Below are 57,671 nucleotides of genomic sequence, written 5' to 3'. Positions count from 1 at the left end.
TGCATGGCTTCCGGCTGGCCCGCCACCGCGCGCTGACGCTCGGTCATGAAGATGATCGGGATCATGCGGAAGGTCGAGGCATTGCCGATGCCGGTGCCGGCAAACAGCACCATGAACATCCAGAAGAAGCCATTGAAGCTGCCGGCAGCCTCGCCGTGCGGCAGGAAGGCGATCACGCCATACACGGCGGCGATCATGCCCACGAAGGTCCACAGCGTGACGCGCGCACCACCCAGTTTGTCGGCGATGACGCCGCCCGCAACCCGGAACAAGGCGCCCACCAGCGGGCCGAGGAAGGCGAATTTCAGCGCGTTCACGTCGGGGAACTGGGTTTTGATCAGCAGCGGGAACGCCGCCGAGTAGCCGATGAAGGAGCCGAAGGTGCCGGTGTAGAGCCAGCACATCAGCCAGTTGTGCTTGCGCTTGAAGATCACCGCCTGGTCGGCGAACGAGGCCTTGGCCGAGGCCAGGTCGTTCATGCCGAACCACGCCAGCAGGCTGCTGACGATGATGAACGGCACCCAGATAAAGCCGGCATTTTGCAACCACAAGGTGGTGGTGGTCCCAGACTTGACGGCGCTTTGCGGCTCGCCGCCAATGGCGCCGAACACGCCGGCGGTAATCACCAGCGGCACCACGAACTGCACGGCCGACACGCCCAGGTTGCCCAGGCCGGCGTTCATGCCCAGCGCATAGCCCTTCTGCGCTTTCGGGAAGAAGAAGCTGATGTTGGCCATCGACGAGGCGAAGTTGCCGCCGCCGAAGCCGCACAGCAGCGCCAGAATCAGCATGGTCGGATAACCGGTGTTGATGTCCTGCACCGCGAAGCCGATGCCCACTGCGGGTATCAGCAGCGAGGCGGTCGAAATCGTGGTCCATTTGCGGCCGCCGAAGATCGGCACCATGAACGAATAAAAGATGCGCAGTGTCGCGCCCGAAAGGCCGGGCAGCGCGGTCAGCCAGAACAACTGGTTGGTGCTGTATTTGAAGCCGATGGCCGGCAGATTGACTACCACCACGCTCCATACCATCCAGATCGCGAAGGCCAGCGCCAGCGCGGGGATCGAGATCCACAGGTTGCGGTTGGCGGTGGACTTGCCCCCGCTGCCCCAGAACGCGGAACTCTCTGGCTCCCACGTATTGATCATATACTTGCTCATAAGGTTCTCCTTATCTTATTTGGTCGATTGTGGGCGGAACGAGAAGTGCATCCACACCAGCGATACGCACACGGTGCCGTACAACAGCATGAAGGCGCTGGAACGGATGCCGGTCAGGTCCAGCAAGGCGCCGAACATAATCGGCAGCACAAAGCCGCCCAGGCCGCCGGCCAGGCCCACCACGCCGGAGACGGCGCCGATGTTGTCACTGAAGTCATCGGCGATGAATTTGAAGACCGAGGCTTTACCCACCGCCATGGCGGTGCCGACGATGAACAGCAGCGCGGTGAACAGCCATGGCGACAGCGCCAGGTCGAGGTGCAGCGGGCCGTTGGTGGTCTGGATGATCATCGCTGTTTGTGGATACGACAACAGGAAGAAGCACACCCAGCACACCCACATCACCCACCAGGTGACCTTGTAGGCGCCATGACGGTCCGAGATCCAGCCGCCAACCGCGCGCAGCACGCCGCCCGGCAGCGAGAAGCAGGCGGCCAGCAAGGCGGCCAGGCGCAGGTCAAAGCCATATTCGCCCACGTAGTACTTGGTCATCCACAGCGCCAGACCGACATAGCCGCCAAACACCACCGAGTAGTACTGGCAGTAGCGCCATACGCGGCGATCCTTCAGCACTTTCAGCTGCTCGCTGAAGGACACGGCGGAACTGGTCTGGTGCGATGGGTCAGTCGCCGAAAACACCCAGAACAGGATCGCCGTCACCAGCATCGCAACCGCGTAGACGGTCGGCAGCGCTTGCCAGCCCCAGGCCGCGATGATGGCCGGTGCGACAAACTTGGTCAGTGCCGAACCGGAGTTGCCAGCGCCGAAGATGCCCATGGCCAGCCCGCGGCGCTCTTTGGCGAACCAGCGCGCCACATATGGCGTGCCGACCGAGAACGAGCCGCCGGCCAGGCCGACGAACAGGCCAAGCACCAGGAACTGCCAGTATTCGGTGGCGTGGCCGATCAGCGCGATCGCCGGCACGGTGGCCAGCATCAGCAGGAAGAACACGATGCGGCCACCGTATTTGTCGCACCAGATGCCCAGCGGGACGCGCACCAGCGAGCCGCTCAGCACCGGCATGGCGGCCAGCAGGCCGAATTCGGTTTCATTCAGTCCCAGCATCTTCTTGATCGGGATGCCCAGCACCGCAAACATCATCCAGATCGCGAAGCAGATCGTAAACGCGAAAGTACTACTCACGAGTACCGTAGTTGCCTTGTTAGCCTTGTTATTGTTTGACACTTTGCCTCTCCTGATTACACATGGGGGATGACATCAGGGTACGCTGCGGCGCAACATCCGAACATCGGCATGACGTATATCCCGACTAGGTCGAAAGAACTAGGCACGGGCAAGATCGGCCAGCGTGACCTTGTCCAGCGTGGCCAAAAATGCATCAGTGGCCTTCCCCAGCACGTCCTCCACACGGCAGTGGCCCGCGTAGCGGCAGGTGGCGTGTTCAGCGTCGAAGCAATCCGCGATATAGAAATCCGGCTCGCTGTCGCGCACCACATGGCCGACGCGAATCTCGCGCGCCGGCCGGGCCAGCATGATGCCGCCGTTACGCCCTCGCACCGTGCGGATCACGCCGGTCTGTCCAAGCCGGTACACCACCTTGGTCAGATGGTGCTGGGAGATGCCATGCGCTTCGGCGATTTCTGCCACGGTGGACAGGCGCGCCTGCTGGCGCGCCAGATAAATCAGCGTGCGCAATGTGTAGTCGGTAAAGGTGGTCAATCGCATGGAAGCCATTATTCATGAGGGCCTTTTGCGCGGGCATAACCTGGATCAAGAAATAACAACTATTTTGTATGCTTGTTTAAAACTCGCGCCTAGAATTCGGGCTGTCGATCCTGACAAGCCTACAAAAAAAAGGAACCATGCCATGCACGCTACACGCAAGCTCTGGACCTGGCTCGCCGTCATCTGCGTACTCTCCTTCGCCGTTCTGGGTTGGGTGGGCGCGCAAATCTACCAGACCGCGCCACCCATCCCCAAACAAGTCATCAGCGCCGATAACGAGGTGCTCTTCAGCGAAGGCCAGGTTGACCGTGGCCAGCAAGCCTGGCTCTCCGCCGGCGGCCAGCAGCTCGGTTCTGTCTGGGGCCACGGCAGCTACCTGGCGCCCGACTGGTCGGCCGACTGGCTGCACCGCGAAGCGCTGGAACTGCGCCAGATCTGGGCCCAGCGCGATCACGGCGCCAACTTCGATGACCTGAACAAGTCGCAGCAGGCCGCGCTGAACGCGCGTCTGAAGGAGGAAATGCGCCGCAATACCTATAACGCCAGCACCGGCGCCATCACCCTGTCGGCCGACCGCGCCGCCGCCGTGCGCGCCGTCGCCAGGCACTACACCGACCTGTTCGGCGATGCAAAAAGCCTGGACCAGCTGCGCGAACAATATGCGATGACCGCCAACTCCGTGCCAGATGCGGACGACCTGCGTGCACTGCCTGCATTTATCTTCTGGTCGTCGTGGGCCGCAGCTGCCGACCGTCCGGGCGAAACGGATTTGAGCTACACCAGCAACTGGCCGCATGAACCGCTGATCGACAACCGCCCGACTGCGGAAGCCGGCATCTGGTCGATCGCCAGCGTGATCCTGATGATCGGCGCGATCGCCGCCATGGTCATGGCCCACTCGGCCGCCAAGGAAGAAGAAGATCCCGAACCACCGAAGGCAGATCCACTGTTCAGCCTCAAAGCCACGCCATCGATGCAGGCAACCAAGAAGTACTTCTTCGTGGTGATCGGCCTGATCCTGGCGCAGGTTGGCATGGGCGTCATCACCGCGCACTATGCGGTGGAAGGCAACAGCTTCTTCGGCTACCCGCTGGCGGAAATCCTGCCGTTCGTGGTCAGCCGCACCATCCACACCCAGTTCGCCGTGCTGTGGATTGCCACCGCCTGGCTGGCCACCGGCCTGTATATCGCGCCGGCCATCTCCGGCCACGAGCCGCGCTTCCAGAAACTCGGCGTGAATGTGCTGTTCTACGCGCTGCTGTTCATCGTGGTTGGTTCCACCGCCATGGGCTGGATCGGCTCCCTGCAACACAAGGGCACCGCCTTCGCCTTCTGGCTGGGTAATCAGGGCCTGGAGTTCACCAGCATGGGCCGTATCTGGCAAATCCTGCTATTCGTCGGCCTGCTGTTCTGGGTCACCCTGCTGGGCCGCGCACTGTGGCCTGCGCTGAAAAATCCATCGTCCAGCCGTGGCCTGATCGTCATGGTGTTCCTGTCGGCGCTGTGCATCGGCGGCTTCTACGCCACCTCGCTGACCTGGGGCCGCCATAGCCACTACTCGATGATCGAATACTGGCGCTGGTGGCTGGTCCACCTGTGGGTCGAGGGCTTCTTCGAAGTGTTTGCCACCGCTGTCATCGCGCTGCTGTTCACCCGACTGGGCCTGATCCGCGCCGCTACCGCCAACAACGCCATTGTGCTGGAAACGATTGTGTTCCTGTTCGGCGGCATCCTGGGCACGCTGCACCATCTGTACTTCACCGGCACGCCAACCTTCGTCATCGCGATTGGCGCCATGTTCTCGGCGCTGGAAGTGGTGCCGCTGTCGCTGATCGGTATCGAGGCATGGCGCAACTATCAGCGCTCGAAAGCGGCGCCATGGGTCAGCAGCTATCGCTGGTCGATCCTGTGCTTCATCGCCGTAGGCTTCTGGAACACCGTGGGTGCCGGCCTGCTGGGCTTCTCGATCAACACTCCGATCGCGCTGTACTACATGCAAGGCCTGAACATGACAGCAGCCCACGGCCATGCCGCGCTGTTTGGTGTGTACGGCATGCTGGGCATCGGCCTGCTGCTGTTCTGCCTGCGTGGCCTGAGCAGCCGCCTGGCCTGGTCCGACGCCCTGCTGCATCCTATGTTCTGGTGCCTGAACATTGGCCTGGCGATGATGGTGTTCATCTCGCTGGTCCCTGCCGGCATCTATCAAGCCTGGGGCAGCATCACTCACGGCATGTGGTTTGCCCGTTCGCCTGAGCTGATCCACTCCAAGTTCATGGAAACGCTGGTCTGGATGCGCGTTCCGGGTGACGTGGTATTCGCTGTCGGCACACTGTTCCTGGCGCTGTTTGCCTGGCGCCTGATGGCGGCCCGTAAAGAAAGCAGTCCTGCCACTGTTGCAGATCACGCTTGATTTCAAGGCGGCCTCGGGGCCGCCTTTTTTCTGATTAGGAGTTTTGACATGCCTCACGATTGCTCGACGCCCACGGCCCAGGCAGGCGTCTATCCCTTTGACGCGCGCGGTGTCGCCAAGCGCTTCCGTCATGCCGCCATCTTCGGCGCGCTGGAAGCCCTGCATCCAGGCGAAACCATGCGCTTCTGTAACGACCATGATCCGCTGCCTTTACTGGCGCAGATCCAGCATCGCTATGGCCCGTACTTCCGCGCTACCTATATTTCACGCACGGTAGGACAGGTCATTATCGATTTCCTCGCAGTTGAGGATGAAACACCGCAGTAAAACACTAACAACAAACCAGAAGGTGATTGAGATGAAAACGCAATTCAAGCTTGCCGCCGCCAGCGTTACTGCTGCGCTGCTCGTCGTATCCCAAAGTTTCGCCGCGCCAGAACTTCCTGTCATCACACAGGAATTGCTTGCACCGCCGTTGATGCCGCCTCAGATAACCCGCAAGACCCCCGCCAAGGTGGTGGTCAATCTGACTGTCGAGGAGGTCGAGCGCGAAATTGCGCCCGGTACGAAATACACCTTCTGGACCTTTGGCGGTACGGTGCCGGGCAAGATGATCCGCGTCCGCGAAGGCGACACGGTGGAGCTGAACCTGCAAAACCTGCCGGACAACAAACTGCCGCACAATATCGATCTGCACGCCGTGACCGGCCCCGGTGGCGGCGCGGCGCAAACGCTGATCGCACCGGGCAATGAAGCCCGCTTCACCTTCAAGGCGCTGAATCCGGGCCTGTATGTGTACCACTGCGCCACCGCGCCGGTCGGTATGCACGTCGCCAACGGCATGTACGGCATGATACTGGTCGAGCCGAAGGAGGGCATGTCCAAGGTCGACAAGGAATACTACGTGATGCAGGGTGACTTCTACACCACCGGCGCCTACCGTGCGCCTGGCCTGCAAGCGTTCGACCAGCAAAAGGCCATCGATGAGAAGCCAACCTATGTGCTGTTCAACGGCGCGGACGGCGCACTGACCGGCGCCAACGCGCTGACCGCCAAGACCAATGAGAAGGTGCGCATGTTCTTCGGCGTCGGCGGTCCTAACATCACCTCCAGCTTCCACATCATCGGCGCGATCTTCGATAAGGTGTACTTCGAGGGCGGCACCAAGTTCCAGGAGCAGGTGCAAACCACCATGGTGCCGGCCGGCGGTTCGGCCATCGTCGAATTCACGCCCAAAGTACCGGGCAACCTGACGCTGGTGGACCACTCGCTGACCCGTGCTTTCAACAAGGGCGCGATCGGCCTGCTGTCGGTCAGCGGTCCTGACAACTACAGCATCTACGGCAAGGGCATCAAGAAACCGCTGCCTGGCGCCAAGGCTGCGGTAGCACCGGCAAAGGCGCCGGTGGTGCCGGTGGTCGCCGGTGAACAGGCGCGTGGCAAAGCCGTGTATGACAACACCTGCGCCGTCTGCCATCAGGACAAGGGCCAGGGCGTTGCCGGCGTGTTCCCGCCCTTGGCCAAGTCGGACTACTTCAAAGAGCGTCCATACGAGATGGCCAATATCGTGCTGCACGGCCGCACCGGTGAAATCGTCGTCAATGGTGAGCACTACAACGGCGTCATGCCGGCGCAGGAGCTCAATGATGAAGACGTGGCAGCGGTGATCAACTATGTCAGCGTGGCGATGAACGACGGCAAACCGGTGGTCACGCCGACCCAGGTGGCCGAAATGCGCAAAGCGAGGTAGCCATGAAAGCGCCGATATTTGCGCTGTCCGTCGTAGTCGCGTGCAGCGTGACTGCCAGTGGGGCCGCCAGCAATAGCGGCGGCGCCGTCCAGCAGCGCAATGTCGGCGCCCGCCTCGACGCCGCCCTGGCCGATGTCTGCACCGCTCCCCGGCCAGCCGCCGGGGCCGCTGCGGAGTATCGCGCCATCGCCGGTGGTCCGTTGCGCAGCGTGCTGCCGGCGGACGGCGTGGCGGCTGATGCGCAGGTGGCTCCCTACCAGCTGCGCAGCCGTCTCGTTACCAACCGCGAATTCAAGGCCTTCCTGCAAGCGTCGCCTTCCTGGCAACGTGGGCAGGCGCCGGCCTTGTTCACGGCCCCAGGCTACTTGTCCGCCATCGACAACGCTGACGACGAAGCCCCGGTCATCCAGGTCAGCTGGTATGCCGCGCAAGCCTACTGCGCGTCAGAAAACGCCAGACTCCCCCGCTGGTATGAATGGGAATTCGCCGCCAAGGCAGACGCCACGCAAGCCGATGCGCGCGATGACGACGCCTGGCTTTCCAACATCCTGCGCTGGTACGCCGACGCAGGAAAAACGCCTTCCGGCCGCGTAGCTTCCACTCCCGCCAACTACTACGGCGTGCATGACATGCACGGCCTGGTGTGGGAATGGGTGGAAGACTACAGCGGCCTTTTCGTCAACGCCGACAGCCGCTCCAGCGGCGAGAAGAAACAGCTCGACTATTGCGGCGGCGCCGCCGTCTCGCTACAGGACCGGCGCAACTATGCAGTCCTGATGCGCCTCGCCCTGCTCTCCGCCATGGAAGCACGCCAGGGTGGCGCCAACCTCGGATTCCGCTGCGCGCGCGACTCCACCGATCAAGGAGCTTCAAAATGAAACGCACCGCCATCACGCTTGCCATGCTTGCCGCACTGCTGACGTTCGGGCAGGCCGGCGCGCAAAGCCACGATCACGCCGGCCCCACCACGCATGCACAAGCCGCGCCAACAGCAATCGCAACCGGCGCCTGGGCGCCCGCCGCATCCAGCATCGCCATCCCCGCCAACTCGGTCTACCAGGCGCCAACGCCACTGACCGACGCGGCCGGCCAGCGCTTCGTACTGAAAGACCTGGCGGGCGCACCGCTGCTGGTCACCATGTTCTACGGAGACTGCCACTCGGCCTGTCCGGTGGTGATCGAAACGCTGAAGCGCACCGTCAGCGCGCTGGGCCCGGACGGCAAACGCCTGCGCATCCTGCTGATCAGCCTTGATCCCAAGCGCGACACGCCCAAGTCGCTCGGCATGATGGCCGAGATGCAGAAGCTCGACCCGGCGCAATACCGGCTGGCGGTCGCCGGCAATGACACCGGCACGCGCATGCTGGCTGCCGCGCTGGACATCCGCTACCGCCCGCTGGACAACGGTGAAATCAGCCACACCACCCGCATCGCCTTGCTGAATGCGGACGGCAGCGTGCGCGCCGACAGCAGCAAGCTGACGGTCGAGCCGGACCAGGAATTCGTCCGGCAAATCGCCAGCGCGCTAAAAAGATAAGCCAGATCAAGAAAACTACAGATAGGGCTAACCCTCGATAAAAACACCATATATAGTGGACTTACGATCAAATCAACTAGATATGGGGCCAGCATGGAAGGACTATTTCACAGCACGATCATCAAGCGCGACGGGGGCGAGCAGCCATTCAACCTGGTGAAGATTGAAAGCGCCCTGTTGCGCGCCGGCCGCGCCAGCGAAGAATTCGACGCCCTCAAGGCCAACCAGCTGACCGAAGCCGTGCTGCTCCAGCTATCCACGCTGCCGCAAAGCGACAAGCTGACGGTGGAGCTGGTGCAGGACACCGTCGAAAAGGTGTTGTACGAGGCCGGCTTCCGCCACACGCTGCGCGCCTATGTGGTCTATCGCGAGCAGCATGCCACGCTGCGCCAGGACAAGCACTCGCTGGTCGACGTGGCCTCCTCCATCAATGAATACCTGGAACGCCAGGACTGGCGCGTCAACGCCAACGCCAACCAGGGCTATTCGCTGGGCGGCCTGATACTCAACGTCTCCGGCAAAGTCATCGCCAACTACTGGCTGAACCACGTCTATCCGCCGGAAGTGGGCCAGGCCCACCGCGACGCCGACATGCATATCCACGATCTCGACATGCTGGCCGGCTATTGCGCCGGCTGGTCGCTGCGCACGCTGCTGAACGAAGGCCTGAACGGCGTACCGGGCAAGGTCGAATCCAGCCCGCCACGGCATATGTCCAGCGCCATCGGCCAGATCGTCAACTTCCTCGGCACCTTGCAAAACGAATGGGCCGGCGCGCAAGCCTTCAGTTCCTTCGATACTTATATGGCGCCCTTCATCCGCAAGGACAAGCTGCGCTACGACGAAGTGAAGCAGTACATGCAGGAGCTGATCTACAACCTCAACGTGCCGTCGCGCTGGGGCACCCAGACGCCGTTCACCAATCTGACCTTCGACTGGGTGTGCCCGGAAGACCTGCGCGAGCAGATTCCCTATATCGCCGGTGAAGAACAGCCGTTCTCCTACGGCGAGCTGCAGGACGAGATGGACATGATCAACCGCGCCTACATCGAGATCATGATGACGGGCGACGCCAAGGGCCGCGCCTTTACCTTCCCCATCCCGACCTACAACATCACTGAAGATTTTGCGTGGGAGAGTCCGAACGCCGAACTGCTGTTTGAGATGACCGCCCGCTACGGCCTGCCCTACTTCCAGAACTTCATCAACTCGGAACTGAAGCCGAACATGATACGCTCCATGTGCTGCCGCTTGCAGCTGGACCTGCGCGAGCTGCTCAAGCGCGGCAATGGCTTGTTTGGCTCAGCCGAGCAAACCGGTTCGCTGGGCGTGGTGACCATCAACTGCGCACGCCTAGGCTACCTGCACCGCAATGACGAAGCGGGCCTGCTCGCGGCGCTGGACCGTCTGCTGGAACTGGGCCGCGACAGCCTGGAAATCAAGCGCAAAGTCATTCAGCGCCACATGGACAACGGCCTGTTCCCGTATACCAAACGCTACCTGGGCACGCTGCGCAACCACTTCTCCACGCTGGGCGTCAACGGCATCAATGAAATGGTCCGTAACTTCGACCCTGACGGCAAGCACGATATCACCACGCCATGGGGCCGCGCTTTCGCGCTGCGGCTGCTGGACCATGTGCGCGCGCGCATGGTGGAATTCCAGGAGGCTACCGGCCATATGTACAACCTGGAAGCCACGCCAGCGGAAGGCACGACCTATCGCTTCGCCAAGGAAGACAAGAAGCGCTACCCGAACATCCTGCAGGCCGGCACGCAGCAGCAGCCCTACTACACCAACTCGTCGCAGCTGCCGGTCGGCTTTACCGAAGACCCGTTCGAGGCGCTGGAACAGCAGGACGCGCTGCAACGCAAATACACCGGCGGCACCGTGCTGCACTTGTACCTGACCGAAGCGCTGTCCAGCGCCGCCGCCTGCCGCACGCTGGTGCGGCGTTCGCTGAGCCGCTTCGGCCTGCCGTACATCACCATCACGCCGACCTTCTCGATCTGCCCGAAACATGGCTACCTGAACGGCAGCCACGAGTTCTGTCCCAAATGCGACGCCGAAATCATCTCCCGCAAACAAGCCGTTCTTCAACAACCAGCAAAGGAAACGCCATGCAAAGTGTGAACCAACCAATCATTCAGCTCGACGACTCGGAACGCCAGCCTTGCGAAATCTGGACCCGCGTGATGGGCTACCACCGTCCGGTGTCGTCCTTCAATATCGGCAAGCAGGGTGAATTCCATGAACGTAAATTCTTCCGTGAGCCGCATGCGCAGTTGGGATCTTAAACAGGAAGGCCGCCAGCTACGGGTTGGCGGCTACACCCCGTTCAGCGCCACCGAATATCCCGGCCTGCTGTCGGCCGTGATATTCGTGCAGGGCTGCCCCTGGCGCTGCGGCTACTGCCAGAACACCCACCTTCAGGAACGCACGCGCGAAAGCCCGATCGCCTGGAAAGATATTCTGACCACATTGGAACGGCGCGCCGGCATGCTGGATGCGGTGGTGTTCTGCGGCGGCGAGGCCACCATGGACCCGGCCCTGCACAGCGCCATCGCCGAGGTGCGCGCCATGGGCTTCAAAATCGGCCTGGAGACGGCCTGCATTTATCCGGAACGCTTGAAAAGCGTGCTGCCGCTGGTGGATTGGATAGGCTTTGATGTCAAGACTACCTTCGCGCGCTATGCCGAAGTGACCGGTATCGCCAACAGCGGAGAGCCGGTGCGGGAAAGCGTGGCCGCCATCCTGTCCAGTGGTGTCGATTATGAATGCCGCACCACCGTGCATCCGGCGCAGTTGTCGCCGGCCCTGCTGCTGGAACTGGCACAGACGCTGGCCGGCATGGGCGTCGAGCACTATGTATTACAGGAGTTTCGCGCTACCGGTTGCGCCGATGAAGGCCTGGTGTCGAGCGCCATGCCGGGCTATCCGGGCGAGCCTCTGCTGGCCGGGATAGCACCGCTGTTCAGTAGCTTTACGGTGCGCCGCGCCGGCCAGGCAGCGCGTTAAACAAGCGCGTCACGGCCTGGCGGCCCAGCTCCGTCAGCGGCAGCTCAATCGCATCCAGCGTATTTTTCACCAGCAGGCCCAGTTCCGTATCCCCTTCCATCGACAGCCGGCGCGAGAAGAACAGCGTGTCCGGGTCTTGCTCCCGCTTGGCCAGCGCGATGAAGTCGCGCGTGCAGGCGCCGATTTCCAGATCCGGCACGCCGGCGGCGCGCAAGGCCGCAAAGCTGTCGCCGCGCCAGGTAAAGTCGAACGCCACGCCCGCATCATTGATGCGCACGCGCAGATGACTGCCGGCCAGGCCGCCACGCACATCGTCCGGCAGGTGCGGCTTCAGCACCAGGTTCAGCACCGCCACGCACAGCAGCGAGCCAGGAAAGGCAGGCAAGCGCTGGCCCAGCATGGCCAGCAAGGCCGGCAGCGGTTGCGCCGGGCCGTAGTTGTTTTGTGCTACTGGGTTCATGCTGCGGTCTCCATGCGATATTCCAGGCCAGGCTTGCCATACCAATAGCCGTTGCAGGCCTCAGACGGTAGCAACGGCGAGATGGTGTCAGCCGCCGCACGCGGCAGCAGCGCGCCGGTGCGCGCGGCGTCGAAGGCGGCGATAATTTCCTTCATATTGGTCGACTGCGGGCTGAGTCGCGCTATATCCACGCCCAGCTCGATCATCTGCTCCAGCTCCGCCACCAGGTTGTACACCAGCGCCGACTGGCTCTGGATGCCGTTCAACACCAGAAACTCCTGCTTCTCCTTGGTCTGCATCAGCATGCCGTCCGGATGGTCGATGCAGCTGAAGCGGCAATCGTCCTTCGGCAGGTTGCGGTTGCGCGCGGTGAAACAGCGCGCGGAGAACGCCAGCGGCATGCGGCCAAAGGCAAAGACCTCGGTCTGCATGCCTTGCGGACGGTTGCGCTGCATGTGCTGCAAGCCATCCCGGCTCATCTCCAGCGGCATGACCCAGCGCTTCGCACCCAGCTCATGCATCAGCGACAGCGTTGGCGGATTGTAAATATTCAGATGCGGCCCGGCGACAAAATCGCCCTGGCCGCTCAGCATATGCACCGCGCCGATATCGTTCGCTTCCACCTGGAAGCGGCCATTCGCCACGATTTTGCGCTGCGCGCCGAGATCCGCACTGGATTCAATCAACGTCAACGTCGATACCACCACCTCTTTGCCGCGTCCTTGCAGCAGTTCGGCGACGGCCAGCCAATCTGCAGCGCGCAGCTCGTGGCGGCGCGAGCACACGGTCTCGCCGAGGTAGACGATATCCACCGGGCTCTCCGCGATTTCTTCATAAAAATCCATGACCTTGGCGCGCGGCCAGTAATATAGCAGCGGCCCGAGGGCGAGTTTCAACATAACTTCTCCAGATAATTCATTTCCACGAGCGGTGATACGCGCCCAGTGTGTGCTGCTGGCCTTCCGCCAGCGTGTTCAGTTCCGACATCCAGGCCGGCTTGACCGAGTAGCGCGCCGCGTTGCGCAGGCAGTCATCCAGCGCCGCGCGCCATACGCGCGTTACCTGCGACACATAGGCCGGACTGCGCTGCCGGCCTTCGATCTTGACCGCTTTCACGCCCATCTCCAGCAGCTGCGGCAGCAGTTCCAGCGTATTCAGGCTGGTCGGCTCTTCGATGGCGTAATAGGTTTCGTCTTCGACCTCGAAGCGTCCCTTGCACAGCGTTGGATAGCTGGCGTTTTCCTGCGGCGTGTAACGGTCGATCATCACGCCGTTAAGGCGCGACTCCAGGCCGCGCGGATTCTGCTGCCAGCGCACCGCCTTGGCCGGCGAGCACACGCCGTGGGTGTTGGGCGACTCGCCGGTGACGTAGGACGACAGCTGGCAGCGCCCCTCCACCATCACGCACAGGCTGCCGAAGCCGAATACTTCGATTTCCACGTTGGTGTTCTTGACCACATGCTCGACCTGCGCCAGCGACAGCACGCGCGGCAGCACCGCGCGCTGCACGCCAAACTGCTTCTGGTAGAAGTTGATCGCTTCGGCATTGGTGGCCGAGCCTTGCACCGACAGGTGCAGGCGCAGGTTCGGGTAATGGTCGGCGGCATAGCGCATCAGGCCCGGATCGGCCAGGATGACGGCATCCACGCCAGCCTTGGCGGCGCGGTCGATGGCAGCCTGCCACAAGGCAGTGTTGTCCGGCTGCGGATAGGTGTTCAGCGCCAGCAGCACCTTGCGGCCGTGGTCATGGGCGTAGCCAATGCCGGTATTGATGGCGGCGTCGTCGAAATTCAGGCCGGCGAAGTTGCGGGCGTTGGTGGCGTCACGAAAACCGAGGTAGACGCAATCTGCGCCCAGGTCGATGGCGGCCTTCAGGGCCGGCAGGCTGCCCGCCGGGCATACCAGCTCGATGGGAGGGGATACAGGAGAATTCATCTAATTTTTCATAGCGGATAGGGCGAACGAACTGTATCGCTCCATGAACCCGAAAATCCTTGATGTGAATCAAAGAATTGGAGCTTTGTCGGGTGGGACAATGCGTTCAAGCTTAATCATGGACAAACAAGATGCAAAAGATCGCTACTTATCTCGATCAGGATCATCGCCGTTGCGACGATCAATACGCCATGGCGGAATCGGACGTCATCCTGCGCCACTGGGCCGATGCCGGCAGCCATTTCGGCGCTTTTCTGAACCTGTTTGAACGCCACCTGGAGAAAGAGGAACGCGTGCTGTTCCCGCGCCTCGACCAGGCGCTGGGCAATGGCTACGGCCCGACGGTGGTGATGCGCGCCGAGCACCGCCAGATGCGCGGCATGCTGGCCGAAATGAAAACCGCCATCACCCAGCAAGACAGCGACGCCTTTTTCGACCAGGCCGACACGCTGCGCATCCTGATGCGCCAACACAATCTGAAGGAAGAAGGCATCCTCTATCCGCAGGCCGATTTCGTGCTGGCGCAGCAGGCCGACGCGGTCGTCTCGAGCATGGCCAGCCTGGACCAGCCCGAGGAGAGCGCCGCATGAACGCCATACTGGAACACGGCTGGAGCTCGCGCCTGCTGGACGTCGGCGGCCTGGAGCCGCCAGAGCCGATGGTGCGCATCCTGGAGGCGCTGGACACGCTGGGACAGGACGAACGCCTGCGGGTGCTGATCGACCGCGAGCCGGTACCGCTGTACCGTATCCTGCTGCGCAACGGCTACCAGTACCGCACCACCGTGCAGGAAGAGCAGCGCTATGAAGTGCTGATCTGGCTGCCGCCGATCGCATGAAACCCCTCGACGCACCGCAGCGCGCGCTTTCATTCGGCGACAATCCGCCGCTGTCGCTGCCGATGCGCTTCTTTCTCAGTGCGCCGCTGTTCGCAGCGCTGGCCGCCGCCTTTCTCGCCTGGCAAGGCGAACCGGCCCTGCTCAGCCGCTGGTCGCCGCTGACCCTGGCCGTCACCCACCTGATGGTACTGGGCTGCCTGAGCATGACCATGATAGGCGCGCTGCTGCAAATGCTGCCGGTGGTGGCGGGCATCCAGGTGCCGCGCGCCACGCAGGTTGGCGCGGTGGTGCACGCCTGCCTGTGCACCGGCACGCTGGCCCTGGCCTGCGCCTTCTGGCAGGAGAGCCCGCCGCTGTTCCGCCTCGCCATGGCGCTGCTGCTGGCGGGGCTGACGCTATTCGTCGGCGCCTGCACGGTCGCCATGTGGCAGTACCACCTGCCTGGCTCGGGCGCGGTGGTGGCTGGCATCCGCCTGGCGCTGGCCGCGCTGGTACTGACCATGATCCTCGGCGGCATGCTGGCCAGCGTGTTCGCCTGGCCCGGCATGCTACACCTGCCGCTGCAGCGCATCACCAATCTGCACGCCATGTGGGGCATGCTGGGCTGGGTCGGGCTGCTGATGATCGGCGTCGCCTTTCAGGTGGTGCCAATGTTCATGCTCACCGAGCCGTATCCGAAATACCTGACCGGCTCCTACAGCACCTGGATGTTCATCCTGCTCGGTGCAGCCTCGCTGTCGAGCGGCTGGAGCGGTCCCGGCGCGGCGCTGCACCTGGCCTGCCTGGTACTGCTGGCGGCCGGCTACGCGCTGTTTGGCGGCGCCACGCTACAGCTGCTGATCCGCCGCAAACGGCCGCGCGCCGATCCGACCACGCTGCACTGGCGTACCGCCATGGCCTGCCTGCTGGCGTCGCTCGGCCTGTGGCTGTGGCCGGAGGCCGCGCCATCCAACGCCGCGCCGCTGGCACTCGGCGTGCTGCTGATCGGCGGCTTCGCCTTTTCCGCCGTCAGCGGCATGCTGTACAAGATTGTTCCATTCCTGACCTGGTATCACCTGCAAGACCTGCGGATCGCCAGCGGCCGCAAGCCGCCGACCATCAACCAGATCATTCCCGAGCGCCACGCGCAGTGGCAGTACGGCACACATGCCGCCGGCCTGCTGCTGTTGCTGGGCGCCTGCTATCAACCGGCGCTGGTACGGCCGGGCGCCGCGCTGATGTGCGCGGCCTGCCTGGGCTTGTGCTTCAACCTCGGCCGCGCCGTGTCCCACCACCTTCTTTTTGTACCCGCACAATCATGAATAGCGAATTCTATCTCGACGCCGTCCTGCGGCAGGCCAAGCCCCGCCTGAGCACCCTGCTGAAACTGATGTTCAGCGAAGCGCAGGCATTCGGACAAAAAACCCAATGGCTGGGCAGCGTGATCGCGCTGCTGGAACCGCTGGGCTTCCAGGAGCGCACCGTGCGCACCGCCCTGTTCCGCCTGGCCGAACACAAAGTCATCAAGATCGAGCGCCATGGCCGCCGCAGCCTGTGCATGCTGACGCCGGAAGCTGCTGCCTCGATCCAGTCGGTGCGCCAGCGGCTCAACATCCCGGCCGGGCGCAGCTTCGCCGAAGACTGGAGCATGCTGGTGAATTCCGGCGGCTTCAACGCCACCAGCTACGCCGCCGCGCGCAAGCAGCTGCTGGACCTGGACTACTGCATGCTGGCGCCGAATGTGCTGGCGCGCCCCTCATCCTACACGCGCGGCGTGCAGGCGGGCGAGGATCACGGCCTGGCGCTGTTTGAAGTGAGCGGCATGCAGCTGGCGGCCGCCGTGCGGCAGCCGCTGTTCGGCAAAATGGATTGGGACCTGGATACGCCAGCCGCAATGTACCAGCAATTCCAGCAGCGCTTCCTGCCGCTGCGCCAGATGCTGGGCAAGCGCGGCGCCTTCACCGACCAGCAGGCCTACGTGCTGCGGCTGCTGGTCAGCCATGGCTACCAGCATTGCCGCCGCAGCGATCCGCTGCTGCCGCAGGAGCTGTTGCCCGAGAACTGGACCGCCATGGAAGCCTATCAAACCTATGTGGCCCTGTACGCGGGCTGCGCGGCGCAAGCGCGCCGCTACATCCTGAAGATTACCGAAGCGCCTGCGCAAGAGCAGTCGGCCGGCCCTTCCGCCACGCCAGTACGTCGCCATATCGCGCGCCGCACCAGCGTTTACATGACTGCTTAAATATCACCGAAAGAGAATCATGAAACAAATGGCTAATGACTACTACGACGGACCTACCCTGAGCGTCACCATCAACCGAGAAGGCGCACGCGTGCACCGCCTGATCGATGACACCATCTATCCTACCCGTGCCAAGAAAATGAATATCCGCCGCGATCCGATGGTCGAGGCGCTGTTCGGCGCTGCCGCCGAACACCCGCCGCGCGCCACCACCGGGCGCAAGATCAAGGCCGCGCGGCGCTGATCCTTTCTGCTGCACGGGCCTCTGCGGAGGCCTGTTCAGCTATAGCTGTCTGCTTGCGGCGCGGCGTCATCGCCAGCACCCTGGATGACGGGCCGGCAGCCACCAGTTTGAACTGGCCGATCAGGCTACCCAGCTGCATGGCCTGCTGGTGCATGCGCCGCGCCGCTTCCGCAGCCTCTCCCACCACCACCGCGTTCTGCTGATTGATGGCGTCGATCTGCGCCATCGCGGTGTTGATCAGTTCTATGCCGGAGCTTTGTTCCTTGCTGGCGTTGCTGATCTCGCCCATATAGCGCTCCACCTTGCCGACCGACTGCACGATCTGCGACATGATGCGGCCGGCGTCCTCCGCCTGCCTGCTGCCGCTTTCGATTTTGCCGACCGAATTGGTGATCAGGTCCTTGATCTCATGCGCGGCCGTGGCCGAGCGCTGTGCCAGGTTGCGCACTTCGCTGGCGACCACCGCAAAGCCACGTCCCTGTTCGCCGGCGCGTGCCGCCTCCACTGCGGCGTTGAGCGCCAGGATATTGGTCTGGAAAGCGATGCTGTCGATGACGGTGATGATGTCGGCGATGCGGGTCGAACTTTGGTGGATCGCGCCCATGGTGTCGACCACCGCGCTGACAGCAGCGCCGCCCTCGCCCGCCACCCTGGCTGCGGCCAGCGCCAGGTCGTTGGCGTCGTGCGCGTTGTCGGCATTCTGGCGCACCGTGCCGGTGATCTGCTTCATCGAGGTAGCCGTCTCTTCGAGCGAGCTGGATTGCCCTTCGGCGCGCGCCGACAGATCGGCGTTGCAATGGGCGATTTCGTCGGCACCGCTATTGACCACCATGCTGGCTTCCTTGATCTGGCCGACCAGTGATTTCAGGTTGATTTGCAGGATACGCAGCGCTTGCAGCATCTCGTGGGCTTCGGTGCAGCCCCTGGCGTCGATGCGGCCGGTCAGGTCGCCGCCGCTCATGTGCTCCAGATGCTCGCGCATCTCGTCCAGCGGCGCAATCGCCGCCCTGCGCAGCACCAGCAGGCCGGCAATGGCAACCACTATATTCAAGCCTGTCACGGCGGGAAATACCCACGACACCGCCATCAAGCCGATTATCACCAGGAATATCAGATTACATTGCAGCGCTAGCGATATATTCCGCTTTTTGGTGAATTTCAGATTTTCGGTATTATAAAGACGCCATGCCGCATCGATTTGCGCACGGCTGGGTTTTACCCGCACCGAGGTATAGCCGGCGATTTTGCCATTCTCCATATATGGCGCGGCATTCGCCTCGACCCAGTAGAAATTACCGTTCTTGCAGCGGTTCTTCACCAGGCCGGTCCAGGCGCGCCCTGCCTTCAGCTCGCGCCACATGTCCTCGAAGGCTGCCTGCGGCATGTCGGGATGGCGCACGATGTTTTGCGGTGCGCCCAATAACTCATCTTCCGAGAATCCGCTGATCTTGATAAAATCCCTATTAACATAGTTAATGTTTCCTTTTAAATCAGTTTTTGAAACGATAGTCTCGGCTTCGTCCAGAATATATTCAGTGTCAGTGACAGGTAAATTTAACCGCATAATCTCTTTCAATGCTTAAGTCAGTCAGAAATTATATAGTCTCGCCGACAACAAAATTACACAAAAAGAAATAAATATTTATTCTAAGGCAATTTGACCTGGATCAATGCGACAAAGTCTTGACCTCCATCACTAAAAGATGTATTGTGATTACATGTTTAAACGAGAAGGAGAGAATGATGAAAACGACGAGCACGACAAACACCCCCGTCACACTGGATAAACACCACGCTGCGAGCAATATCTCCGACCGCATCGCGCTCGGCATCACCCTGGCGCTGCGCTTCTTCGCCGACACCTTCTTCGCCAAACGCTATGGCAACCGCGCCATCGTGCTGGAAACCGTCGCGGCAGTGCCGGGCATGGTAGGCGGCATGCTGGTACACCTGCGCTGTCTGCGCTGGATGGTCGATGATCACGGCTGGATACGCACGCTGCTGGAAGAAGCCGATAACGAACGCATGCACCTGATGACCTTCGTCGAGATCGCCAAGCCTAGCTGGTTTGAGCGGATGGTGATCCTGCTGGTGCAAGCGCTGTTCTTCATCTTCTTCTTCCTGCTGTACCTGACCACGCCGCGCACGGCGCACCGCCTGGTCGGCTACTTTGAAGAACAGGCGGTGATCAGCTACACACTGTACCTGGCCGAAATCGATGCGGGCCGCGTAGAGAATGTGCCAGCGCCGCAAATCGCCATCGACTACTGGAAGCTGCCTGTCAGCGCCAAGTTGCGTGATGTAGTGCTGGTGGTGCGCGAAGATGAGACGGGCCACCGCGATGTCAACCACCACTTCGCCAACGCGCTCAATGCAGAAGCCACATCCACCCACTCAGCGTAAAGAATGACGCCACCATGCAGATCAGCAGCGCGGTGGCGCTGCGGTCTGCTTCGCCATAGGCCTGGGCCAGGATCGGATAGATGCTCAGCATCGGCATCGCGGCCATCAGCAAGGCGGCGGCGCGCAGCTGCGGTTCCATCGGCGTGACGCCCAGCAGCGGCACGCTGGTCGCAACCAGCAGCACCGCCAGCGGATGGCCGATCAACTTCCCCATCACCAATGGCACCACGCGCTGCCAGCCGGCGCTCAGCGACAGGCCGACCAGCATGCCGCCGATCGCAAACAGCGACAAGCCGCCACTGGCTTGCGCGAACAGATTCACGCTGCGTATCACAGGCTGCGGCAGGCTCACTTCCGACAGGCTGACCGCCAGGCCGGCCGTCACGGAAATCACCAGCGGATTTTTCACCAGCCGCCGCGCCGACTGGCGTATCACCTGATGCCACGCGCCGCCGCCGCCATCGCGGCTATGCTCCGCCATCGCCAGCAGCAAAGGCAGCATCACCAGATTTTCAACGATCACATTCAGCCCCAGCGCCACGCCGGCCACCGGCGCCACCATCAGCATCAGGATCGGAAAGCCGATAAAGCTGCTGTTCGAGCAGGAGACGCCCATCGCCAGGAAAGTGCTGCGTATCATGCTCAGCCCGAGCACGCGCCGGCCAGTGAAAAAGGCCAGCGTCAGCATCAGCAGGGAGCCGAACAGATAGGCGAGCAGATACGCCGGATGCAGGATATCGCTGATATGCCGCTGCGCCAGCGCGTTGAAGATCAGTGCCGGCAGCGCAAGATTGAAGACGAATTTGCCAAACACCTGCATGTCGGTGCGGGCGAACAAGCCGCTGCGGGTTGCCGCATACCCGGCCAGCACCACAAGATAAATCGGACAGGTAATGGCGAGGATTTCAAGCATGCCTACAACGCGACCTCAGTTGGAACACGCCGGTCGACGATGACGTAGTGTTTTTTGATGGACTCGACGACCTCAAACACGCCCTTGAAGTTGGCGGGGATGACCAGGGCATCGCCGGGACCGGCTTCGGCGGCGTGGCCTTGTTCGTCGATGACGCGGCAGCGGCCTTCGAGGACGTAGAAGTATTCATCCTTGTGCGGGCCGAAGGCGATGCGCCAGCTGCCTGTCTCGCACGCCCACACGCCGGCGCTCACTTCGCCGCTGGCATTGGTGTAGTGGTTCCAGGTAGTGCGCTTCGGATTGCCTTCGAGACGGCGCTCCTCGCGCGGATGGTCGTATTCGGCTGCCGGGGATTGGTGACGGAATTCGGTAATGGTAGGCATACAGGTATCAGTGATGTTTCAGGCCAGCCGCGCCGCCGGCCATGTCGGCCAGCGCCTGCGACAGTTCCAGCCGCAGCGTGGCCAGATGCGGCGCTACGGCGTGCAGCTCGCCGGCGTCGGCCAGCTTTTCAATTTGCGCGCAGCGCGCGTGCAGCGCGTCCACGCCAAGGAAGGCGGCTGCGCCCATCATGCTGTGCGCGGCCAGCGCGACGGTCATCCCATCGCCATTGTCCAGTCCCTGCTGCGCCACGTCCAGCAGGCGCGGTCCTTCGACCAGGAAGGCCGAGCGCATCGCGTGATACAGCTTGTCGCCGACGTCCGGATGCTGCGCACCCGCCACCGGCTGCGCCGCCACGCCGAACATGGCGTCCAGCGCAGCCGGCGTTGGCGCGCGCGACGCCGGCGGGCGCTGTTCGCCGACCAGCGGTTTGCCCTGCGCCAGCAGCAGATCGAGCTGGCGGCCAATCTCGCGGTGCAAATCGTTTTCGTCAATCGGCTTGGCCAGGAAGCCGCTGGCACCGGCCTCCATGAAGCGCTGCCGCTCCTCGGCCGTGGCGTTGGCGGTCAGCGCGATCACCGGCAAGGCGGCGTCGCGCACGCCATGCAGTCCGGCGCGCAGCCGCTGCACGGCGGCCACGCCATCCAGGCGCGGCATGCGGCCATCCATGATCACCAGGTCGTAGTCGCGCGAGGCCATTTCCTCCAGCGCCGCCAGGCCGTCTTCGACGATGGTAATGGCGTGCCCCATATGGCCCAGCAGCTCGCGCAATATCAGTTGATTGGTCACGCCATCCTCGGCGCACAGCACCGCCAGCCGGGCCGCGTGGGGACGGCGCTGCTCGGCCAGCGATGCCGGCAACGGCGCCGGCACGCCGCGTTGCAGCGGCAGGTAGACCCGGAACACGCTGCCCACACCAGGCTGGCTGCTGGCGTCGATGCGTCCGCCCATCGCCGCGACGATGTGCTTGCAGATGGCCAGGCCCAGGCCCGCGCCGCCATACTTGCGCGAGGTGGCCGCGTCGGCCTGCTCGAACTTCTGGAACAGCCGGCCCAGCGCGCCTGCTTCAATGCCGATGCCGCTGTCGCTGACAGTCAGCACGATGCCCTGCCCATCATGCGCGATCACGTTGACGCACACACCGCCGCGCTCGGTGAACTTGACGCCATTGCCGGCCAGGTTGAGCACCACCTGCCGCAGCCGCGTCGGATCGCCGCGCCACCATACCGGCAGTGCCGGGTCGACTTCCGCGCTCAGCGCGATGCCCTTGCCGGCGGCGCGGTCGGACAGCAGGTCCAGCACATCATGCAGCAGGGCCGGCAAATCGAAGTCCAGCGTTTCCAGCGGCATCTTGCCGGCTTCCAGGCGCGAGAAATCGAGAATGTCATTGATAATCTGGAGCAGCACCTCGGCGTTGCTCAAGCTGACGCGCAGCTTGTCGCGCGTGGCCGGCGCCAGGCTGGCGTCCTTCAGCGACGAGCGCAGCATGCCGATCACGCCGCCCAGCGGGGTACGCACCTCGTGGCTGATCATCGCCAGGAAGTCACTCTTCAGTTGATTGGATACTTCGGCCGCGCGCTGCGCCGCCAGCGATTCCGCCTGGCGCTCCTGCGAGGTACGCAAATCCGCTTCGCGCGCGTGCAGCGTGGCGATCTGCGCTTCCAGCGTCTGCCGGTAGCGGCTTTCGTTCTCATGGCTGCGGGCGTGGATCTCGCGTTCGCGCACCATCGCGCCACCCAGCCCGTGCAGCAGATAGGCGCAGGACAAGGTCAGCACGCTGGACACCAGCAAGAAGTTCACCGCAACCACCGTCCAATGCGCGACCGGGCTGACCAGCACGACCGCCATGCCCGGTTCGATCTCACCCAGATAACCGGAGAGGAACAGCGTGCCGGTACACCACAGCAGCGCCGGCACGGCGATCCGGTTACCGATCAGCACCACGCACAGCACCGGCAGCGCCAGCAGGTAAATCTGCGACAGCGGTCCCAGCGAAAACAGCAGCGCCACCGCCAGCAAGTAAGCGATGCCCAGCAGCGCGAAGGCGCGCCAGCGGTACGGCATCTCGCGCCGGTAATTCAGCAGGCCAGTGCCGGCCAGCGACACCAGGTCGACCGCCACCAGCACCCAATGCCCCTGGGCCGCAGCCGCCCACATGCTGGGCAACATCACCAGCATGCCCAGCCAGAAAGCCACGGCGCACAGGCCGTTCAGCAGCCGGTGGCGCCAGCCCTGCAGGTCCTGGTCACCCTGATCCAGCGCTTTCAGGCGCTGGATCAGGGCGGCGCGCAAGGCGCGTACCGGTAGACTGTGGATCAAGGCGTCACTCACTAGGAAGATTGTAATTAGCGCACGATTCTACTCCTTTTTATGGCTGCCACGGCCACTGTTCTAGTCCGGCAGCAACACGATTTTGCCGGCAAAGCTACGTTCTTCCAGACGGCGATGGGCGTCGGCGCCACGCGACAAGGGAAAGGTCTGCACCGTGGGCAAGCGGATCGCGCCGCTGCGCAAAGCGGTGAACAGGCGGCCGGCGCGCGCCAGCCGCGCAGCGCCGCTGTCCAGGTAATCCCACAGGTCGCCGCCGACCACAGTCTTTGAGCTTTCCATCAGGCGGCGCACATCCAACGGAGGCGGCGTGCCGCCGGCCATGCCATAGCTGACCAGCGTGCCGCGCGGGCGCACCGCCCGCAAGCTGTCCAGCAGCGTGACGCCGACCGCGTCATAGGCCACATCGACGCCGCCGCCACTGAGTTCGCGCGCCTGCGCCACCCAGTCGCCGTCATAGCCCAGCACATGCGCGGCGCCCAGCGCGCTGGCGATATCGCGCTTGGCCGGGGTGGAAGCCAGCGCAATCACCGTGGCGCCGCGCGCGACCGCGAATTGCAGCAGGTACTGGCCCACGCCGCCCGCCGCCGCATGGATCAGCGCAGTGTCGCCATGGCGCAGCGCGTAGCTGTCTTCGACCAGGTACTGGGCGGTGAGCCCCTGCAGCAGCAGCGCCGCCGCCTCCACATGGCTGACCTCCGGCGGCAAGGGCAGCGCCTTGTCGGCCGGCAGCGTGACCCGCGTCGCATTGGCGAACGGCACGTCGGCAAAGCCGATCCGGTCGCCCAGCGCGAAGCCGCTGACGCCCTCGCCGATCGCCACCACCTCGCCCGCACCTTCGTAGCCGGAGATATGCGGCGCGACGCCGGCCAGGTGGTAGTCGCCACGGCGCCGGTAGATGTCGGCGAAATTCAGGCCGATGGCGCGCATCTCCAGCTGGATATGCCCGGCCGGGACAGCGGGATCATCAAGCTGGCGCAGGCGCAGTACCTCAGGGCCGCCAAAAGTGTCAAACGTCAGTGCATGCATGGTGTCGCTCCTTTTCTGTGTGCAGCCATTCTAGGCAGCCAGCGACAGCACAACCATGGATTAGTTTTCCGGTAATATGTGAACGAAATTCATATATTGAAGCGATGCCGCCACCTCTACCGCCCCTGCCCGCCTTGCGCGCTTTTGACGCCGCCGCGCGCCACCTCAGCATCAGCCGCGCTGCCGATGAGCTGTACCTGACTCATGGCGCGGTCAGCCATCAGATCAAAAACCTGGAAGCGCAGCTGGGTGTGCGCCTGATCGCCCGCCACGGACGCGGCATCGTGCTGACGCCGTCCGGCGCAGCCTTTTCCGCCAAGCTGGGGGTGGCGCTGGCGCAGCTGGAAAGCGCGGTCGCCGAAATCCGTCCTGCCGCCGCCGGTCCGTTGAAGATTACCGCCCTGCCTTCGTTTGCCGCCAGATGGCTGGTGCCGCGCCTGCCGGACTTCCGCGCGCGCCATCCGGAAATCGAGCTGCACCTGCACACCGCCCATGCACTGGCCGACTTTGCGCGCGACGGCGTGGACCTGGCAATACGCTACGGCCAGGGTGCCTGGCCCGGCGCCACGGCGGAAAAGCTGATGGATGAGGAACTCGTGCCGGTCTGCAGTCCGGACTTCAACCATGGACAGCCGCCGCAGACGCCGCAAGAGATCCTGCGCGCCCCACTGTTGCGCGACACCCATGTACGCTGGGCGAACTGGTTTGCCGAGATGGGGATGGCGGTGCGCGAGCCGAAGAACACCTTCGTCTACACCGATTCCGGCCTGCTGGTGCAAGCCGCTGTCGCCGGCCAGGGAGTGGCGCTGGCGCGCGCCGTGCTGGCGCGGGATGACCTGGCCGCAGGCAGTCTGGTTAGGCTGCCCGGCGCGGCACTGCCGGCCGGGCATGCTTACTACATCGTGTTTCCAACGGATCCGCCACTGCCGCCGCACGCGCTGGCGTTCGTGGCGTGGCTCCGGCAAAGCGCCGCCTAGTTCAGCGCCGAGCGCTGGCGCGCATAGGTGAAATACACCACCAGCCCGATCGCCAGCCAGATAAGGAAGGCGATCCAGGTCACCGCGCTGAGGAAGGCCATCAGCGCGCCGCAGAACAGGATGGCCAGCGCCGGTATCACCGGCACGCCAGGGCAGCGGAAGGCGCGCGGCAGGTCGGGACGCTTTTTACGCAGCACGATCACCGCCACCGACACCAGGCAGAACGCGGCCAGCGTGCCGATATTCGCCAGCTCGCCCAGCACTTGCAACGGCACCAGGGCGCCCAGCAGACCAAACACAATGCCGACCATCCAGGTCGAAACGATAGGCGTGCCGGCCTTGTTCAGCGACGACAGGCTTTTCGGCAGCAGGCCATCGCGCGACATGGCGTACAGCACGCGAGTCTGGCCAAAGGCCATCACCAGGATCACGGTACTCATGCCCAGGATCGCGCCCACGTCGACAAAGCCGGCGAACCAGTTTTCACCAGCGAATTGCAACGCCAGCGACACCGGGTGATCGATGCCCTTGAATTCGGTATACGGCACAATGCCGGTCATGATGGCAGAAACCACCACGTACAGAATGGTGCAGATGGCCAGCGAACCGATGATGCCAATCGGCAGGTCGCGCTTCGGATTCTTGACCTCTTCCGCCGCCGTGGTCACCGCGTCAAAGCCGATGAAGGCAAAGAACACCAGTGCCGCCGCGCTCATCACGCCGGTGACGCCAAACGGCATGAAGGGCTGCCAGTTGGCTGGCGCCACATGGCGCGTGCCAACCAGGATGAACAGCAGCACCACGCCAATCTTCACCACCACCATGATGTTGTTGACGCGGACCGACTCGCGCACACCCAGCGACAGCATGACGGTCAACACCATCATGATGCAGAACGCCGGCAGGTTGAAGAAGGTGGTCACGCCCGGAATCGCGCCCGGCGCGGCGGACAGCGCCACCGGAATATGCAGGCCGAAGCCGCTCAGCAGCGACTGGAAATAGCCCGACCAGCCGACCGACACGGCCGACGTCACCAGTCCGTATTCCAGTATCAGATCCCAGCCTATCATCCAGGCGATGATCTCGCCCAGGATCGCGTAGCTGTAGGTGTAGATGCCGCCGGCCACCGGCAGGATGGAGGCAAACTCCGCATAGCACAGTGCCGCGAAGCCGCAGGCAAACGCCGCCACCACGAAGGACAGCGCCAGCGCCGGGCCGGCGGTGGTGGCGCCGCTGCCGGTCAGCACGAAGATGCCGGTGCCGACAATCGCGCCGATGCCCAGCAAAATCAGGTCGACCGGGCCCAGCACCTTGCGCAAGCCGCCCGGCTCGGCGCTGGCCGCCCGCATCGCATCAAAATCCTTGGTTCTGAAAATACTCACTACTGCCTCCTTGTGGTTTGAATAGGTGCGTGATGGCGGACACTCAGGCGTCGGAGGCCGGCAGCGGGCGGTAGCCGGCTTCGTGGTCCATAGCTTGTTGCGAACGGTTGCGTAATGGAACCGGAACCGCCAGTGGGCGGCCCGCATTATACTGGAGCGCGGCGCCGCCTCCCCGATAGCGGCCTCACGCCGGTTCCGGCTCCGGTTCTGGCTCCCTCAGCGGACGCGCCAGTTGCAGTGTCTGCGTCGGATGCGCAAACTTGATGCCGAGTTCAGCAAAGCGCTCGAACAACAGCATATTGATGTTCTGCTGAATATCCATATAGGCCCGATACTCCGAGCTTTGCACGATGTAGACCGTCTCGAACTCCAGCGCCGATGGGCCGCAAGCCTTGAAGTGGGCGCGGTCGAACTGCGCCAGCGGCTGCGCTTCCACCGCCTGTTGCAGGATCTGCGGAATCTGCCGCACGTTCTCCTTGCTGGTCTGGTAGGTCACGCTGATCGGGAACACAATGCGCCGCGTCTCCATCCGCTTCAGGTTGCGGATGCGGCTTTTCAGCATATCGCTGTTGGAGAACACGATCTGCTCGCCGCTCAGGCTGCGGATGCGCGTGGTCTTCAGGCCGATATGCTCGACCGTGCCGGCGATATCGTCAACGATGATGAAGTCGCCCACCACAAACGGCTTGTCCAGCACGATGGACAGCGAGGACAGCAAATCGCCCAGGATATTCTGCAAGGCCAGCGCCACCGCGATACCGCCTATCCCCAGGCTGGCCACCAGCGTGGTGATGTTGACGCCAAAATTATCCAGCACCATCAGCAGTATCACCACCCACAGCGCGAGCCGCAGCAGGAAGCCCAGCACCGATGTGGACGTGGTGCTGGCGATATCTTCGGCGATGCGCTGGCGGCGATAATGATCCAGCCACTCGCGCACGCCCACGTCGCCCCAGCGCGCCACTTGCAGCAGCGCTGCGGCCAGTGCGAAGCGGGTCAGCCGCAGCGTGGCAGGTTCGGACATCTCCAGCCATTGCGATCCGGCCAGCGCGCCCATCACCAGCATGAAGAGCGGATGGGTGGCGCTCAGCACCTTGACGGCGGCGTCATCGACATAGGTGGTGGTGGTTTGCGCGTAGCGGTCCAGGCGGCAGACGGCGAGTTTGCGGATCGCATACAGCAGCAGCGTTACGGCACAGCTGATGGCGAGGGCGATGGCCCAGGTGGCGAGGTCATTTTTAAACAGAACGTAATTCATCGGTCTCCCGTACGCCCGGCGCTGCTGCGCCGGCCTGGTGAAAAACACAAGCGCAGGCGCTGCTGCGCCTGGTTGCCAGGAAGGGGGTACGCCAGCGGGTCATGCCGTGGCGATCCAGAGAGCCGAAATTGTAGCATCCAGATGCATGGCCGCACATGCATCTGGATTCAGGCGTGCGCAGCTGCTTAGCGGGCCTTGGCGCGCGCCGCGTGCAGCTTGCGGTAGCTGTCGATCAGGCGCGCGTGGCGCTCCAGTCCTTCCAGCTGCATGCTGGTCGGCGTCAGGCCGTAGAAGCGCACGCTGCCGTCCACCGAACCCAGCACCGCATCCATGCGCTCGTTGCCGAACATGCGGCGGAAGTTGGCTTCGTAATCGGCCAGTTCCATATCATCATCCAGCGCCACTTCCAGCACCGCGTTCAGCGCCTGGTAGAACAGGCCGCGCTCGACGCTGTTGTCGTTGTATTGCAGGAAGGCGCCCGCCAGCTCGTGCGCCTCTTCCAGCTGCTGCAGGGCGAGATTGATCAGCAGCCGCAATTCCAGCACCGTCAGCTGGCCCCACACGGTGTTCTCATCGAACTCGATACCGATCAGCGTGGCGATGTCGCCGTACTCGTCCAGCTCATTGTTCTCCAGCCGCTCCAGCAGCGCTTCCAGCTGTTCTTCATCCAGGCGGTGCAGGTTCAGTACGTCCTCGCGGAACAGCAGCGACTTGTTGGTGTTATCCCAGATCAGGTCTTCCACCGGATAGACTTCCGAATAGCCCGGCACCAGGATGCGGCAGGCGGTCGCGCCCAGCTGGTCGTACACGGCGGTGTACACTTCCTTGCCCATTGCTTCGAGTATGCCGAACAGCGTCGCGGCTTCATCGGCGTTCGAGTTCTCGCCCTTGCCGGAGAAGTCCCACTCGACGAAGTCATAGTCGGCGCTGGCGCTGAAGAAGCGCCACGACACCACCCCGCTGGAATCGATGAAGTGCTCGACAAAGTTATATGGCTCGGTCACCGCTTCGCTGGCGAAGGTCGGACGTGGCAGGTCGTTCAAGCCTTCAAAGCTGCGGCCCTGCATCAGCTCCGTCAGGCTGCGCTCCAGCGCCACTTCCAGGCTAGGATGTGCGCCGAAGGAGGCGAACACGCCGCCGGTGCGCGGGTTCATCAGCGTCACGCACATCACCGGATATACGCCGCCCAGCGACGCGTCTTTCACCAGCACCGGGAAGCCCTGCTCTTCCAGTCCCCGGATACCGGCCACAATGCCGGGATACCTGGCCAGTACTTCCTGCGGCACGTCTGGCAAGGCGATTTCGCCTTCCAGAATTTCACGCTTGACCGCACGCTCGAAAATCTCGGACAGGCACTGCACCTGCGCTTCCACCAGCGTATTACCGGCGCTCATGCCATTGCTGGCGTACAGGTTCTCGATCAGGTTGGACGGGAAATACACCGTCTCGCCATCCGACTGGCGCGTGAACGGCAGCGAGCAGATGCCGCGCGCGACATTGCCGGAGTTGGTGTCGATCAGGTGCGAGCCGCGCAGCTCGCCATCCGGATCGTAGACTTCGCGCGTGGTGTCGTCGAGGATCTCGTCCGGCAGCTGGTCCTTGCGGCCCGGCTTGAACCAGCGCTCGTTCGGGTAATGCACGAACTCCGCGTTGGCGATCTCCTCGCCCCAGAACGCGCCCGCGTAGAAGTGGTTATTGCTGATGCGTTCAATGTATTCGCCCAGTGCCGAAGCCAGCGCGCTTTCCTTGGTCGAACCCTTGCCGTTGGTGAAGCACATCGGCGAGTGCGCGTCGCGGATGTGCAGCGACCACACATTCGGCACGATATTGCGCCACGAAGCGATTTCAATCTTGATGCCGAGATTGGCCAGCACCGCCGACATATTGGCGATGGTCTGCTCCAGCGGCAAGTCCTTGCCGGGAATATAGGTGCTGGCGCCCTCTTCCGCCTGCACCGTCAGCAGGGCTTGCGCGTCGGCGTCCAGGTTGGCGACTTCCTCAATGATGAAGTCGGGTCCTTCCTGCACCACTTTTTTGACCGTGCAGCGCTCGATCGAACGCAGGATGCCCTGGCGGTCTTTTTCTGAAATGTCTTCCGGCAGCTCGACCTGGATCTTGAAGATCTGCTTGTAGCGGTTTTCCGGATCAACGATATTGTTCTGCGACAGGCGGATATTCTCGGTCGGGATGTTGCGGGTATTGCAGTACAACTTCACGAAGTACGCGGCGCACAGGGCCGACGAGGCCAGGAAGTAGTCGAACGGGCCAGGCGCCGAGCCATCGCCCTTGTAGCGGATGGGCTGGTCGGCAATGACTGTGAAGTCGTCGAACTTGGCTTCGAGACGTAGCTTGTCGAGAAAGTTAACCTTTATTTCCATGGGAAGATCCGGGCGGCGAGCCGCGTAGTGCCTTATAAATCAAAGGGTTAGGATTCTATCACACTTCCCTGGTCACCGGCAGGCGCAGCACCAGCCGGGTGCCGTCGCGGCCCGACTCCAGTTCGATCTCGGCGCCGATGGAGGCGGCCCGGCGCATCTGGTTGCGCAGCCCCTTGCCCTGCTTGGCCATGCCGCCCTCCACCGAGAAACCCTGGCCATTGTCGCTGATGATCACCAGCACAGTCTCCGCCTCGACGCTGGTGGCTACGCGGATTTCGCTTGCCCCGGCGTGCTTGGCGATATTCGAAAACGCTTCCTGCAAAATGCGCAGGATGTGCAGGCCGTTGCGCGGATCGATCCATTCCATCATGGGTACATTCTCGACTTCCCAGCGCAGCTTGATGCCGGCCGCCTCCAGCCGTGGCCCCAGGCGGTAGCGCAGATTGGCCAGCAACAGCAGCAGGTCGGCCTCGATCGGCTCCATCGAATCGATGGTCAGCTTCAGGTCGTCGATACAGTGCTTGAGCACATCGGCCACCATCACCGCATCGATATTGCCGCGCTCCACCGCCAGCAAGGCGGTCACCAGCGACGAGCCCATGCCGTCGTGCATATCCTGCGTCAGGCGCATGCGCTCGTCATGCAGGGTCTGGATCAGCGCGATCTCGCGCAGGCGGCGGTGTGTCTCTTCCAGCTCCTCTTCGCGCTCGCGCAGACGGCGCTGCAGACTGGCGTTGACCAGGCGGACGTGGTTATTCGCCTCCAGAAAGCGCCGGTAAATGATGTACATGAACATCAGGAAGGCGCCGATGTTATTGAACGGGCCAACGTAAATGCTTTCGACGCTGACGTAATTATTCTGCATCAGCCAGTCATAGATCGCCAGCAGCATGCCGATGATGCCCCAGATACTCAGCAGCAGGCCATCGCGCGATTTGGCGCGCCAGCATTGGTAGCAGCCCACAACGACCACGGTCAGGCCGATCAGCGTCAAGGCGATGTAGGCCAGCGGCGCCAGCGTGTAGGCATCGAGCAGGAAGGACAGCCAGGGCAGCGTCAGGATGCCGATCGCGATGGTCACCGCCAGCACCGTGGTGTGCAGCCAGCGCAGCGGACGCTGATGCAGATAATTCAGGAAGAAATGGGTGATCGCCACCATCCAGAACGCCGCATTGATGGTGATCCAGCTGAACCAGCCATCGCTGATCGGCAGCCTGCTCTCGCCCACGTGGTAGTGCAAGGTGCGCAAAAAAGCCGCCAGCGAAATCGCGAAGAACAGCAGGTAGACCGACTCGTTGCGCAGCCGCAGCCAGACAAAGAAGGAGAACAGGCCGACCGCCAGGAACGCGGCGCTGCTGGCATAAGGCAGTTGTACCTGTACCAGGTAGCGCGTCCGGTAGCGCCAGTTCAGATTATCGTCGGTGCCTATCCACATGGACGAAATACCGCCGCCGGAATCGGCCGGGCTTTCGATCCGCAGCAGGATGGTGCGCGGCAGCTGTTCTCCCGCCGTGCCTTCCAGCGCAATCCACAACGGGATATTCCAGCCGTTCCAGTAAGTGCTCTGATGCGATTGATACAGCAGCCGCTGGTCGCCATAAATGGCGATCTGGCCATCGGTTTTCCAGCGCGGGATGTACAGCGAGCGTGGCGCGTCCGACGCCGGCAGCGCGGGCAGCTGCACGCGATACCAGCTGACCACGGTCGGCGGCCCCTCGGGATAGTGTTGCGTCAACGGTGTCAGCTTGCGCGGCAATGCATGCGGCAAGGTCAGCGGCCGCCATGCTCCCGGCAACTGCGCCGCGTCGATCTGGCCAGGCGGCTTGGAATAGCCATGGCCGGCGATTTCCAGCACCTCGGCCTGGGTGATATGCAACGGTTCATCGGCGCGCGCCGGCGCGCACCACAGCAGCAGGCAGGCAAACAACACGCGGAAGATGGGCGGCATGCCTCAGTTTCCGATCAAGCCCTGATTCCTGGCCTCAAAGATCGCTTCAGCCTTGGAATTGACGTGCAGCTTGCTGTAAATGCGGCGCACAAAAGTGTGCACCGTGTGCCGCGATACCGATAGCAGTTCGGCGATTTCATCGGCCGTGAAGCCCTTGGTGATCAGTTCCAGCACTTCCAGCTCGCGCGCCGACAGCAGCGGACGGGTGGCGTCGGTTTTCGGTGGTGCGGAGGCCGGCTGCGGCAATTTCTTCTCGCGGAAGCGCGTCAGCACCTGGCGCGCGATCAAGGGACTGATCGGGCTGCCGCCGCGGTGCAGGCTGCGGATTTCGCCGACCATGCTGTGCGCCGGGCTGTCCTTCAGCAGATAGCCGGTGGCGCCAGCCTCCAGCGACTGCATCACATGGATCTCGTCGCCAAACACGGTGCAGACCATGACCCCGCATTGCGGCTGGCGCAGATGGGCGGCGCGTATCAGCTCAATGCCGGAACCATCCGGCAGGCCCAGGTCGACCAGCAGCACATCCATGGTCAGCATTTCCAGCGCGCGCATGCCCTGCTCGCGCGTGCTGGCCACGGTCAGCAGCTCCATGTCCGGCGCATCATCGATCATCTGCCGCAGCATTTGCTGGAAATCGACGTCGTCCTCCACGAGGACCACGCGAATAAGCGGATTGGTGACCGGTGTCTGCATAAGAGGAGGCTTGCTAAGATGTTCACGACAATCGCAACACTGTACAAGTTCTAGTGTCGAAAAGCAAAAAAACCAACTCACGCCGATAACAGTCGCCATCCACAGTAAAGCAACACCCCCAGGCATGCCGGCGCCAGCCACACGCGTACGACGCTGCGGGTGGAGAAGACCCACAACACGAATAGCGTGTAAAAAACAAAGCTCAGCAGGCTGGCGATCATGACGCCTTCGGCGCGGGAAACACCGGGCAGCCACGGCAAGGCCAGCGCTGCAACGGATGCCAGCAGCGAGCTCAAACCATAGCCGCCCACACTGGCCAGCATTACCCGGCCGGCCACCTGCCAGCGGTATCGCGCAGAGAGTCCATGCAACTTGGAGTTCATAACGGCAATCTCCTATTGGTCACTACGGCCCGATTTACACCGTGCACCCGCCAGGCCGCCGAGGCCAGCGCCACGCCAAATCCCAGTGCCGCCAGTTCCACGCCGGCACGTTGCCAGTCGCCCGCCAGCGCATAGGCAAACAACTGCTGGCCAGTCGTGAGGTAATTCAACAGCGGCAGGCCGAAACACAACAGCGCGCCCAGTGCCAGCTGCTCAATCCACGCCTGCATCGGCCGACGCAACAGCGCGTACAGCAATGTCGCCAGCCAACACCACAGAAATACGCGGATCTCCAGCACGCTACGTTCCGCCCATTCCACCGGCAGCAGGCGATTCGCATAAAAATAGACGATACAAGCCAGCGCGATACCCGCCATCGACGCAATATTCAGCGCTTCCACCACGCGATAAATGCCAGCGGTGGCGCGGCCGAATTCCTCGGCGCTTTTCTTGCGGCGCTTGATGCTGAACAGGATGGTGCCGGTGGCCATCATGGCGGTGCCCATCAGCCCACTCATGAAATACAAGCACTTCATGCTCCAGCCACCAAAGCGCACCAGGTGCAGTGCCTTCATCACCTCATGCACATCGGCGCTGGTGCTGGCCGCGTCGGCTCGGGGTTTGTGCACCTCCAGCACGGCGCCGCTGACACCGTCGAAAGCCACCAGGCTAACAGGGTTGATAATGGTTTCGCTGCCGCCATGCTCGCCGGCGGCGCCAAACACGCGCACCACCATGCCGGCGCGTCCAGGCTGTTCGACGACAACGCGCCGCGCCGGCTGCTGCATCAATTGCGCAGCCTGTGCGACCAGCGGCGCCAGCGGATGCATGACAGCGGGCGCCGTACCGCGCGGTCTGCGCGCCGGCGCAGCCTTGCTTTCCAGCTCCGATTGATAGCGTGGATAGGCGTCCGCACCATACGCAGCCTGCAATGGCCATGGCATATAGGCGGTGTAGAAAAACGTCAGGCCGGTGTAGACGATCATGAACAGAAACGGCAGCGCCAGCACTGCTGTCACGTTATGCGCATCAAGCCAGGAACGCTGTCCCTTGCCCGGCCTGAAGGTGAAAAAATCCTGGAAGATGCGGCGATGCACCACCACGCCCGACACCAGCGCCACCAGCATGCACATCGACACCCAGCCAACCAGCCAATAGCCCGGCGTGTCGGCTTGCAGCATGTAGTGGAAGGACATGAAGTGGCGGCCGCCTTCGGTCTTACGGCCAGACGGCGCCGCCAGCACCTCACCACTGGCAGGGTCCAGGGCGGCCTGTCCGCCGCCCTGCCACGCCAGCAGCAATGGCCCACGCTGCTCTGCGGGCAGCTCCACCCGCCAGAAGCGCGCCTTGCCGGCGTTGGCTGCGAGGTGGGCAGCGGCGGCGTCCAGCGCCCTGGCTTGCTGGCCCGGCGATGCAGCCGCGCCTGCGGCCGTGATCGGACGTGCCTCCATCCATTGCGTGATCGGCTGGCGAAACACCGCCAGCGTCCCGGTCAGGAAGATCGCGCACAGCAGCCATCCGGAGGTCAGGCCACACCAGGTGTGCAGCCATGACATCTGCTGACGAAAACCGTCCTTCATTGTTTAGAAGCCGCCGCGCAGGGTCAACGTGACATTGCGCGGATCACCGTAGTAATTGGCGTTCACAAAGCTCGATAGCGTGCTGTAATAGCGCTTGTCGAACATATTGTTGAAGTTCAGCGAAGCCGACCAGCGCGGGTTGATCTGATACTTGATCATCGAATTCCACACCGCGCGTCCGCTGACATCCGCCGTCAGTGTGCCGATCATGCGATAGCTGGCGCTCTGGCTGTTGACGCCGCCACCGAAGGTAAAGTCATGCAACGCGCCTTGCGGCTGGTAGGTGGTCCACAAACGCAGCATGTGCTTGGGCGTGAAGCTGTTGAACGACAAACCGCCGCTGTTGACGTCTTCCAGATATTTGGTGCGGTTGAAAGTGTAGCCGGCGAAGATATTCCAGCGTTTGGCCAGTTCGCCGCTGATCTCGGCGTCCAGCCCCTGGCTGCGCACCTTGCCGCTGTCGGTGTAGCAGTAGTAATCACTGCGGCAGGTCGGGCTGGTGCTGTAGTCTTCCTGCGCGCGGTTTTCCTGCACCACGCGGAACAGCGCCAGCGAGGTGTTCAGACGGCCATCCAGCAGCGCGCCTTTCACACCCACCTCGTAGTTGGCGCCGACCAGCGGCTTCAGCGACGCGCCCGATTCCTTTTGCTCATACTGCGGCGAGAAGATGTCCGCATAGCTGGCATAGGCGTTCCAGCCGGGATTGATCGCATATACCAGGCCGGCGTAAGGCGCGAGCCTGGCGTGCTCACCCTGGTTGGTGGTCGAGACCGATGGACTGCGGCCGGTGGTCACCGTATCCCAGATGGTGCGCGACCAGCCCAGACGGCCGCCGATGATCAGCTTCAGCGGATCGCTCAGTTGCAGCCGCAGCGCGCTATACGCGCCAAGTTCACGCGACTTGCCGACCCGTGCTTCCTTCAGGTTGGCGTAGATAAAGTCGGCCGTGGGTTCAGGAAAATCCGCATTGAAGCTGTTGATGTCGTAGGTATAGTAGTTACTGCTGACGCCATAGGTGGTGCGCGCCTCGGCATAGGAGTAGGTCACGCCAGCAACCACCTCATGACGGCGCCCCAGCGCATCGAATTTGCCGGTTACATTGGCGTCCATACCGGACAGCTTGTTCTCGGCAAGCGTGTTCGAGGCGCGCAGCGCGCCGCGATTGGTCGCAGGATTGATGGCGACGCCGGAGCCGGCGTACATCATGTCATTGTTTTCCTTCACAAAGGCGGTGCTGACCTTGAGCGTCCAGTCATCATTGAAGTAATGCGTCAGGTCGGCGAATATGCCGCGATTGCTATTGTCCTGGCGATTCCAGGCCGCGCCGAGAAAGGTGGAGCGTGGCAAGCCCAGATCCTTGCCGGTGCTATAGCGCGGCAGGCCATTCAGGAACGGTGTGCCCCTCACTTCTTCCGAACTCAATGCCAGATTAAGCTGGGTCTGTGGCGTCACATCATATTCAACTGTGGCAAACAGCGTTGGGCTGCGGCGATCGACATAGTCAATGAACGCATGCTTGTCCTCATAATCAGCCACCACGCGGGCGCGCAGCGTGCCCTGCTCATTCAATACCCGGCTGGCGTCAAGCTGCACGCCGTAGCTGTCCCACGAGCCAGCCTTGGCGACCACGCTGGTCGCGTCGCTGAGCAGCGGACGCTTGCGCACCAGATTCACCGCACCGCCCGGATTGCCAGCGCCTTGCAGCAGGCCAGCGGCGCCGCGCAACACCTCCACGCGGTCATAGATCACCGTGCCGGCGCTCAGATTACTGGCGCGGCCATACATGCCGCGGTTCAGCGGCACACCGTCGTATTGGACCGTGGTCAGATCGAAACCACGCGAGTAGATATACTTGCCGCCCTGCGGGCTTTGCTGGATGGTGACGCCGGTGGTGCTGGCCAGCGTGTCATACAAGGTGGTCAGGTTTTGCTCGTCGAGCAGCTGGCGCGTGACCACGCTGATCGACTGCGGAATGTCCTTCAGCGCCTGCTCGCCTTTGCCGATGCTGACCGCACCAGTGGTATACGAGCCTGTGCCTTCGGTGGTGGGACTGAGCAGCGCCTGGGCGCTCACCGATACCGGGGCCAGCGTCTGCATCGCCGCATCTTCGCGGCGGCTGGCGCGTACCGTGACCACCGTGCCATCGATATCGGCCACCAGGCCACTGCCTTGCAGCAGCATCTGCAAGGCGTCGCGCGCAGTCATGCGGCCCTGCACCGCCGGTGCGGATTTGCCGGCCACCAGCGCAGGCTGGACGATCAGCTCAAGCCGGGTCTGACGCGCCAGCGCATCCAGCGCGGGTGCGAGCGGCTGGGCGTTGATGCGGATGTCGACCGCGACAGCTGCCGAAGGCGTGGCGCCCGATTGAGCATGGGCGCCAGCGGCGGCAAAGGCAAGCGCGACGGCCAAGGCCAGCGGGGCCGGTTGAAAACGAAAACGGGTCATGCGATCTCCACAGAAGTTGAATACGAATCCTTCTCATGTAGACGCATGGCGCAACGAAACCCCAACCCTGTTCCGAAAATTATTTTTGCTTAGTGGCGCGCGACGATTTCGGTCTTGCCAATATCACCATGCAGCTCGACCGGCAGCACGCCGGGCAGCACCCGCCGGAAATTATCCAGCCGGTGCGGATCGAAGGTGCCGGTAATGCGCAATGCCGCCACCGCAGTATCGTGTATCAGCAGGCCGGTGTCGCCATAGCGGCCAAACTCGGCCAGCACCTGTTCCAGCGGCACATTATCAAAGTTGATGCGGCCATCGCGCCACGGCGCAATCCCGGCGGCGGCAACCTGGCCGAGCGCGCCAAGCCGGCCGGCGCGGTCCGCAGCGACACGCTGGCCGGCGCCCAGTTCGATGGTCTCAACAGCGCCGCTGGCCGACGCAACCCGCACCCGTCCTTCCTCAACCTCGACCTGCACCCCGTCCGCGCCGGGTACGCCAGGCGTATGCCGGACCGAGAAGCGGGTGCCAACCACCGTCACGCGCAACGCACCAGCCAATACATCAAAAGGCCGCTGCACATCGCCCCGCACCTGGAATACGGCCTGCCCTTGCAACAAGCGCACTTCGCGCCGCTCGCGATACAGCTGCACGGCGATGCGGGTGTCGGTATCGAGCCGCAGCACACTGCCGTCGGGCAGAGTGATGTCCTGTTGCTGACCGCGTGGCGTAGTGAAATCCGCCGCGTACAAGGGTTGCTGGCGCCATTCATTCCAGGCCAGCAAGCCACCTCCGGCAGCGATCAGCGTGACCCCGGCCAGCGCCGCGCGCGGCGCCATGGCCATCAGCCAATGACGGCGTGCAGGCGATACGGCATGCGCGCTGGCCGACTGCTCGGCGTGCAGGTCGGCCGTCAACCGGCGGCGCAGCTGGGCTATGCCGTCCGCCGGCAAGGCGTCAAGCTGCGTCCAGTCGGCGTGCCAGCGCTGCAGCGCCTGGCGATGCGCCGGGTCGGCCCGCAACCAGGCATCGAATTCGCGCTCTTCTTCGGGCGTGAATACCCGCTGGCGACGCGCGAACCAGTCCAGTGCCTGGCGGTCAAGCTCGCTAAGGGAAGGGTCGGATAATGGACGAGGACTCATATCTGTGTCACGGGCATATGCATGTAGACGCACGAGGCGGCAAAAACCCAACCTCGTGGCGCAGCAAAAGCGGGCAAAATATTCATTCGGATGGTTTCCTTGCGGCGTCGTCGTACTGTTGCTGGCAGCGGCGGCAGGCTTCCATGGCATTTTTAATATGCCGCTCCACCATGGTCAGCGAAATGCCCATCTGCTGCGCTACCTTGGCTTGTGGCAGGCCGTCGAATTTATGCAGGATGAAGGCTTCGCGGCAGCGCAGCGGCAGTTCGCCGATCACCGCCAGCATGGCTTGTACGGCTTGCGCCGACATCGCGGCGGTTTCCGGCTCCAGCGCGGCGGGCGCGGCCAGCGCTTCCAGTACACCGTCATCGGCGCCCGCGTCGGCTTCCGCGCCCTGCCCGCGCACGGCGTCGCGGCGATGGCGGTCGATCAGCAGGTTGCGCGCGGTGCGATACAGCAGCGCGCGCGGCTCGGCCACGGCTTCACCCGATTCCTGCAAGGCCAGCACGCGCAAATAACTTTCCTGGGCCAGATCGGCAGCGGTATCGCGGTTGTTGACCGCGCGCGCCAGGAAATTCAGTAATTCTCGATAATAGTGTGTTACCACATATGTCCAAAGCCAAGGGGGCGACGGCTCAGGTCTACAGGCTGGCTTGGCATAACGGTGGCTAACCCTGAATGCCAGGCATACCCCTTCTTATCCCCGGCTCATGCATTTTACCGTGTGTGGCAATGGATGTGCAGCATGGCTTGATATCGCTTCCGATATCAATCGGCATATAAATTTCATTGGCTTTTCAGCGCATCCATCATAACAATTGTCCAAACTAAAATTTGGAGACACTCATGCAAACCCCAAGCAAGCACGCGCGCAGCCGGCTCGCCTCAATGTCCTTATGCCTGTTGACCGCAGCGGCGCCATCGATGGCACAGGTCGCACCTGGCGATGCTGCCGGTTCCAATCCCATCATCCATGACCGTTTTACCGCCGATCCGGCTCCCCTGGTGGTGGGCGATACCTTGTATTTATACGTCGGCCACGATGAGGCGCAGCGCGACGAGATGTTCAATATGCGCGAGTGGCTGGTCTACTCCACCAAGGACATGCGCACCTGGACCAGCCATGCGCCTATCATGAACGTCAAGGATTTCAAGTGGGCCAAGGCGGATGCCTGGGCTTCGCAGACTATCGAGAAAAACGGCAAGTTCTATTTTTACGCTGCGGTGGAACACGACGCCAGCCATCCCGGCAAAGCGATTGCGGTGGCGGTCTCCGACCAGCCCACCGGGCCCTTCGTCGATGCGCGCGGTTCGGCGCTGGTGACCAATCAGATGACTCCCAAAGGCACGCACAGCTGGGAGGATATCGATCCGACCGTGTTCACGGACGATGACGGCACGACCTGGCTGGCCTGGGGCAACCGCCAGTGCTACATCGCCAAGCTGAAGCCGAATATGATCGAACTGGATGGCCCTATCCAGGAAATCACGCCGCCCCACTTTGAAGAAGGCCCGTGGCTGCACAAGCGCGGCCAGCTGTATTACCTGACCTACGCCTCGCTGGACCGCAGCACACAGCGTGATGAACACATCTCGTATTCGACCGCACCCGCCATCACCGGTCCCTGGACCTATCGCGGCCTGCTGACCGGCTCCGGAAAATACAGCTTCACGATCCATCCCGGCATCGTCCAGTTCAAGGATAACTGGTATCTATTCCTGCACAACGCCAGCTTGTCGATCGGCGATCTGAACGGCGCCATCGGACGCCGCGCGGTCACGGCGGAGCATCTTCAATACAACGCCGATGGCAGCATGAAGCCGGTAGTGCAGACCAGCGCTGGCGTCAGCTTGCCGCCGCCAGCGCAATGATCGTCTAACGGCCCCTAGATGCGGGCCGAATACAGCGCGTGATGGGTCAGGATGAACAGCGTGCGGCGGTCCGCGCCGCCGAAGATCAGTTGCAGCGGCCGCGCCGGTACGTCGATCCGGCCGCTCTGCTTGCCATCCGCGCCGTAGATGAAGATCTGCCCATTGGCGACATACAATTTGCCGTCCGGCCCCTGCGCCACGCTTTCACCGCCGCGGTCGGCCACCTGACGCAGATCGGTCAGCGCCCCACCCTCGCCCAGCAAGCCGCTGTAGGTCAGGTTCTGCGAGCTGTTGGTGAACACCACCCGCTGCCCCGGCTGTCCATACACGAAACCATGCGTATCCAGCGTGTCCGACCATCGGTAGCCCAGATGATCGGGCGAGCCGTGGCGGGTGACGCGGAAGGCCGGCAGCACCAGGCTGCCATCCGGCGACACATATTCCAGCGCCTTCGGCCTGGCCGCATCGCGCGCGAACATCTCGGCCAGCGTGGTGAACTCATAGGTCTGCAGGTTTAGCTGATCCTCGAATTCGCCATTCGCCCAGTAGTTGACCGGCAAGGCCACGCGCGCCTGGCTATGCGCCGCGCGCCGCGTCGGCTTGATCACCGACATCAGCCCGTTGGGCTTGATGCTGTAGACCATGCCCTGCTTGCCGCTGGATGACAGCACCATCAGCTGGTCGCTGCCGTCCACCGCCAGGTTGACCGGGTCCAGCGGAAAGTCGCTGACCGTCTTCAGCCCCTCGCCCTGCGCGTAGCTGAAAATGCGCTGGAAGTGGCGGTCGATGAAATACAGCCGTCCCGTGGAGTCCACCGCAGCGCCGGCCACCGAGTAGAAGCCGTCTTCCAGCTTCTCCACCTGCACCGCGCCTGGCGCCGCCAGCGCACTGGTTTGCTTGCCGCTGTAGTCCAGCACCGAGAACATGCGCTCACGTACCTGCAGGCGATTGGTGACATCGGTAATGGCGTTCTCGTAGGGGTATTTCGAGGCGCGCACATCGGCCACGCAACCGTTTTCGTCGCAGGTCGGGAAACCGCTCTCGCCGTTCACCGCCACATTGCGGAAGCGGATGTCGCTGGAGTTGGTGATCTGCACCGCCGTCGGCGCCGGCTTCATCGAACGGGTGACGCGATAGGCGTGGTAGTTCGCCAGTAAAATGTTGTTCGAGTTGCGGATATCGAGCGACACCGAGTCGGCGCCATCGCGCACCTCTTCCTCGGTCTGCGGCGCGTAGAACGACCAGTTCTGCACGCCGTTCAGCACGATCTCGTTGCGGAGATGGTGTTCCGCCGACAGCTCATACACACGCCCCGGCGTGCTGGTATTGGTCACGTAGAAGCCCGCTTGCGCGTGGCCGGCCGGCGACCACACGCCGGTAAAGGTGCCGCCACCGCCATCGCTTACCCAGATGCTCGGGTACTGGCGGTCCCACCATGCCGAGGTGTCGAAGCGCGGGCTTTTCTTGTACGGATCGGTCGGCGAACCATAGCCCCACTGGATGCGGATATCGTCCACCAGCGACTGCTCGCCGGCGCGCCACAGCAGCGCCACCGCGCGCGGATTGACTTCACCGGTGTTCAGGCCCAGGCCGGTAACCAGCGCGTCGCCGCCGCGCGCGCTTTCCAGCAGCGCCTTCGGCGTATCGCTCCCCTGGTACAGCGGCGAGCCGTTCGGCAGCACCAGCCGGGTCAGGCCCGGATGCAGCGAGATCAGCACCGTGTCCGGTTTCAAACGAATGGTGTCGTTGACCACGTAGAAGCCCAGCGGCAGATAGACCACACGGCGGCTGTCGATGGCCTTCTGGATCGCGGCCGTATCGTCGCTAACGCCGTCGCCCTTGGCGCCGAAGCTGCGCACGCTGGCCCAGTCGGCGGTTGGCGGCAGCGCACGCAGCACGCGGCCGGTGTTTTCCCTGGCAGGCAGCGCGGCAGTGCGGTAGCTGGTGTCGAACTGGCCAGGCTGGTCCAGCGCATTCAGCTTCAGGCCATGATTGAATTCCGCGACCTGGTAGTTGCGGCCCGGCGCAGCCAGCTGTTTGCCGCTGTCGCGGAACTGCGCAAACACCGGCACATTGCGCGCGCTGATGCGCTCAAAGCCGACCTGGGTGTAGACATTATTCTCATTGCTGATGATGACACCAGCCTTCGATATATTTTCGAGGCGTACGTCGTGTCCCCATAGCCAGTCGCCATAGCCACGGTTGATCTCGATGGCGACCGGCGTGTTGCGGATCTCGGTATTGGCCAGCGTCAGCCCTGCCTCGTGCTCGCGGATGGCGGCGTCGCGCTGGCCGTCAAAGTACGAATCGAGCAAGGTGAACTGCCAGGCCGGCGAAGTCTTCTCCGCCAGGATGCCGTAGCGGCCGCCGAAGAAGCGCAGGTTGTAGGCGATATTGCCGACCTGGTAGATGCCAGCCAGCCCGGAACCCATGCGGAAATCGATGTGCGACAGGCTGGAGTGCTGCGCCGTGTGCATGCGCACGCCGCTGGCGGCCGGGTTGCCCTCGCCGACTTCAAAGTCCACATTCGACAGCGCGGAGTAGAAGGTCGACGAATTGGCGTCGCGCACCGCCTTGCCCGGCTCGGTGCTGAACGGCACGGCGCTGGGCACCGGCATGGCGACCTTGCCGATATTATAGGTGTCGGTGCCGGTGAAGATCAGCATATTCGCCACGCCTTTCTGGAAGCCCGGCGTATTGGCGCCCAGCAGCAGCACCGGCCGCGTTTTGCCGACGCCGTAGACGCGCACCGCAATCGGCACCAGAATGCTGCGGCTGATCCGGTAGCGGCCCGACGGCAGGAACACCACGCCGCCGTTGCCCTGATTGGCCGCGCTGTCGATTGCCTGCTGGATGGCGTCGCTGTCGTCAGCGACGCCATCCCCTCGGGCGCGCACGGTCACGGCGCGCGGATCGTCGGGCATGCTTTGGTAAGCCGATATCGAGGCCGGCGGCCTGGCGGCGGCGTGGACCGCGACCGGCGCGGCCGGCAGCAGCGCGATTGCCAGCAGCGGCCATTGCATGGATCGGTAGTTCAATGACTTCTCCTTGTTAGACGAACAGCGACAACAGCAGTACGAACACAATGCCGAAGCTGCCCACCAGTGTTTCCATCATGGTGCATGAGCGGAAGGTATCCTTCAGCGACAGACCGAAATATTCCTTGAACATCCAGAACGCCGAATCGTTGACATGACTGAACATCAGGCTGCCGGCGCCCACCGCCAGCACCATCAGGTTCGGATCGACACCCGAGGTCTGCGCCATTGGCGCCACCACACCGGCCGCCGTGATGCCGGCCACCGTGGCTGAGCCAAGGCACACCCGTATCAGCGTCGCCATCAGCCAGCCCAGCAGCAAGGGCGGCACCGGCAGGCTGGCCAGCTACGCGCCAAGCTGGGCACTGATGCCGGACTCGGTCATCACCTGTTTGAGGCCGCCAGCGCCAGCGATGATCAGCAGGATGGGTGCAATCTCGCGCAGCGCTTCCTGCGCCGACGCCATCACCTGCGGCAGCGTCATGCCGCGGCTCAGTCCCAGCGTGAACATCGCCACCACGTAGGATGCCAGCATCACCGTCAGCGGATTGGAAAAGAAAGCCAGCGGCTCGGTCAGTTCGGGCCGCAGCAAGGTGGCCAGCGTCAGCGCCGCCAGCAAGGCCACCGGCAGCAGCGCCGTAAAGAAGCTCGCAAAGGCGCCTGGCAGTTCATGTAGCGGCTTGGGTTCGCTGCGGAAGATTTCCGCCGGTTGCGCGCGGATCTGCTTCAGCGTCATGGCGAACAGCGGCCCGGCGATGATCAGCGTTGGAATCGCGACCAGCATCCCGTACAGCAGCGTCTTGCCCATGTCCGCATGCACCGCTGATGGCGATGCGGCGGGCGGCGCCGCTATCGGCAATCAGCTTGCCGAACACCGCGCCGAGGCAAATCACCACCGTCAGCGAACCGAGCAAGTCGCCGATGCCTTTCTCGATCGCGCCGGGGATTTTCGCCAGCGGCATGCCCAGCATCAAGGCGGCCAGCATGGCTACCACCACGAAGGCTAGCAGGGGCTGAACCTTGCCCCAGGCGATCATGATGGTCAGCAGGCCAACCGCCAGCAGTACGGAAAATAAACTCCACACGGCTGGCGTCTCCTTAGAAGTTCATGCGCACGCCTACACGGTAGGTACGGCCCACCGAGTCATACACCGCAGGATTCAAGCCGAGGCTCAGGTTGGTTTGCGGCACCAGCACTGGTGCGCGGTCAGCCAGGTTGTCGATCTTGAAGTAGGCGGTCACCTGTTTCGAGAAGTTGTAGTTGCCGCCAAAATCGACATACACGGCACCCGGCATGTGGTTGTCGTAGATGGTCGGATGCGCTGCGGTTGGCAGCGGGCAGTTGGTCTGGCACTCGATGTATTCGTTGTTGAATACGCCAGCGCCTATCCAGCGCTCGCTCAGGTTCAGGCCCAGCTTGCCGCCCATCAGGCCATCCCACGATTGCGATACCAATGCTTTCCACTTCGGCGTAGCGCCGGTCATCGCGCCCGCGCCTTCGATCGGGATGGTGCCTGGCACGCCTGGATCGGAGATCGAGTGGATCATGCGCGACGCCAGGCCACGCAGGGTGACCGTGCCCGGCAGGCCGAACGCGTTCATGTTCTTGCGGTAGGCCATTTCGAAGTCCACGCCACGGGTATGCAGCGAAGCAAAGTTGAAGCTTTGCGCCAGCACGTAGTTGGTGCCCGCAGGACCGTTGATCGACACCGCCGAGCAGACCTGCTGATTGCCGCCGTAGCACAGGTCAACTTCCTGCTGCGGATTCAGCGAGCTGATCACGTTCTGCACCTTGATGTCGTAGTAATCGACCGAGAAGTTGAAGTTACGTGCCCAGCTTGGCTGGCTCAGGACCAGACCGAAGGAGTTGTTGCGCGCTTCTTCCGGCTTCAGCGCCGGATTGCCGACGTTGCGCTGCTGGATCTGGATCGACTGGCCGTTGTTGTTGTTGACCGCCTGGTTGGTGACGGTCATCGCAGCGTACAGCTCCGACAAGTTCGGTGCGCGCACGTCGCTGGAGGCCACCGCGCGCAGGCGCAGGCCGTCGATCGGGGTTTGCCAGGTGGCGCCGAGTTTCCAGGCGCGCGCCTTGCCGGCGGTGCTGTACTTCTCTTCGCGGTCGGCGATATTCAGGTTGGCGTCACCCCAGGTGGCCGACTTCAGGAACGGGATGTTGAATTCCACATAGGCTTCCTTGACGTTGAACGCGCCCTTGCCGTTGTGGTAGTTGCCCGCGAACCAGTTGTCGCCGGTGACCGACAGGGTCGGATCGGCCGGATAAGTGGCGCTGTAAGGCGACTCGGCAGCCAGGCCGGCGCCGTATGGATCACCATAAACCGAGTAGTCTTCGCGACGCCATTCAGCGCCGAACGCCATCGAAATCGGACCGGCCCAACCTTGCGCCAACTCACCATTTATGTTAGCGCTAACAACATTTTGCGTCGAGTCAGTGTGTTGACGCGGCCCGACGGAAGGCGCGATGTAGTTCCAGCCAGCCAGGTTGATTGGCACCTGGCCGAAGATATTGATCGGCTGGCAACCGGCGGCGCGGGCGGCAACGCTGCGGCAGACGATCTGGCCGGTAGCCGGATCTTTCACTGCATCGATGGCGAAGTCATAGCGGCGATTCAGGGTGATGTCCTGCACGTCGATAATGGTCTTGTTTTCGCCGTGTTCGGCGTAAGCGTCGTACGACCATTCCTTGCCGAACAGGCCGAACTTGCCGTTGGCGCCAATCACCACGCGGCGCTGGGTACGGGTGGGATGCACGCTGATGTTGGCCGGGAACTCGGCGTTGGCGGTACCGACCGACATCACGCCGCTTGGATAGCCGGACAAGCAGCCAGCAGCCACCGAGGCAGGCAGATAGGCGTTGTCGCAGCGGATCGAGAGATTGCCCTGCTTGGCCGCGCCTGGGTTTGGCGAGAACACCGAACTGACTTGCGCCCAGTTGCCGGTGACATAGATTTCATTGTCGGCGTCCAGATCCCACGACACGCGGGTGTACGCCACCTGGCGCTTGAAGTTCATCGCCAGATTGGTGCCGGCGCCGACGCTGCCGTCACGGTCGCCGCCGATACAGAAGTTGCCGACGCAGTTGCTGCCGTACTGGAACTGGTATGGCGTGCCGTTCGGGCCGAACGCCGTGCCTTTCAGCGGGCCGTTGGTGATCAGGCCGTATTTGGCGTACTGGATGTGCTGGGCGTTGGTGATGCTGCGGAAGCGCGGCAAGCCGGCTGCCTGCATTTCCTTGGTCGATTCCTGCAATGCAGGATTGGTGTACCAGGTACGTCCGCCAGCGCCAACCTGGCCGAAGCCTGGCGAGTCAATGCCGTTTTGCTTGGTGAACTCACCGCTCAGCGTGACATGCAGGCGGTCGTCGGCAAAGCCCTTGCCCCATGCTGCTTGCACGGTGCCGCTCTTGTCGTCATGGTATTTGGTCATGCCGCCCGAGATATTGGACTTGAAGCCGGTGAATTTCTTGTCGGTGATGAAGTTGACCACACCGCCGATGGCGTCCGAACCGTAGGATGCCGAGGCGCCGCCGGTCACCACGTCAACGCGCTTGACCAGCAACTGCGGGAACTGGCTGACGTCGGTCACGCCGGTCACATTGGCGCCGACCACGCGCTGGCCGTCCAGCAGCGTCAGCGTGCGCAGCGTGCCGAGGCCGCGCAGCGACAGCGAGGACAAGCCCTGAATGCCGCTGGAGGTGCTGAAGGTATTGGTAGTGCGGCCGGTGCTGCCTTGCAGCGCTGGCAGTTCGATCAGCGATTCGAAGATGTTGGGTTTGGCCGCTTTTTCAAGGTCGGCGGACGACAGGGTCGTGGTTGGCGTCGGCTGCGAGAAGCCGCGCGCGGCAATGCGCGAGCCGGATACGACCACGGTGTTTTCGTTCGAAGCGGCGGGTGCTGCTTCTGGCTGAGCAGTGGCGTTGGCGTTGGCCGGCGCATCGGCCGGTGTCTGCTGCGCGTAAGCAGGCATGGCCAGCATGGCGCATGCGCCCGCGACCGCGAGGTTCATCAAATTCTTTTGAAATGGTGTCTGCATGATTGTCTCCGTTTTTGTAATCAATAGCGCCGTCCATCGGTGACGAGCGCCTGCATGTGCAAACTGGCTTTTTTGTCTGTTTAGTAATGCCCTCCCCTGTTGCGTAGTCTGTCTCACCTTCCAATGCTAGCGCTAACAATACAATTTGACAACGTCAACTTGTCATCCGCTAGTGTTTTGTCGGTAAATAGCCATGCATGGTCAGCCAGCGTACATAGCTGTCGAACCATCCGGTGCTGGTCGTTGTTTTTGGATACATGCCGAATCCATGACCGCCCTGTTCGAACAAATGGAACTCCACCGGCCGCTTGGCGTTGCGCCAGCTGTCGATCAGGCCGTAGCCGGAATGGGCGAAAAATGGATCGTCCGCAGCCAGCGCCACGAAGAGCGGCGGCGCGTCCGCCGGCACGCTCAGCGCCGATACAGGACCGTAGATATTGCCGATGAAAGCCGGCTTGGCGTCCTGTCCGTGCAAGGTGGTCGCCAGGGTCAGCATGGCGCCGGCGGAAAAGCCCAGCATGCCGATCCGGTCCCGGTCTACGCGCCACTCCTCCGCGCGGGCGCGCACCAGCGCAAAGGCGGCGCGGGCATCGGCGATCTGTGGCGCGTAGGCAACGGATGGGTCCGCTGGCGGCGTTGGACGCTGCGCCGTGGCCGAAAACATTTCCGCCATGGCGCGCTGGAAGCCCGCCATATCTGCAGGCGTCTGGTTCAGCCGGTACTTCAGCACAAACGCCGCCACGCCCTTGTCGGCCAGCGCCTTGGCGACTTGCCAGCCCTCGTTTTCCATCGATAGCGTGCGGAAGCCGCCACCGGGCGCGACGATCACCGCCGCGCCGCTGGCCTTGGCGGGAGTGGGCAGGAACGGCGTCAGCGTCGCTACCGTGACATTGCGGGCGAACACGCTGTTGTATTGGCGGTGCCAGGATTCCGCTGCGCTGGCGTCTGGCAAGGGACCGGTGTTCAGTGTCAGCGCGGCCGGTTGGGCCGGTGTGGCGATCGGCGCCATCTGGTCGCTTTGCGCCGTGGCGGCGCTGCTCAAGCAATACAGCAGCGCCAACGTTGCAAGCGTTGAAGGCTTTTTTCCAGCGACAGCGGCGCGGACTGCATGACCCTGTTGGCGGATCTTTCTGCGTTCCATGTTAGTCTCCATGTTAGAGATACCTAAAAATGTTAGCGATAACATAATGAGGCAGTGGAGCGAAATTAACGATTTATCGCCGCAGTATCCAATAACTTTTTTCTCTTGACCGATATCGTTATTGATATCAATGGCATGACTCCGCGCTATTGCAGATGCGGGCTCCGGTGCCATGTGGCCGGTGACAAAAAAAATGCGCAAGTGTTGCGATACCGAGACGGCCCGGCGCGGCAGCGCCAGCGTAAAATCTGCTGTCGCCCTCTTTTCCCGGCTGCCCCAATGATACGATTTGGTCCGATGAGCATCGTCCTGTTGTGCGGCGCACTGTATGGCGTGATGCGCATGGCGATGCTGTGCAGCATACCCGTCAACCGGCTTGCCAACTGCCTGCTTGCCGCACTGATTGCCGTGTTTGCGCTCTACACGGCGCCGTACATCATCGGCTATGCCGGCTACTACGACGCTTATCCATGGCTGTCGTTTGCGCCCTACAATCTGACGCTGGCAATCGGTCCGCTGCTGTATGCTTATCTCACGCTGGCCTGCGGCGGCAGTCTGCCCTTACCGCGCCGGCAAGGCCTGCATCTGCTGCCGGCGCTGCTTCAGTGGTGCTACTACAGCTATGTATTTGCGCATCCAACCGGGTTCAAGGACGCATGGGACGCCAGCGTTCATCGTCCCTATGTCGAACCGCTGGAAACCCTGGCGCTGCTGGCGTCGCTGACGGCTTACTTGCTGCTGGCCTGGCGGGATTGGCGGCGCAGCGCCACGCGTCCCGAATGGGGCCGCAACCTGCTGCTGGCGGTCGGACTGACCGGTGTATTCTGGCTGATGCTGGTGGGCGCGGGGCTGACCTGGTCCGGCCTGGATTACTTCCAGCGTTTCCCGTTTTACCTATGGCTGGCCATGCTGATCTGCTACTTGGGCAATGCAGGATACCGGCATGGCGTAACGCCCTTCCCCAAGCCGCGCTTGCAGCCCGGCGCGGCATCCAGGCCCACACCGGACCTTGCCGCGCAGGCCGGACAATGGCACGCCACCATCAGCGCGGAAAAATGGTGGCGAGACCCGGAACTGACCGTGACCATACTGGCGCGGCGCCTCGGCACCAATACCAGCACCTTGTCACGCACGCTCAACGACGGCCTCGGCCTGAATTTTAACGAGGTAATCAACCGTTTGCGGGTTGAAGCCGTCGTCCGCGCGCTAAGCCAGCATGACCCGCGGACGGTACTGGATATCGCCATGGCTGAGGGCTTCAACTCAAAAGCCAGCTTCAACCGGGCCTTCAAACTCTACACGGGCGAAACGCCAACGGCTTACCGGCGCCGCTTCGATCCAGACGCGCCGGTCTCAATTTCCAGCTAGTCTCAGATTCCCTATTTCGCTTGCCGCCAGCGATGTTGAGACGCCTGGCGCGCCGGCCTTGGCTACAGTCGGACACCCTGCCAACCATACAAGGTGTTCCATGTTCAGCCGCTATCTTCATCTTCTTTTGTTTGCCATGTTCCTGCCGCTGTGCCTGCACGCCGCCGCCCAGGATACGCTGACTGCCGAGCAAGCCCGGCAGGATGCGACCATCCTGGCCGGCGCCCTGCGCGCGCTGCATCCCGCGCTGGACAAATACCGCAGCCAGTCCGAGGTAAACGCATCGTTTGCGCGCTTTCAGGAGCGCGCCGGCGCTGCCCGCTCACCGGCCGCCATGTACCTGGCGGCGACCGAGCTGGCCGCGTCGATCCGCTGCGGCCACACCTGGACGAATGTGGTGAACCAGCAGGCGGCAGTCCGGCAACGCTTGCTTGGCGGCGCAGACAAATTGCCGCTGACGCTGGCCCTGGTCGAGGGCCGCTGGCTGGTACTCGGCAGCACCGTACCCGGCATCGCGGCGGGCGACGAACTGCTGACCATCGCAGGCCAGGACAGCGCCGCCGTGCGGGCCGCGATGCTGCCCTATCTGCGCGCCGATGGCGGTAGCGACGGCAAGCGCCTCCGCCAGCTCGGTCATGACCGGCTGGATTACAGCATGATGGACATCATCTGGCCCTTGCTGTCGCCGCCGGTGGACGGCGTGTATCCATTAACGGTCAGGACAGGCGACGGCCCGGCGCGCGCCATCGACGCCACCGCCACCACCCTGGCTGCCCGCGCAGCCGCCTTGCAACAGCAGGGCGTTCAGCCCATCAGCGAGGCCTGGCAACTGCGCATCGACGGCGATCTCGCGGTCATGACGCTGCCCACCTTTGCGCTCTACCGCAGCCGGTTCGACTGGCGCCAGTTTTTCAGCAACAGCTTTGCCGAGCTGAATCACCGCCATATCGCCCGCCTGGTCATCGACATACGCAACAACGAGGGAGGCGACGACGCCATTGGCGCGGAGCTGCTCAGCTGGCTGATCAGGTCGCCGCTGACCTATGTATCGGATCAGTCCGTGACCACATATGAACGGGTGCCGTACAAGTTCGCACGCTTTCTCGATACCTGGGACTTCGGCTTCTTTGATCGCACCGGACAAGTCGACCGCATCAGCGAAGGCCCGCAGGCCGGACGCTGGCGCTTTCGTCCCAGCGCACAGCAAGCGCGCACCATCGCGCCACGCGCGCAGCGCTATGCGGGGAAAGCCTGGCTGCTGATCGGCCCCGAAAACAGCTCGGCGACCTTCCTGCTGGCGCAGCTGGTCAAACAATCGGGCGCGGCAGTGTTGGCCGGGCAGCCTACCGGCGGCAATCTGCGTGGTCTGAACGGCGGCCAGCTGGCATGGGTCACGCTGCCTAACTCGGGCGTCGCTGTCGATATTCCTTTGCTGGCCACAAGTTACAGCGCCGCTACGCCGGACGCGCCCATCCTTCCGGATGTCGTGGTGCAGCGTCAGTTTGCGAAGCAGGCGGCGCGATATGACCAGGAACTGGAAGCCGTGCTTCAGGAATGAAAAAAGCCCGGCAGCGCATGCAACGCTGCCGGGCTCATGCCTGATGACGCAGCAGAATTACAGCGCGATATCCGGCACTTTCTTCACGACGCCAGGCTTGTCGGTGGACACCGCCGCAGGCACGAAACCTTCCAGGCTAGGCGAGGCAATCGCCAGTTGCAGGGTTGCAGCGGTGGCTGCCCACTCGTCCGCCAGCAGCTGTGGGTTCTCGTTGAGTTTCTTGCCGTAGGTCGGAACGATTTCGCGGATCTTGCTCTGCCATGCGGCGGTTTTGATACGGTCAGGGAAAGCCTTCTCCAGCAGCGACAGCATGATCGCCGGCGAGGTCGAACCACCTGGCGATGCGCCCAGCAATGCGGACACCGAACGGTCTTCGGCCACCACCACTTCCGTGCCCAGCTTCAGAACGCCGCCCTGGCCAGGGATGTTCTTGATGATCTGGACGCGCTGGCCAGCCTGCCACAAGCGCCAATCTTCATCTTTCGCCTCTGGCATGTAGTGGCGCAGCGCCGCCATTTTTTCTTCTTTGGACAGCTCCAGTTGCTGCGCCAGGTATTTGACCAGCGCAAACTCGTTCATGCCGACCTGGAGTTGCGGGATGATGTTCGACGGCGTGGTCGCCTTCGCCATATCGAAGTAGGAACCGTTCTTGAGGTATTTGCTGGACCAGGTGGCGAATGGGCCAAACAGCAGCACCGTTTTACCATCCAGCACGCGGGTATCCAGGTGCGGCACCGACATCGGCGGCGAACCGGTATCGGCCAGGCCGTACACCTTGGCCAGGTGGCGCGCGGTGATTTGCGGATTGTCCGTCACCAGGAATTCACCGCCGACCGGGAAGCCGCCATATTGCTTGGCTTCAGGAATACCCGACAATTGCAGCAGCGGCAGCGCCGCGCCGCCCGCGCCGATGAAGATGTGGCGTGCATCCACGGTCTGGATATTGGATTTGTTGTTGATGTCGAAAGCGGAAACGCGCCACGAGCCGTCTTCGTTGCGGGTGATCGAGCGTACCTCGTGGCCGGTCGAAATCTTGACGCCCGCGCGTTCGTTCAGGTGCTTGTAGAACTGGCGGGTGATCGCGCCCAGATTCACGTCAGTGCCCAGCGGCGAGCGCGTGGCGGTGGCGATCTCGTCCGGCTTGCGGCCTTCCATCATGATCGGAATCCACTCTTTGATCTTGGCCGCATCGGTGGTCATTTCCATGCCAGCGAACAGCGGCGACGCTTTCAGCGCCTCCACACGCTTGCGAATGAATTCACGGTTGGTTTCGCCAAACACCAGGTTCATATGCGGCGTCGAATTGATGAATTCGCGCGGATTGCCCAGCACGCCCTTGCGCACCTGATGCGACCAGAACTGGCGGGAAATCTGGAAACTCTCATTGATCTCAACCGCCTTGGCAATCTGTACTTTGCCCTTGTCGTCCATCGGGGTGTAGTTCAGTTCGCACAGCGCCGAATGGCCGGTGCCGGCATTGTTCCAGCCATTGGAGCTTTCTTCCGCAACCTTGTCCAGGCGTTCGAACACTTCGTAGGTCCAGCCAGGCTCCAGCTCAGCCAGGTACACACCCAGCGTCGCGCTCATGATGCCGCCACCGATCAGCAGCACATCCACTTTACGGTCCGCCTTGTCGGCACGGAACTGGCCTCCGAAGAAGGCCGAGTAGCCGCCCCATACGGCTGCGACGCCCACCGCTGCGCCGATAAACTGGCGGCGGGAGAAGCGTCCGCGTTTGGCGGCAGGCGGCGTATTCTGGTTGTTCACTTCAGTCATGGGAATTCTCCTCTTAAGAAATATTGAAACAATGGGCAAGGGAGATCAGGGGCGATGCCACATGATCAACGATGCTGTTTCGGGATCTGATGCCTGGGCGGCTACGCCCTTGCGGGCGCGCACGTGGGTGGCAGAGTGTCTTGTTGCGGGCGTGAGTACACAATTATCAGGGTAATCATCATAGTCCCCGCCAGAGGATTTCACTATTGTGGTTAACCGAAATTTGCAGAAATTCCGAAATAGTGAATAGCTTTACTGAAGGGTGTTGACGCTATCGAGGAAGCGATGGACGGCGCCATAGAAGGCGGCCGGCTGCTCAATCCACGGAAAATGGCCGCTTTTCTCGATGAACACCAGTTGCGCGCCGCGATTGGCGTCGCGGATCTGGTACTGGGTGGTTTCGCCGACCGGGTCTTGCCGCCCCATCAGCACCAGCACCGGCTTGTTGAAAGTCTTCATGCCCTCGGTCAGGTCCTGCTTGACCACCTGCCGCATGGTGTAGCGGCTCATGGCGTCGCTCTTGGCGCCCGGTGCGGCCAGACCGTCATGGAAGGCCAGGCCATCTTTGCGATTATAGAAGTAGCCCGGCAGGATGGCACGCAGCGATTCCAGATTGGCGCGCTCAGAGTTGGCTTTGCGGCGCACCGGATCATTCCAGTAAGCCTCGCTATCCAGGTCCGACGGCAGCAGGCGCGAGTGAATGTTATCGCTGAAGTAGCGCTGGAATTCCTGGGTCCACGCCATCGGGCCACTACCGACCAGCAGCAGTGCATCGGTACGGTCCGGATGGGCGAGACCGTAGCGCATGGCCAGCATGCCACCCCAGCTGTGACCCAGCACGCTCCAGTGCGCGATGCCCAGATGTTTGCGTAGCACTTCCAGATCTTCCACCAGCAGCTCGGTGTTGATGGTGGTTTCATTCATCGGCGTCACGCTGGACTGGCCGGTGCCGCGCTGATCCAGCATGATGGCCTGGCGGCCGGACTTGGCCACTTCCGCCATCACCGGGTGCAGATAATTGGCAAAGCCGGGGCCGCCGGACAACATCACCACCGGCGCCCCGCTGCCCTGCACCCAGTAATGCAGCTTGGCGGCGCCGGATGGCAGATCACCTTCCACCACATCGGAGGCCGCCATCGCTGGGGTGGTGCCGAGAAAGGCCAACAGCAAAGCTAACAAAGTTTTCATCTTGAAGTCCAACCTTACACAGTAAAGACGCCAAGAATACACAGACAGGCTTACACTGTAAAGTACGGAAAATTTTCCGCAAATAAACATTTGATATGCAAACTGTGTAACAATATTAAAAATAACAACTTTTACCTGCCATCATATGAAAATTGTTTTTGCTCTGGTATTGCTGTTCAATTCCACGCTCACTATTGCTCAAAGTAAATTCTCGCCACAGGAATGCTATAGCCGCTGCACCACATCTGCTGCTGAAGAACCGTTCTCCATGCCCGAAAAAGTCACCGCCGCGCTGAAGGCGATTCAAGAAAAGAAGAAAAGCGAATCTGACCCGGCCAAGCTGAAACAGCTGGAGAAAATGGAAGAAGAAGAGCTGGAAAACTTGAAAGATGCAATGGAGCGGATGTGCAGCAAAATATGCGGTTACTGAAATTGGGACCGGAAAAAAGTGTTTACCTATGGGCTTTCCTCGCCTTGCCGGTGTATGCGGATGAAGTCAAAAAAGAGCCGGTCCCAGTTGTACAGGTTGTGGTCAACGGCGGGATAAGCGATATCGATGCCGCGCGCGATTTTGTCGCGGGCAAAATCGTGATTGGGAAAAAACGCATCGCTGAAAGCGGCGCACGGGATGTCGCTGAAATCTTGCGGCGGGAACCGGCCATTACTATCGGCAAAAACGGCCAACTGGGTTTGCTTGGGCTGCCCGGATATACGCAAATCCTGGTAGATGGATTACCGCCTCAAGGTGCGGATCCATTCAGCATGGATCTGGTCCACGTAGAAAACATCGAAATCATCAAGTCCGCCACAGCCGCAACCGGACCGTTCGGCATTGCCGGAACAATTAATATCGTTCGTCGCAAGGCTGAGAGGAAAACCACTGCGCAATTGCGTGCAGATACCTTCATCAGTGGCGGCAAGCATGGTGCGAACTTATCCTTGTCGAGCAATCACGCCACGGAAGGCAGCCCGCTGATTTACAGTCTGTCACTGAGCGCGGGGCGTCGAAACACGCCGAGCCAGGTCGACTACACTCAAGTTTTGCGCCAGTCCGCAGACCACAGCGAAACCCGGCTAAGCGGCGCGCGCGACGGTGAAAACCGCAGTGATAACCTGCTCTTGAGCAGCGAGTTTGCGTGGAGCCTCAGTTCCGGGCATAAACTCAGCTTTTCGCCCGAAGCCGCCCGCCTGGAAAGCACCAGCAATAGCCTGGAACGCCGTCAGTGGGATACTGGGCCAACCCAGACGCTGGAGCAAAGGAATAAACAGCCGCTCACCAGCTACGGGATTCCGCTGATCTGGCACTGGAAAGTCAGTGCAGACAGCCGTCTGAAAGTGCGCCTGAATACCAACTGGCTTTCCACCGACGTCGACAATACGTTGCTGGATGCACGCTCAGGGAGTGGCGTTCACGTAGTACAGAAAGATGAGCACCGGGAACTCCGCAACCACTTTCTGGACCTGGACTACAACACGGAGTATCCCGGAGGTCACGAAATCGCAGCGGGCTTCAAGCTGGCGCGCAATCGCGGCAGCAGAGACTACACCGATCTTGTTGACGGGCTGCCCGACAGCACGCTGAGCTTGTTGGGAAACACCTTGTCAACGCTGTCCACGCGCTACCAGGCATTTATTCAGGATGATTGGCGCATCAACCGAAGCTGGGCGGCAGGTGCCGGACTGTCCACCGAATACCGTACCTACAAGCTGCACGAGGGCTCCGCACACGACGATAGCGATTTCAACATCTGGTCGCCGACGCTGCACATCTCGCATCGGATCAACGGCGACCGCAAGCGTCAGTTCCGGATGTCGCTTGCCCGGACCTTCCAGGCGCCGAATGTGGATCAGATGCTGCTGCGTCCGCGCATCAATGCCCTTGCGCAGTGCTACGGATCGCAGCGATGCGGCGCCAATACCCCCGAGACGAGTGATGGCGCCGGCAATCCCCAGCTGCAGCCCGAACGCGCCCTCGGCGTTAACCTGTCTTATACCCATGGCTTCGGCAAGGGCAGCGAGGCGGTGGTTGAACTGTATTCGCGCAAGATACGGGACAAGATCAGCACCGAACTCGCCCTGGAGAATGTGGCCTGGGCCAGCGTGCCGCGATACGTATCGCGCCCCGGCAACATCGGCAGCGCAAACGTGTATGGCGTGAATCTGGAGGGACGGCTGGGTGCACGAGACTTGTGGCAGGACGCGCCCAATATGGAACTGTCAGGCAGCCTGGGCTTCGCCCACTCGGAACTGACCACGATTCCGGGGCCGGATAACCGCTTGTCGGGCCAGTCTCCGTGGCGGGCCAAGCTCGCCATGGCGTACACCTCGGTTGCATGGCCGCTCAAGATGAACATCGACGCCAATTGGCTCCCCGCCGACTGGACTCGCCAGAGTCTCGCTGAACGTGTGTATCAAGGCAGCAAGTTCACGCTCAACGCGAACACCAGCTGGGGTGTCGCGCCAGGCGTGCGGCTAAAGCTTAACCTTGAGAATCTGTTCCCGCAGGATTTGAATCGCGTTGATGAATACACCGGTGCGGAACAATCGCTGCAGCGTAGCAGCAACAGTGCGACCTTCCGCCGCGTCGTGATCGGCCTCGATATGACGCTTTGACCACCTGGGTTAAGCCGCCGTTGCTAATGCAGCACGGCACCTTATCCCTGCTTCAAAAATTTCGAACAGGGCCTGACATAAAAAAGGGGATGAGCGCGAAACTTCCTGCCGCCCATCCCCAATATTTCATCCATGGGGAAGCATGTAGTTTTCGAAAATCCTGGATCTTCAACTGATAGTGTAAAAATACGGGCAACAGGATCGCTGTCTGCACCATGGCAACCGCAAATATTAATCGCGTCACCTGAGGAAATAAGGAGAGATGTGGATGGTGCGCGAAGCTGAGTGCGAGAGAGAAGCTACCTAATTACCTATATCAGAGGCGCAAATGAATAATGGAAAATTCGCGTTAATTAAGAATGGCTCGGTTGACGATACGTCTCTGTGTAGTGGTTTAATGTACCCGGACACTGATTTAGGCGAGAATGCTCGCCATGGAGAGGTGTTTGATGAGCAAGCAGAGACGTACGTTTTCCCCGGAGTTCAAGCAGCATGCGGCATGCCTGGTGCT

At 62.3% G+C, this 57,671-nt stretch carries 48 protein-coding genes and 1 pseudogene (1 of these 49 running past the window's edge); 21 read left to right on the top strand and 28 right to left on the bottom strand.

Features of this window, described 5'->3' with window-relative positions:
- From KW842_RS17410 to KW842_RS17400, 3 genes are all read right to left on the bottom strand, one after another.
- Window positions 1–1,160, bottom strand: the 5' portion of a protein-coding gene (locus KW842_RS17410) for a NarK family nitrate/nitrite MFS transporter (protein ID WP_218305376.1). 226 nt of this gene lie to the left of the window's left edge; the window shows 1,160 of its 1,386 coding nt (coding positions 1–1,160); it begins with the start codon at window positions 1,158–1,160; its stop codon lies beyond the left edge, outside the window.
- 15 nt (window positions 1,161–1,175) lie between these two features.
- Window positions 1,176–2,321: a nitrate/nitrite transporter gene (locus KW842_RS17405; RefSeq protein ID WP_229223778.1), complete on the bottom strand. Its 1,146-nt coding sequence runs from the start codon at window positions 2,319–2,321 to the stop codon at window positions 1,176–1,178.
- A 183-nt stretch (window positions 2,322–2,504) separates the two neighbouring features.
- The gene (locus KW842_RS17400; protein WP_218305374.1) at window positions 2,505–2,906 is read right to left on the bottom strand and encodes an Rrf2 family transcriptional regulator; all 402 of its coding nucleotides are present in this window, start codon (window positions 2,904–2,906) and stop codon (window positions 2,505–2,507) included.
- 142 nt (window positions 2,907–3,048) lie between these two features.
- On the opposite strand from KW842_RS17400, the gene KW842_RS17395 reads away from it, so the two are divergent.
- The 8 genes from KW842_RS17395 to KW842_RS17360 all read left to right on the top strand — a co-directional run bounded on the left by KW842_RS17395 (window position 3,049) and on the right by KW842_RS17360 (window position 11,621).
- Complete coding sequence (locus KW842_RS17395) at window positions 3,049–5,316, top strand: nitric-oxide reductase large subunit (RefSeq protein ID WP_218305373.1); 2,268 nt, start codon at window positions 3,049–3,051, stop codon at window positions 5,314–5,316.
- A gap of 48 nt (window positions 5,317–5,364) precedes the next feature.
- Complete coding sequence (locus KW842_RS17390) at window positions 5,365–5,643, top strand: DUF2249 domain-containing protein (RefSeq protein WP_218305372.1); 279 nt, start codon at window positions 5,365–5,367, stop codon at window positions 5,641–5,643.
- 151 nt (window positions 5,644–5,794) lie between these two features.
- Window positions 5,795–7,066: a copper-containing nitrite reductase gene (gene nirK / locus KW842_RS17385; RefSeq protein ID WP_373925201.1), complete on the top strand. Its 1,272-nt coding sequence runs from the start codon at window positions 5,795–5,797 to the stop codon at window positions 7,064–7,066.
- A 2-nt stretch (window positions 7,067–7,068) separates the two neighbouring features.
- A complete protein-coding gene (locus KW842_RS17380; protein ID WP_218305370.1) occupies window positions 7,069–7,944 on the top strand; it encodes a formylglycine-generating enzyme family protein in 876 nt (291 codons plus the stop codon).
- Window positions 7,941–8,603, top strand: a complete 663-nt coding sequence (locus tag KW842_RS17375; RefSeq protein ID WP_229223762.1) for an SCO family protein — start codon at window positions 7,941–7,943, stop codon at window positions 8,601–8,603. The genes KW842_RS17380 and KW842_RS17375 overlap by 4 nt, the downstream gene beginning before the upstream one ends.
- 93 nt (window positions 8,604–8,696) lie before the next feature.
- Window positions 8,697–10,736, top strand: coding sequence for a ribonucleoside triphosphate reductase (locus KW842_RS17370; protein WP_218305369.1), 2,040 nt, complete (start codon window positions 8,697–8,699; stop codon window positions 10,734–10,736).
- A complete protein-coding gene (gene nrdD / locus KW842_RS17365) occupies window positions 10,724–10,900 on the top strand; it encodes an anaerobic ribonucleoside-triphosphate reductase (protein ID WP_218305368.1) in 177 nt (58 codons plus the stop codon). The genes KW842_RS17370 and nrdD overlap by 13 nt, the downstream gene beginning before the upstream one ends.
- Window positions 10,881–11,621 (top strand): anaerobic ribonucleoside-triphosphate reductase activating protein, encoded by a 741-nt coding sequence (locus KW842_RS17360; RefSeq protein ID WP_218305367.1) that lies wholly within the window; start codon window positions 10,881–10,883, stop codon window positions 11,619–11,621. Before nrdD ends, KW842_RS17360 begins: the two co-directional genes overlap by 20 nt.
- On the opposite strand, the gene KW842_RS17355 is transcribed toward KW842_RS17360, so the two are convergent.
- From KW842_RS17355 to KW842_RS17345, 3 genes are read right to left on the bottom strand one after another with little or no spacing between them, the layout of a single operon-like run.
- Window positions 11,587–12,081 carry an SCP2 domain-containing protein gene (locus KW842_RS17355; RefSeq protein ID WP_218305366.1) on the bottom strand — a complete coding sequence of 165 codons (495 nt, stop codon included), beginning with the start codon at window positions 12,079–12,081 and terminating at the stop codon, window positions 11,587–11,589. The genes KW842_RS17360 and KW842_RS17355 overlap by 35 nt on opposite strands.
- Window positions 12,078–12,980 (bottom strand): U32 family peptidase, encoded by a 903-nt coding sequence (locus KW842_RS17350; protein WP_218305365.1) that lies wholly within the window; start codon window positions 12,978–12,980, stop codon window positions 12,078–12,080. The genes KW842_RS17355 and KW842_RS17350 overlap by 4 nt, the downstream gene beginning before the upstream one ends.
- Before the next feature lie 16 nt (window positions 12,981–12,996).
- Window positions 12,997–14,016: a peptidase U32 family protein gene (locus KW842_RS17345; RefSeq protein ID WP_218305364.1), complete on the bottom strand. Its 1,020-nt coding sequence runs from the start codon at window positions 14,014–14,016 to the stop codon at window positions 12,997–12,999.
- Between the two features lie 131 nt (window positions 14,017–14,147).
- Here KW842_RS17345 and KW842_RS17340 point away from each other — a divergent pair, with 131 nt between their 5' ends.
- From KW842_RS17340 to KW842_RS17320, 5 genes are read left to right on the top strand one after another with little or no spacing between them, the layout of a single operon-like run.
- The gene (locus tag KW842_RS17340; RefSeq protein WP_218305363.1) at window positions 14,148–14,606 is read left to right on the top strand and encodes a hemerythrin domain-containing protein; all 459 of its coding nucleotides are present in this window, start codon (window positions 14,148–14,150) and stop codon (window positions 14,604–14,606) included.
- Window positions 14,603–14,854 carry a DUF2249 domain-containing protein gene (locus KW842_RS17335; RefSeq protein WP_218305362.1) on the top strand — a complete coding sequence of 84 codons (252 nt, stop codon included), beginning with the start codon at window positions 14,603–14,605 and terminating at the stop codon, window positions 14,852–14,854. Before KW842_RS17340 ends, KW842_RS17335 begins: the two co-directional genes overlap by 4 nt.
- Window positions 14,851–16,155, top strand: a complete 1,305-nt coding sequence (locus tag KW842_RS17330; protein WP_218305361.1) for a permease — start codon at window positions 14,851–14,853, stop codon at window positions 16,153–16,155. Before KW842_RS17335 ends, KW842_RS17330 begins: the two co-directional genes overlap by 4 nt.
- The gene (locus tag KW842_RS17325; protein ID WP_218305360.1) at window positions 16,152–17,075 is read left to right on the top strand and encodes a PaaX family transcriptional regulator C-terminal domain-containing protein; all 924 of its coding nucleotides are present in this window, start codon (window positions 16,152–16,154) and stop codon (window positions 17,073–17,075) included. The genes KW842_RS17330 and KW842_RS17325 overlap by 4 nt, the downstream gene beginning before the upstream one ends.
- A gap of 19 nt (window positions 17,076–17,094) precedes the next feature.
- Window positions 17,095–17,319, top strand: a complete 225-nt coding sequence (locus KW842_RS17320; protein WP_218305359.1) for a hypothetical protein — start codon at window positions 17,095–17,097, stop codon at window positions 17,317–17,319.
- Here the strand turns inward: KW842_RS17320 and KW842_RS17315 are convergent.
- Complete coding sequence (locus tag KW842_RS17315; RefSeq protein WP_218305358.1) at window positions 17,300–18,883, bottom strand: PAS domain-containing methyl-accepting chemotaxis protein; 1,584 nt, start codon at window positions 18,881–18,883, stop codon at window positions 17,300–17,302. The genes KW842_RS17320 and KW842_RS17315 overlap by 20 nt on opposite strands.
- Window positions 18,884–19,059: 176 nt before the next feature.
- On the opposite strand from KW842_RS17315, the gene KW842_RS17310 reads away from it, so the two are divergent.
- Entirely contained in the window at window positions 19,060–19,722 is a 663-nt protein-coding gene (locus KW842_RS17310) for an alternative oxidase (protein ID WP_229223761.1), read from the top strand.
- Here the strand turns inward: KW842_RS17310 and KW842_RS17305 are convergent.
- The 4 genes from KW842_RS17305 to KW842_RS17290 form a co-directional block, all read right to left on the bottom strand.
- Window positions 19,688–20,635 (bottom strand): AEC family transporter, encoded by a 948-nt coding sequence (locus tag KW842_RS17305; protein WP_218305357.1) that lies wholly within the window; start codon window positions 20,633–20,635, stop codon window positions 19,688–19,690. The two genes, KW842_RS17310 and KW842_RS17305, sit on opposite strands and share 35 nt — an antisense overlap.
- A 2-nt stretch (window positions 20,636–20,637) precedes the next feature.
- Window positions 20,638–21,018, bottom strand: coding sequence for a cupin domain-containing protein (locus KW842_RS17300; RefSeq protein WP_218305356.1), 381 nt, complete (start codon window positions 21,016–21,018; stop codon window positions 20,638–20,640).
- Between the two features lie 7 nt (window positions 21,019–21,025).
- Window positions 21,026–23,335: an ATP-binding protein gene (locus tag KW842_RS17295; protein WP_218305355.1), complete on the bottom strand. Its 2,310-nt coding sequence runs from the start codon at window positions 23,333–23,335 to the stop codon at window positions 21,026–21,028.
- Window positions 23,336–23,407: 72 nt separating this feature from the next.
- A complete protein-coding gene (locus KW842_RS17290) occupies window positions 23,408–24,373 on the bottom strand; it encodes a quinone oxidoreductase (RefSeq protein ID WP_218305354.1) in 966 nt (321 codons plus the stop codon).
- A 104-nt stretch (window positions 24,374–24,477) separates the two neighbouring features.
- On the opposite strand from KW842_RS17290, the gene gcvA reads away from it, so the two are divergent.
- Window positions 24,478–25,350, top strand: coding sequence for a transcriptional regulator GcvA (gene gcvA, locus KW842_RS17285; RefSeq protein ID WP_218305353.1), 873 nt, complete (start codon window positions 24,478–24,480; stop codon window positions 25,348–25,350).
- On the opposite strand, the gene KW842_RS17280 is transcribed toward gcvA, so the two are convergent.
- The 10 genes from KW842_RS17280 to KW842_RS17235 form a co-directional block, all read right to left on the bottom strand.
- Window positions 25,347–26,732 (bottom strand): amino acid permease, encoded by a 1,386-nt coding sequence (locus tag KW842_RS17280; protein WP_373925200.1) that lies wholly within the window; start codon window positions 26,730–26,732, stop codon window positions 25,347–25,349. The genes gcvA and KW842_RS17280 overlap by 4 nt on opposite strands.
- A 184-nt stretch (window positions 26,733–26,916) precedes the next feature.
- Entirely contained in the window at window positions 26,917–27,990 is a 1,074-nt protein-coding gene (locus KW842_RS17275; protein ID WP_218305352.1) for a mechanosensitive ion channel family protein, read from the bottom strand.
- 185 nt (window positions 27,991–28,175) lie between these two features.
- Window positions 28,176–30,368, bottom strand: coding sequence for an OsmC domain/YcaO domain-containing protein (locus tag KW842_RS17270; RefSeq protein ID WP_218305351.1), 2,193 nt, complete (start codon window positions 30,366–30,368; stop codon window positions 28,176–28,178).
- A 58-nt stretch (window positions 30,369–30,426) separates the two neighbouring features.
- Window positions 30,427–32,316 (bottom strand): ATP-binding protein, encoded by a 1,890-nt coding sequence (locus tag KW842_RS17265; RefSeq protein WP_218305350.1) that lies wholly within the window; start codon window positions 32,314–32,316, stop codon window positions 30,427–30,429.
- A 3-nt stretch (window positions 32,317–32,319) separates the two neighbouring features.
- Window positions 32,320–33,009 carry a response regulator transcription factor gene (locus tag KW842_RS17260; protein ID WP_218305349.1) on the bottom strand — a complete coding sequence of 230 codons (690 nt, stop codon included), beginning with the start codon at window positions 33,007–33,009 and terminating at the stop codon, window positions 32,320–32,322.
- Between the two features lie 77 nt (window positions 33,010–33,086).
- Entirely contained in the window at window positions 33,087–33,392 is a 306-nt protein-coding gene (locus KW842_RS17255; RefSeq protein ID WP_218305348.1) for an iron transporter, read from the bottom strand.
- Window positions 33,389–34,972 (bottom strand): PepSY domain-containing protein, encoded by a 1,584-nt coding sequence (locus KW842_RS17250; RefSeq protein WP_218305347.1) that lies wholly within the window; start codon window positions 34,970–34,972, stop codon window positions 33,389–33,391. The genes KW842_RS17255 and KW842_RS17250 overlap by 4 nt, the downstream gene beginning before the upstream one ends.
- Window positions 34,973–34,975: 3 nt before the next feature.
- Window positions 34,976–37,417 (bottom strand): TonB-dependent receptor, encoded by a 2,442-nt coding sequence (locus KW842_RS17245; RefSeq protein WP_218305346.1) that lies wholly within the window; start codon window positions 37,415–37,417, stop codon window positions 34,976–34,978.
- An 89-nt stretch (window positions 37,418–37,506) separates the two neighbouring features.
- Window positions 37,507–38,556 (bottom strand): FecR domain-containing protein, encoded by a 1,050-nt coding sequence (locus KW842_RS17240; protein WP_218305345.1) that lies wholly within the window; start codon window positions 38,554–38,556, stop codon window positions 37,507–37,509.
- A gap of 82 nt (window positions 38,557–38,638) precedes the next feature.
- Complete coding sequence (locus KW842_RS17235; RefSeq protein ID WP_218305344.1) at window positions 38,639–39,163, bottom strand: sigma-70 family RNA polymerase sigma factor; 525 nt, start codon at window positions 39,161–39,163, stop codon at window positions 38,639–38,641.
- 239 nt (window positions 39,164–39,402) lie between these two features.
- Here KW842_RS17235 and KW842_RS17230 point away from each other — a divergent pair, with 239 nt between their 5' ends.
- Window positions 39,403–40,428, top strand: coding sequence for a glycoside hydrolase family 43 protein (locus tag KW842_RS17230; RefSeq protein WP_229223760.1), 1,026 nt, complete (start codon window positions 39,403–39,405; stop codon window positions 40,426–40,428).
- A 14-nt stretch (window positions 40,429–40,442) separates the two neighbouring features.
- On the opposite strand, the gene KW842_RS17225 is transcribed toward KW842_RS17230, so the two are convergent.
- From KW842_RS17225 to KW842_RS17210, 5 genes and pseudogenes are all read right to left on the bottom strand, one after another.
- Entirely contained in the window at window positions 40,443–43,466 is a 3,024-nt protein-coding gene (locus KW842_RS17225; RefSeq protein ID WP_229223759.1) for a glycosyl hydrolase family 28-related protein, read from the bottom strand.
- Window positions 43,467–43,479: 13 nt separating this feature from the next.
- Window positions 43,480–44,250, bottom strand: a pseudogene (locus KW842_RS17220) (TRAP transporter large permease subunit).
- Complete coding sequence (locus tag KW842_RS27525; protein ID WP_373925199.1) at window positions 44,135–44,551, bottom strand: hypothetical protein; 417 nt, start codon at window positions 44,549–44,551, stop codon at window positions 44,135–44,137. Before KW842_RS27525 ends, KW842_RS17220 begins: the two are co-directional and overlap by 116 nt.
- 13 nt (window positions 44,552–44,564) lie before the next feature.
- Window positions 44,565–47,516 carry a TonB-dependent receptor domain-containing protein gene (locus tag KW842_RS17215; RefSeq protein ID WP_229223758.1) on the bottom strand — a complete coding sequence of 984 codons (2,952 nt, stop codon included), beginning with the start codon at window positions 47,514–47,516 and terminating at the stop codon, window positions 44,565–44,567.
- 169 nt (window positions 47,517–47,685) lie between these two features.
- On the bottom strand, window positions 47,686–48,657 hold the full coding sequence (locus KW842_RS17210; RefSeq protein ID WP_218305343.1) for an alpha/beta hydrolase: 972 nt from the start codon (window positions 48,655–48,657) through the stop codon (window positions 47,686–47,688).
- Window positions 48,658–48,954: 297 nt separating this feature from the next.
- Between KW842_RS17210 and KW842_RS17205 the strand changes: the two genes are divergently transcribed.
- Window positions 48,955–50,025, top strand: coding sequence for a helix-turn-helix domain-containing protein (locus KW842_RS17205; protein WP_218305342.1), 1,071 nt, complete (start codon window positions 48,955–48,957; stop codon window positions 50,023–50,025).
- A gap of 100 nt (window positions 50,026–50,125) precedes the next feature.
- Window positions 50,126–51,583 (top strand): S41 family peptidase, encoded by a 1,458-nt coding sequence (locus tag KW842_RS17200; protein ID WP_218305341.1) that lies wholly within the window; start codon window positions 50,126–50,128, stop codon window positions 51,581–51,583.
- A gap of 57 nt (window positions 51,584–51,640) precedes the next feature.
- Here KW842_RS17200 and mqo read toward each other — a convergent pair whose 3' ends face one another.
- Together mqo and KW842_RS17190 are read right to left on the bottom strand one after the other, a co-directional pair.
- Window positions 51,641–53,359: a malate dehydrogenase (quinone) gene (mqo, locus tag KW842_RS17195; RefSeq protein WP_218305340.1), complete on the bottom strand. Its 1,719-nt coding sequence runs from the start codon at window positions 53,357–53,359 to the stop codon at window positions 51,641–51,643.
- A gap of 252 nt (window positions 53,360–53,611) precedes the next feature.
- Window positions 53,612–54,547 carry an alpha/beta fold hydrolase gene (locus KW842_RS17190; RefSeq protein ID WP_218305339.1) on the bottom strand — a complete coding sequence of 312 codons (936 nt, stop codon included), beginning with the start codon at window positions 54,545–54,547 and terminating at the stop codon, window positions 53,612–53,614.
- 145 nt (window positions 54,548–54,692) lie between these two features.
- On the opposite strand from KW842_RS17190, the gene KW842_RS17185 reads away from it, so the two are divergent.
- From KW842_RS17185 to KW842_RS17175, 3 genes are all read left to right on the top strand, one after another.
- A complete protein-coding gene (locus KW842_RS17185; protein ID WP_218305338.1) occupies window positions 54,693–54,977 on the top strand; it encodes a hypothetical protein in 285 nt (94 codons plus the stop codon).
- Entirely contained in the window at window positions 54,965–57,160 is a 2,196-nt protein-coding gene (locus KW842_RS17180; RefSeq protein WP_218305337.1) for a TonB-dependent siderophore receptor, read from the top strand. Before KW842_RS17185 ends, KW842_RS17180 begins: the two co-directional genes overlap by 13 nt.
- Before the next feature lie 328 nt (window positions 57,161–57,488).
- Window positions 57,489–57,671: hypothetical protein (locus tag KW842_RS17175; RefSeq protein ID WP_218305336.1), on the top strand; the 183-nt coding region annotated here is incomplete at its 3' end.

The organism is Duganella sp. sic0402, from assembly GCF_019219065.1.
In the GTDB taxonomy this organism is placed as follows: Bacteria; Pseudomonadota; Gammaproteobacteria; order Burkholderiales; family Burkholderiaceae_D; genus Rugamonas.
The sequence above is the reverse complement of the archived record's forward strand: the minus strand, read 5'-3'. Positions and strand labels throughout refer to the sequence as shown.

What these genes read in the sequence shown, in the direction of transcription:
- KW842_RS17405 (WP_229223778.1), bottom strand. Translation starts at nt 2,321, where the DNA reads ATGATGTTTGCGGTGCTGGGCATCCCGATCAAGAAGATGCTGGGACTG.
- KW842_RS17400 (WP_218305374.1), bottom strand. Translation starts at nt 2,906, where the DNA reads ATGCGATTGACCACCTTTACCGACTACACATTGCGCACGCTGATTTAT.
- KW842_RS17395 (WP_218305373.1), top strand. Translation starts at nt 3,049, where the DNA reads ATGCACGCTACACGCAAGCTCTGGACCTGGCTCGCCGTCATCTGCGTA.
- KW842_RS17390 (WP_218305372.1), top strand. Translation starts at nt 5,365, where the DNA reads ATGCCTCACGATTGCTCGACGCCCACGGCCCAGGCAGGCGTCTATCCC.
- nirK (WP_373925201.1), top strand. Translation starts at nt 5,795, where the DNA reads ATGCCGCCTCAGATAACCCGCAAGACCCCCGCCAAGGTGGTGGTCAAT.
- KW842_RS17380 (WP_218305370.1), top strand. Translation starts at nt 7,069, where the DNA reads ATGAAAGCGCCGATATTTGCGCTGTCCGTCGTAGTCGCGTGCAGCGTG.
- KW842_RS17375 (WP_229223762.1), top strand. Translation starts at nt 7,941, where the DNA reads ATGAAACGCACCGCCATCACGCTTGCCATGCTTGCCGCACTGCTGACG.
- KW842_RS17370 (WP_218305369.1), top strand. Translation starts at nt 8,697, where the DNA reads ATGGAAGGACTATTTCACAGCACGATCATCAAGCGCGACGGGGGCGAG.
- nrdD (WP_218305368.1), top strand. Translation starts at nt 10,724, where the DNA reads ATGCAAAGTGTGAACCAACCAATCATTCAGCTCGACGACTCGGAACGC.
- KW842_RS17360 (WP_218305367.1), top strand. Translation starts at nt 10,881, where the DNA reads ATGCGCAGTTGGGATCTTAAACAGGAAGGCCGCCAGCTACGGGTTGGC.
- KW842_RS17355 (WP_218305366.1), bottom strand. Translation starts at nt 12,081, where the DNA reads ATGAACCCAGTAGCACAAAACAACTACGGCCCGGCGCAACCGCTGCCG.
- KW842_RS17350 (WP_218305365.1), bottom strand. Translation starts at nt 12,980, where the DNA reads ATGTTGAAACTCGCCCTCGGGCCGCTGCTATATTACTGGCCGCGCGCC.
- KW842_RS17345 (WP_218305364.1), bottom strand. Translation starts at nt 14,016, where the DNA reads ATGAATTCTCCTGTATCCCCTCCCATCGAGCTGGTATGCCCGGCGGGC.
- KW842_RS17340 (WP_218305363.1), top strand. Translation starts at nt 14,148, where the DNA reads ATGCAAAAGATCGCTACTTATCTCGATCAGGATCATCGCCGTTGCGAC.
- KW842_RS17335 (WP_218305362.1), top strand. Translation starts at nt 14,603, where the DNA reads ATGAACGCCATACTGGAACACGGCTGGAGCTCGCGCCTGCTGGACGTC.
- KW842_RS17330 (WP_218305361.1), top strand. Translation starts at nt 14,851, where the DNA reads ATGAAACCCCTCGACGCACCGCAGCGCGCGCTTTCATTCGGCGACAAT.
- KW842_RS17325 (WP_218305360.1), top strand. Translation starts at nt 16,152, where the DNA reads ATGAATAGCGAATTCTATCTCGACGCCGTCCTGCGGCAGGCCAAGCCC.
- KW842_RS17320 (WP_218305359.1), top strand. Translation starts at nt 17,095, where the DNA reads ATGAAACAAATGGCTAATGACTACTACGACGGACCTACCCTGAGCGTC.
- KW842_RS17315 (WP_218305358.1), bottom strand. Translation starts at nt 18,883, where the DNA reads ATGCGGTTAAATTTACCTGTCACTGACACTGAATATATTCTGGACGAA.
- KW842_RS17310 (WP_229223761.1), top strand. Translation starts at nt 19,060, where the DNA reads ATGATGAAAACGACGAGCACGACAAACACCCCCGTCACACTGGATAAA.
- KW842_RS17305 (WP_218305357.1), bottom strand. Translation starts at nt 20,635, where the DNA reads ATGCTTGAAATCCTCGCCATTACCTGTCCGATTTATCTTGTGGTGCTG.
- KW842_RS17300 (WP_218305356.1), bottom strand. Translation starts at nt 21,018, where the DNA reads ATGCCTACCATTACCGAATTCCGTCACCAATCCCCGGCAGCCGAATAC.
- KW842_RS17290 (WP_218305354.1), bottom strand. Translation starts at nt 24,373, where the DNA reads ATGCATGCACTGACGTTTGACACTTTTGGCGGCCCTGAGGTACTGCGC.
- gcvA (WP_218305353.1), top strand. Translation starts at nt 24,478, where the DNA reads ATGCCGCCACCTCTACCGCCCCTGCCCGCCTTGCGCGCTTTTGACGCC.
- KW842_RS17275 (WP_218305352.1), bottom strand. Translation starts at nt 27,990, where the DNA reads ATGAATTACGTTCTGTTTAAAAATGACCTCGCCACCTGGGCCATCGCC.
- KW842_RS17270 (WP_218305351.1), bottom strand. Translation starts at nt 30,368, where the DNA reads ATGGAAATAAAGGTTAACTTTCTCGACAAGCTACGTCTCGAAGCCAAG.
- KW842_RS17265 (WP_218305350.1), bottom strand. Translation starts at nt 32,316, where the DNA reads ATGCCGCCCATCTTCCGCGTGTTGTTTGCCTGCCTGCTGCTGTGGTGC.
- KW842_RS17260 (WP_218305349.1), bottom strand. Translation starts at nt 33,009, where the DNA reads ATGCAGACACCGGTCACCAATCCGCTTATTCGCGTGGTCCTCGTGGAG.
- KW842_RS17255 (WP_218305348.1), bottom strand. Translation starts at nt 33,392, where the DNA reads ATGAACTCCAAGTTGCATGGACTCTCTGCGCGATACCGCTGGCAGGTG.
- KW842_RS17250 (WP_218305347.1), bottom strand. Translation starts at nt 34,972, where the DNA reads ATGAAGGACGGTTTTCGTCAGCAGATGTCATGGCTGCACACCTGGTGT.
- KW842_RS17245 (WP_218305346.1), bottom strand. Translation starts at nt 37,417, where the DNA reads ATGACCCGTTTTCGTTTTCAACCGGCCCCGCTGGCCTTGGCCGTCGCG.
- KW842_RS17240 (WP_218305345.1), bottom strand. Translation starts at nt 38,556, where the DNA reads ATGAGTCCTCGTCCATTATCCGACCCTTCCCTTAGCGAGCTTGACCGC.
- KW842_RS17230 (WP_229223760.1), top strand. Translation starts at nt 39,403, where the DNA reads ATGCAAACCCCAAGCAAGCACGCGCGCAGCCGGCTCGCCTCAATGTCC.
- KW842_RS17215 (WP_229223758.1), bottom strand. Translation starts at nt 47,516, where the DNA reads ATGCAGACACCATTTCAAAAGAATTTGATGAACCTCGCGGTCGCGGGC.
- KW842_RS17210 (WP_218305343.1), bottom strand. Translation starts at nt 48,657, where the DNA reads ATGGAACGCAGAAAGATCCGCCAACAGGGTCATGCAGTCCGCGCCGCT.
- KW842_RS17205 (WP_218305342.1), top strand. Translation starts at nt 48,955, where the DNA reads ATGAGCATCGTCCTGTTGTGCGGCGCACTGTATGGCGTGATGCGCATG.
- KW842_RS17200 (WP_218305341.1), top strand. Translation starts at nt 50,126, where the DNA reads ATGTTCAGCCGCTATCTTCATCTTCTTTTGTTTGCCATGTTCCTGCCG.
- mqo (WP_218305340.1), bottom strand. Translation starts at nt 53,359, where the DNA reads ATGACTGAAGTGAACAACCAGAATACGCCGCCTGCCGCCAAACGCGGA.
- KW842_RS17190 (WP_218305339.1), bottom strand. Translation starts at nt 54,547, where the DNA reads ATGAAAACTTTGTTAGCTTTGCTGTTGGCCTTTCTCGGCACCACCCCA.
- KW842_RS17185 (WP_218305338.1), top strand. Translation starts at nt 54,693, where the DNA reads ATGAAAATTGTTTTTGCTCTGGTATTGCTGTTCAATTCCACGCTCACT.
- KW842_RS17180 (WP_218305337.1), top strand. Translation starts at nt 54,965, where the DNA reads ATGCGGTTACTGAAATTGGGACCGGAAAAAAGTGTTTACCTATGGGCT.